The organism is Altibacter sp. (assembly GCF_019913785.1).
GTDB lineage: Bacteria > Bacteroidota > Bacteroidia > Flavobacteriales > Flavobacteriaceae > Altibacter.
In genome coordinates this window covers 1-44602 of the sequence record NZ_JAIOHK010000005.1, presented here as the reverse complement: position 1 = coordinate 44602, position 44602 = coordinate 1, and the positions used below count along the sequence as shown (strand labels likewise).

Sequence of the window (44602 nt, the reverse complement as noted above, 5' to 3'; positions counted from 1 at the left end):
TTAGATTCCGCATCAAGTGCGGAATGACAAACCAATGAGAAGCTTATCCTGAAGCCTGCACTGAGCGGAGCCGAAGTGGATGGGCTTTTTTTGTTTGTGTTCCTTTCATTCAACTTTATCGTATATTTACCTTATCTCCCCGCTTTATTTAAAAACCATATGAAATCACTTTTTATTTGTTTTTTCATTTTTGTTTCTATTGGGGTTCAAGCTCAAATAGTAACTATTCCCGATGCTGTTTTTAAGGATGCCCTTGTTAATCTTGATGTTGTTGACACTAATGGAGATGGCTCTGGAGATTCTGATGCAGACACTAATGATGATGGGGAAATACAGGTAAGTGAAGCTGAAGCAGTAATAGGGTTATATATACCTATTAGTGGAATTAATTCATTGGTGGGTTTGGAAAGTTTCATTAATATTGAAATATTTCAGTGCCAAACTAATTTGTTTTCCAGCATTGATGTTACCAGCATGACTAACTTAAGGAAGTTGCTTATACGGGATAATCAACTTGAGAATCTAAATATTACTCAAAATTTTCTGCTAGATCATATCGATTGCTCTGGAAATGAATTAAGTAATTTGGATGTGAGCAACAACACTAATTTAAAATTTTTAGATTGTTCACAGAATAATATCTCAGCTTTAGATGTAAGTCAGAATAGCGTTCTAGAAAATTTGGTAGCTAGTGGTCAAGCAATTTTTTCGATGAACCTTAGTCAAAATCCAAACCTTGAAATTTTAAATATTCAAAATAATAATTTTACTGAAATCGACCTATCAAATAACCCAAACCTTATTGAATTATCATGTGCACAAAATCAACTATCTGAATTGGATTTGAGTCAAAACCTTTATTTGGAGTTGTTATTATGTTTTGACAATCAACTTTTAGGACTAGATGTTTCTCAAAATAGTAATTTGGAATTTCTGTGGTGTAATGAAAATTCATTGACTTATTTAAATCTGAGAAGTGGAAACAATTTGGGACTAAATTTTATGAATGCGCAAGACAACCCAAGTTTAAACTGTATTCAGGTGGATGATGTGGATTATGCTAATAATAATACAAATTGGCAAAAGGATATCACTGCCGTATATAGTGAAAATTGTGCTTTAGGAGTATATGAAATTGACCTTACTTCAAGTATCGTACTGTATCCAAACCCCATAAATGACATCGTACAAATAGAGAGTAATTTCTCTATTGAAATAGAATCGCTACAAATTTACTCCCTACTAGGGGAATTAGTTATGAGTAGACAGGGTAAAACCCATCAAATTGATGTTTCAAAACTTAGAAGCGGAGTTTATTTCCTAAAAGTAAGTACTTCAAGAGGTGAATTCACTAAAAAATTGCTTAAGAAGTAGCTTGGAGCAAATCTATAATCTCCCTGATCGTAGATTCAAAAAGTCCTGATGGAAATCAGGTTCAGAATGACAAACCGATGAGAAACCTATCCTGAAGCCTGCACTGAGCGGAGCCGAAGTGGAGAGGCTTTTTTTGTTTCAGGTCTTGGTGATATCTTAATGCTAATTAATTCCTGGTTACAGATAGGAGGTATTTCGCTTTGAATTACTATGGAATTTCTTCTTCTTATTTTTGAGATCAAGAATGATTTTAATGGTTGTTGGGAATAATAGAACTCGTGATTCTTGAATTAAGACACCAAACCATAAAATACTTTCATTTTTTATATTATAAGTAATCGTTCTATGATTAAATTAGTATTACAATCCTCCCCAGTGACGTAAGCGCGTCAATTTCATTTTATTAACTTAAATTATTAAGCGATGAAAAAATTACTTTCATGGGGACAATGTTTAGTTACCCTTATTATTTTCTTTTCAGCCCAATCATTTTTGGCAAAAAGCGAGTTTGATTTATGTAAAACCGGTGGTTTCTCTTCACACTTACCACATCTTGAAGCGATGAGAGGTTTGGATCATACAAATGATATTTTTTATTTGAAAATATACATTCATGTTTTAAGAAAAGAAACAGAACCAAAACTCGGACAATCTAAAGAGGATATCAATAGGCAATTAAAATATCTATACGATGATTTTGACCCTTTAGGCATCCATTTTGTTTGGGACGGAAATATAGACTACATTGATAATGACGAATTCTTTGAGGATCCTGATTATTATTCTAATCCAGGAGAGTTTCCTAATGGAACTGAGCCAATATTCAATACAAATAACCATAGTGATGGTATAGATATTTATTTTTTTGATATTGAAGAAGGTAATGGTGGTGTTATAGGAGGTATGTTTGGGAGAACCGATGATATAGGGGGTTCTGCGATGATTCTTGGGGGTAAATTTAAGGGACATCACAATGGGGACGAAATGATACCATCAACTTGGACAAAACTAATATCTCACGAAATGGGACATATTCTTTTCTTGTTTCATACCTTTCATGGTACTACCTTAGATGAAAATGAAAATAGCGGTGACCCAAATGCCTGCCCCGAAATCGTAAACCCAATCACAGATCCAAACCACCCATTATATGAACAACAAGTAAGTAATGGCTGGGAATGTGGCGATTATATTCCAGATACTGTTGCTAATCCGGGCATTAGCTGGTTTGCTCTTCAATATATGGAAGTAGATGAAAATTGTGAATACGAAGCAATTCCAAATCCGGGCGATTGGATTTCAGATTATGATATTAATGGTGATCCTTTTGATCCCGACCCTACAAATTTAATGTGTTATACCTATCCTACGTGTTATAATGGGTTTACCTTGGGCCAAAAAAAGAGAATGAAAAATGCAATTTGGTATTTGCCCGTCTTGAACAATACACTTTTAAATAGTTATACCTATATACGACCAAATATTGATTGTTTCGTTTGTTTTGAAAATAATACACATTTATATGAGGTTTATAGTTCAATTGATATTGGACTTTTGTCTGTTACTTCATCACCGAATGTACAAACGCAAATAATTGCAACTTCGGGCAACTCTTTTACTGCACGTGTTACGAGTATGTTGGATGAAAATGTAGGAGAACCAGGATATTTTAATATTGTAAATAGTCTAGGCACTTTGGCAACTCAGAGTATGTGGGTTGGAAAACCACAAGCAGTACCAGATGCCTCTGTAAATGGTCCTATGGAAATTTCAGGAGGTCAGTGGGGTCTTCATTACAAAATTATCGATGGTAATCTTAGATTAGATGGTATTGATACTTATGTTTGGGATTATCCGCAGCCTAATGAATCTCATGTTTTTTTTGGAGGACTACCGCCAAACAATCCAATTATATGGCAATACGATTATTTTTCAAAATATACCCCAAAATCCCTTAGCAATGGTGCAGGAAATGATACAGGGGTAGTTTCTGTAAGAGGAAAAAATCCTTGCGGTGTTGGAAGTAATGGTCAATTTAATGAATTATGTGTTGAAAATTTGGACGATAATGACGGAGAACCGGATTGTTCTACACCACCAGGGCCTATCTATTATTACCCCAACCCAGCTAGTTCATTGTTAGAGGTTGATCTTTCATTACAAGAATATCAAGTGTATACCGTTACTATTTATGATGAAAATCAAACAGTTCATTACAGCGATCAGAGCACTAATATTGTTAAAACAGTGGATGTTGCTGGATTATTAAATGGGACGTATTATTTACATATATATGATGATGACGCAACGTTAATATTAAGCGCCATACTTATAATTAATCACTAATTATAAGTATATTAATCTTTAGAAGTGTTAGTTAAACACAGCTGAGTCCTCACTTGAATGTGTTTACTGGCATAAAAGAAATTAATTATGAATACTAGATTATTATTCACCATATTAGTAAACCTCTTGTTTTTACAACAAGTCATTTCTCAATATACTCTAGTTCCTGACGCTAATTTTGAACAGGTATTGATTGATTTAGGCATTGATAGTGAGGGGACTTTGGATGGCCAGTTTTTAACAACAGATGGAATTGGCGTTTCAGACCTAATCATAAATAATAGGAATATTAATGACCTTACAGGTATTGAGGCTTTTGTTGATTTATCTCAGCTTTTTGCTCATGACAATGAGATTGACAGTATTGACCTTTCTTTGTTTCCAACAGCAATGGTAACGTTAAGTCTTGGGAATAACAATTTGACTTCCATAGATTTAACCCCAATGAATATTGTTTTAAACCTAGGATTATATGCCAATAACTTTACAGAGCTCGATGTTTCAAATTTATCAAATCTTGCCGTTTTAGAAATAGGTAGTCAAAATATTGCAAATGTGAATCTAACTAATGCTAACGATTTACAAGTTTTAGGGTTTTCAAATACTGCCATTCAGAATATAAACCTATCAGATTGTAGTAGTCTAAGAAATGTCTATTGTGAAGGCAGTCAAATACAAGCATTAGACTTTTCAAGTAACCAAAGTTTGGAATGGGTAGAAGCTTATAGTACTCCATTAACGACAATCAATCTGCCCAATAATCCCAATTTAGAAATATTAGATGTGAGTAACACGGTATTAACGGAATTAGATATTACAAACTGTCCGGGACTTCTTGAATTATATTGTTCCGATATTGGATTAACAACGTTAGATTTAGCACAAAATGTAAATTTGGAATACTTACAATGTGCAAACAATCAAATTATAAATATTGATTTTACGCAAAATTCTAATTTAGTTTACATTGGAATAAACAATAATTTAATTGGTCCAAATCTGGAGTTATCAAGTAACATCAATTTAACAGACCTGCATTGTTCAAATAACCCCATAGTAAGTTTGTCGGGATTGCAGAATTGTGTAAATATAGAAATAATAGGTTGTGATGAAACCTTACTAACTGAAGTTGATCTTTCTCAGAATCCTAATTTGGATATTGTAAGTTTTTTTCAAAGTCCCAATTTACAATTTGCCAATATTAAAAATGGGAACAATGAAAACATCTTTTTTATAGGCACACAATGCCCAGAATTAACCTGTGTGGTTGTAGATGATCCTAGCGCTCCCAATACTAATATTTTGATAGATTCACATACAACACTCGTAGAGAATACAGAAGATTGTGATGATCTCTCCATATCAGAAAATGAACTCCAAAAACTTTTCAGTTTCTACCCAAATCCCGTTAAAGATGTGTTATTTATAGAGAGTAATTTCTCAATTGAAATAGAATCACTACAAATTTACTCCTTACTAGGGGAATTAGTTATGAGTAGACAGGGTAAAACCCATCAAATAGATGTTTCAAAACTTAGAAGCGGAGTTTATTTCCTAAAAGTTAGTACTTCAAGAGGTGAATTCACTAAAAAATTGCTTAAGAAGTAGCTTGGAGCAAATCTATAATCTCCCTGATCGTAGATTCCGAAAGTCCTGATGGAAATCAGGTTCAGAATGACAAACCGATGAGAAACCTATCCTGAAGCCTGCACTGAGCGGAGCCGAAGTGGAGAGGCTTTTTTTGTTTAAAGCCAGAATGCAGGCATATTTAAAAAGAATTAGCGAACTCTAGTGGTATTAAAAGTACATAATTCATCATATCGCTAGTAAGACCTCTGCAACGACTATATTCCTATATGATGATGTTCCTATTGATCGAAGGACTGATATTTTCTTACTCCTTTATCATCTTTTTGATTATCCTTTTTCCATCTTGATTTGTCATCGCTATGAAATATATGCCACTTGATAATTTGCTTATATCTATATGATATGTATGTGAATTTTGAGAAGGAACCTCTTTAGATAGGAGGCTACCGGTAATGTTAAAAATCTCTAGTTTTCTAGGAAATGTATCAACTCCAACTTCTATGTGAATCTCTGTGCTAGCTGGATTAGGATAGATGTTGAAGTTTGTGATATTAGAATCATTTATCCCAAGGATAGGCAGAATAGTGATGGATACTACTGCTATATTTGAAGTCTGCCCGTCATTATCATTGATTGTATAATTGAAACTATCACTTGTCGTTTGACTACCATCATGAATATAGGTAATGATTCCATCTCCGTTATCAATCAAAGATCCATTTACAGGACTATCAATAATTGAAATAGATCCCAAATCTAATGAGCCATCGACATCTATGTCATTTAATACTACATCTACATCTCCACTTTCTCCCTCAACGACAACTAAACTATCATCATTTGCAATAGGCGCGTCATTTACAGGGGTGATTTCAATACTTACAACGGCTACATTTGATGTAGTTCCTTCGTTATCATTGATGGTATATCTAAAATAATCTTCCGGGATTTCACTGCCATCATGAATATAAGTGAGTGTCCCATTTCCATTATTATTCAAAGTCCCATAAAGAGGAGGCTGTGTAATTATGATACTCGATAAATCTAAAGTTCCATCAATATCCACATCATTAAATACTACATCTACAGTGCCACTATCTCCCTCGATGACCACTAAATTGTCATCACTGGCAATTGGAGCTTCATTATCCACGATTTCGGTAATAACGGTATTGGTTATAATGGGAGGGTTAAAATCAAAAGTTATACTGGCCAATCCGCTAATGATATCTCCAACAATTACAGTTGGTTTAGGTTTCACCTTAAATAGTATATGACCATGGCTTCCGGGTTCATTTGATGTACTGTCTGGAAGGTTAATATTGTTAAAAATAAACTCAAAAGTATTATCATTACGTCTTTCAAGTACTGCACTATGACTATACGAAATGGGTGTAAAAGTGCTCCAATCTAATTTGTCATCAAGTACATCCTCTACCGATACATTAATGGCAGAAGCTGTCCCGGTATTCTGAAACCGTATCATATAGTGTAAATAATCATCGATATCTTCTATTTGAAGCCTATCACCTTCAAGAACAAGTTTGTCATTTGGATCGTACGATCCAATAACTGTTTGATTAAATTCATGTGTATTGTCAATATCATTAACATCCGTTAATAATGGAGTAATAGATGTGGTAAACATCAATATATCATTTATCTCAACCTGCGGCGGCGGAAACACATTAAAATTTACATTTATTACGCGAGTCTCAAAAGGCAGCAGATCATTATAATTCCATGTCAGTGAATTGCTATTGATCACATCCGGGAGTATGTCGGCATCTAAAAAAACTAGCTTTGCGTCATCAAAAACTAATGTAATATCCCCGTTGGTGGTATTTGAGCCGCTATTATTGAATAGTATTTGATAATGCGCATCAAATCCTGGTCTCGCATCTGATGTGGGGGCTAGTACAACATTTACATCATCAGCAAGAACATCAACCGAAATACAGTAGTCTATAATATCGGTATTGCCATAGTCAATAAAATTTGATGATTGTGAAGGAGGAGAAACACTAAATAAATCGTTGTTAATATCTACTGTTGTCGTATAGTTTCCAAGATCCACGTATAAGGTGTAATCACCATCGCTATTTGTATAGGTGCTAATGGTGTCGATGCCATCTGTTGTTGTTACCATAATATTATCGGGCGAGATATCTCCCAGCGCACAACCATTATCATCAATATCAAATAAAATATTACCTGTGATTGAGTTCATTTCTCCACTAGCTGTTGGTACAAAACCCGATTGGTATACAAAGGTGTCTAACCACATCATGTTGTCTGCAGTAATCGAGAAAAAGTCGATGCCTCCTAAACTTGTAGGATACGTACCGGCGTTATCCGTAAAGGGAGTCCCAGCCGGAATGACCTCTACACCATCCACCCAATACTCCCATGTAGAAGCATTAATACCGGCACTGATATCAACGTTCATAGCAATATAGAACCACTCATCGTGTGGGAATGCAAAGGGTACAACACCTAGTGCAGTATCGTCAATTTTACCAACACCTGGATTTGCGTTATCTTGGTTAAAAAAGAAATTTCCAACAATCCATTCTCCAGCTCCAACAGGTACAGTTCCTTGTAAGTTGTAATAACTTACTTTTCCAGATGGAATATAGGCATAGAATCCAAGGCCCCATTGGCCGAAGATTTTGTTACCCAAATCAAGAACTGCATCTGTAGTTCCGTCATCAGGAATTAAACCTGAAAGGCTACCACTATGTGCTTGAACTGAAGATGCCATAATAGCGCATCCCATACCACCGCCACAACCCCAATCAGTCCAATGACCAACAGAGATTGGCATACCATCAGTATAAGACTCCATGTCATCTATAAATTGGGCATTTACGTTTATTATTGTCATAGAAATTAAGGCAAGTAAGAGGTATTTTAGTTTCATATTAGTTCAATTTATATTTTTTATTAAAATGAATACAAGTATTAATGTAATTCTCAAGTAATATACGACGACGTATTGCGAGCTTTAATAACACCGTAATATAATCGTTTTATTCAAATTTAGTACATCAAAATTTTAGTATTGAGTAATTCAAAGAAATGAGTTGTAAATTTCAGTTTACCAAATTACTTACAAAAATTGAAATATCTTTACGTTTACCCGTAAAGTGCAATAAATTTTAGCTGGTGTTCGTTGGAGAGGGCGCAATGCCGGACGTCAGCTTAAATTAGTTTTACCTAGAATTGAAGTAATAATTCAAAAAATTGACAGTGAAATAAAAAAATAACGAAGGCACAACACCGTGTATATTACATTGCTTCTTTATTCCGAATAATTGATTAAAAACAAGGTAATCCTAACAATAAACAAAACCTAATCACATAGTAAATAACTGTTTACAAGCGAGTTCTTGAGTCTCGTCCAGACCGGACCGAGTGTTAAAAAACATCCGGTGAATGTTTTTAGCGAAGGGGCCAGCAGGCGCGCAGGCATGTTGTGCCTGACCACCGAAGTTAATGTAGGTGGTTTGGGACACTTATATGTGAGATGTGGTTAGATTCCGCATCAAGTGCGGAATGACAAACCGATGAGAAACCTATCCTGAAGCCTGCACTGAGCGGAGCCGAAGTGGAGAGGCTATTTTTGTTTTCTAAAGAAACCACTATATTGCCTTAAATAAGCAACGTATGAAAAAGTTATTTTTTATCGCAATTACAACCATACTAATCCTTACTGCTTGCAAAAGCAAGGAAGGAACCGTATCTGATACTAGCTGTACTACTTGTGAAGATGCGATCATCAGATATTATGGCGACCCGGCTTTAGACGGATGCGGATGGGTGGTGGATGCTGCCTCAACCATTTATATGCCTGAAAATTTACAAGCTGAATTTTATGAGGACAGTTTAAAGGTTAGCATTAAATACAAGGTAAAAGGACGCGTTAATTGCGGATTAGTAAAAGATGCGCATATTGGAATAATTATAGAGGAAATTTATAAGAAAGAATAGAGCAATCAAGGTCATAAAAACAAAACCCCTTTTCAAAGCTGAAAAGGGGTTTTTTACTGTAACCTAACAATAGGTTTAATTTATAATTAATTGTTTGACTAGCTTACTTTGCGAATCTTGAATAATGGCAAAATAAATGGAGGCAGACAATTCCGAAATATTAATCGATTGTTCCGTCCCCATATCTTTTAGATCAACCCATTTAATAAGCCTTCCCGTCATATCATAAATTGAAAGCGATTCCAATTCTAAATTTTCAGGATTGCTTAAATATACCGTGCCAACTGTTGGGTTGGGGTATAAGACTAGGCTAGATAAAATCGAATTATCTTCCAATCCTAAAATCTCTTCAACGGTAATTTCGAAAGTACAAGACACTACATTTCCATTCTCTAATAAGGCTGAAAGTGTAATTTCATGTACACCCACAGGTAATTGGGTTCCGGCAGATGGGCTTTGAGTAGTAGCTGCTATATTGGGAGTACAAATATCTGTAGCAACAGTTATGTCACCCTGATAGTCCAAAAGTTCGTAGGTGGTTCCCGTAGGAATACTTACATTAAAATCGGCAGGACAAGTAACCACAGCGGTTGTGTCGTCTATAACCTCTACATACGAAACACAGCTACCTGTTAATCCATCGTTATCTGTAACAGTTAATGTCACATTATTCATACCTACATCATCACAATTGAAAGTATCGATATCAAGGGACATAGATACTATGGAACCATCATCATAGCTACCGCCGTCAATATCGGCCACAACGATAGTAGCCTCGCCATTACCATCCAATATAACAATATGTGTTTTACACACCGCGGTTGGTGGGTTTAAACTCCCGTCATCGGTGAGGCAATTTCCGGTAGCCTCAATATTGTTTAGAATCACGGCAGTTGGCTGCGGGCCAAATCCAAGATTAAAATTGATGCCTACACTTTGGAGGTGACAGTAACTCATTATCGTTCCACCACCGGCAGGGATTGCAGGTTGAGGACAACCACCTTCAGTGGTTGAACAACCGTCTATGGCCGTATTATTTCCATTCCAAACACAGGCGTGCGTATGTCTTGAGCCCATAAGATGGCCCATCTCATGCGTAACAACCATTACACTCCATGAGTATGTTGGAACATTCTGAACATTTAAATTTACTCCCGAATAACATAGGCTATTGTCTGAATCTGCAGGACAAATCCCTGAAAAGCCACTGGCTAATCCACCATGACCCGGAAGCATCTCAATTAATTGGCCAAGATCTCCCGTTAAGAAATCTGTCTGCGCATGAAATTTAGCTAATTGAGCAGTAGAATTAGTGCCATCATAAGGATCTGGATTCACCCATATCAACATACTTGATGTTCGTGTTAAAATACCATCGTTTGCGTACAATATATAACTCTGTGCAAATAGGCCCGTAATATAGGCAACGGTATTAGCAAGGTTTCCACCATGTACATTATAAACAGTTTGTCCGGCTTCAATATAAATGTCTACGTAATCACCCGGATCCATTGCACTAGGGGTTGCTAATTGTTCTGCGGTATAAGGGACACCATCGTCTACTGTGGCGCACGTAAATTCGAACGAAGCTTTTAAATCACTATCCCTATAAATAATATGATCACGCTCGGAATCTCCAAGTCTGCCAATTGTAAAATTACCTTCATCACTAGCAATAAAACCACTTATTTGGGTTTCGAAAATACTTATTGAAACCAGTGATTTATCATTTCCCGCTATAACCCCGCGATAGTGTTTTCCAAAATCTACTTGATTTGTGATTTCTTGCCCGGTGTCAATAAACGCCTTGAAATCGGGAGAAAAAACATCTGCCTGAATCAAGTCAAGCGAAATAATTTCACCATTAGATTTAAAAGGAATGCTAAGACGCATCTGTTTCGGGTTTTGAGCCAAAAGTTCATTCATCTTTGTTTGGTCAATTGTAAAAACAACGCCATCATTTACAGCTTCTGAATAATTTACTGTAGCATTTTTAGTTTGTCGATTGGTAATTTCAAAAGATTGAAATTCACCAGAAACAAGTTTTGCATCAGTAATAGCTTGAGAGATTTTGTTTGGTCTATTTTCCTGTGCCCATGTTAAAAGCGGCAAAATAAGAAGTAAAAAAATAATTTTTTTCATAGTGATTGGTTTTATCTAAGAGAACCCAATATAATGATTTTATTTTTTAAATTATTGAAGCGCTTCAATAGAAAAAATCTTTATAAAAATAAAACCCCTCTTCGCTACGATAAAAAGGGGGTTGTTGTTGTGTTGAGGCGCTTCCTTTGGTGAGGTGGCTTTTTTGTTTCACAGGTTAAAGAAATGAATTTTACTGCAATAGGCATCTATATTATGTGGCAATAAAAACAATTTTATTGGTCATTTCTTTTTATCAATTAACTTATCGCTAACTATTAAATTAAACGCAGCTTCTTTCATTCTTCTACTTATTGGAATTTTATGCAGACCAATTTTGATTTGGTTTCCCTCGATTTCATTTATTTTTACTTTGGAAACTATATATGATTTATGGGTTTGTACAAATTCATTGTCGGGCAAATAACTCAAAATCATTTTTAAAGGCATTAACACCATATATTTATCCTTATCTGTATAAATAGTAATATAATTTTGAACTGCTTCTATAAATAGGATATCAGAAGAATAAAGTTTAACCAACCTGCCATCAACTTTAACAAAAAAGTAAAAAGGAAAATCCTCAGCTCCTTTTTTTAAATTTATTAGTCTATGACTTTTGTTGGCAGCCTGAAGGAAACGTTCAAAAGATATTGGCTTCACTAGGTAATCGATTACGTCAAATTCAAAACTCTCAATTGCATATTGTGAATAGGCCGTAGTAAATACTACATAGGGTGATTGCTTAAAGGTCTTTAAAAAATCAATACCCGTGATTTTTGGCATTTCAATATCTAAAAACAGTAAATCTATATCAAACTTATTGATAAGGGGCTGCGCTTGAAGTGCGTTTTTACACACCCCTTTAAGATCTAAAAAATCAATTTGTTTTACATATTGCTCTAATCCTTCTCTTGCTAACGACTCATCATCTATAATTAAGCAACTTATTAAACTCATGCCAATTCTATTTTTAACATTACTGAAAATACATCATTAAAGCTACTAATATTTAATTTGTGCTTGTCAGGATAAATTAATTGTAGTCTCTTCTTCACATTTTGTAACCCAATTCCTCCGTTTTTAAGATCTTCTTTTTCGGTGTTTTCAACCGAATTATCTATATAAAAATGAAGCTCATTTTCTGTAATTATTATTTTGCATTTAATAAAATTTAAATCTTTTTCATCGTGGTTGCTGACAAATTTAAACGCGTTTTCAATAAAAGGTATGAGTAAAAGAGGAGCGATTTTTAAACTACTAGTATCATTGATGTTATAATCAAATTCAATATTGACGTCAGCTCCTTTTCTTATTTTCTCTAAATCAAAGTAATTGTCTAAAAATTGTATTTCATTGGATAATAAAATGGTATCATCTGAACAGTCATAAATTTGATACCTTAATAGATCAGAAAATCGAACTAAAACCTCCTTCGCTTTGTTCTTGTCCTTGTCAATTAGATGGTAGATGCTGTTTATTCCATTAAATAATGTGTGTGGATTTATTTGAGCCTTTAAAAATTTTACTTCAGCTTCAAGTTTTTCTCGCTCTAAAGTTTGCTTTAAAGCTCTATTTTTTACAGTCTCCAGTGGTAAAATATAAGTAAACGATAAAAACCAAAATATAATATGGATGAGTATGTCATCCATTAAATAACCAATATAAGCAAGATAAGGCAACGACTTTTCTACATTGAACGCCAATGTTTCTCCCTCCAGATCACTTTTTATGATGTCAAAATGCAATTCTAAAACACCTGAAAGATTCGCATAATAATAATCTACTAATGCCTCTAGCAGACTTATAATTAAAATTGACAAAATTGCCAACAACCAATAATTCAATCTAAATTTATTCTTATGCCTGTATAAATAGAGCGCATTAAAATAGACTAAAAAAGCATTGAAAGCATTTCCATAAAGAGACGGAATAAGCAAAGTGCCATCCGCAGAATTATATCCTTGCCAAGACAAATTTCCTGAATTACATATAAAAATAATTGATGCCCAAACAAGAATATGAACGAATATGTTTTTTAGTTTTTTCAATTTGTTACTGGTTAGAGTCAAATATAACTTGTTTTAAAAAAAGGAATCTTACTTTTTTATAAACGGCTTTTAATTGTTGACAAACGGAAAATTCACAAACCGTACATCAAGGTAAATATTCCGTTTATCAATCAATATTTTATTACACCTGCATTTGAATTCTTTTTGTAGTGAATTTAAAAATGAAAAAAAATGAAAAATTTAAAATTAACTCTTTTAACACTATGTGTTCTGCTTACAGCCCTTATAAGTTGTAGCAATGATGACGATCAAACCAAAGTAGTTCAGACGGATAACCCACTTGTATCAAATACTGATAAATTGGTTGATGACCATTTTAGACCGTTTATTGAATACACAAAATATATAGGTTTAAGTGTTGCAGTAATAGATGGTGATACTACCAGTTTCTATAATTATGGAGATACCTATAAAGGGAATAATACTTTACCTACTGAAAATAGCACTTATGAAATAGGATCAAATACTAAAACTTTTAGCGCTGCGGTACTCACTAAATTAATGTTGGAAAATGGAATTTCTGAGGATACCCCAATAAGCGAATTATTGCCGGAAGAAATAGATCCATTAAATTACCAAGGAAACGAAATAAAAGTTAAGCACCTATTAAATCACACCTCGGGTTTGCCGCGAATTGCCTTAGATATGGACTCGTACGACGATTTTAATATTAATGATCCATATGCTCATTATGGTTTTGATAAATTAATTAATTTCTTAAACCATTATGAGTTAACTAGAATGCCTGGAACTGAATATGAATATTCCAATTTAGGGTATGCCTTGTTAAACGTAATTGTTTTAAATCAAACAGAGCAGCCATTAGCCTATCACATTGAAGAATTTACAAATTTACTTAATATGGATAATACATTTATGACAAACAATTATCCCATAGGTGACAATAGTACGGGCGGCTACGATAATAATGGTAATGAAGGAAATATCTATACTTGGGGAATTTGGGACGCTGTTGGAGGATTATCTTCCAATCTTATAGATTTAGAAAAATATGTAAAAATCCATTTTAGAAGTTATGATGATAATTCAGAAGTAAAGCAGATCGTTGAAATCATCACAACTGAAACATTTAATAACGGTGTGTTTGGAGTGGGTAGAGCCTGGCATATAGTCACCCCTAACAATCACTTAATTCTTAATCATACCGGGGGAACTGGCGGATATACTTCAGTAATATTAATTGAACCAACTAGTGAGAAAGCGATTGTGGTGCTTTCTAATAACGCATTTATTGGTGATATTCTTCAAGAAAAAAGTATTGACTTTTTCGACACCTTCCTTAATAACTAACATTTTTTGATTAGTTGGTTAATTGCCCTGAAGGAGGCTATACAAAAGTTGGTCTCTTCAGGTTTTTAACCGCTACCAGTTCAAATAAATTACAGTTTTTTAAAAGCTAATATCATGAAACAAGCCTGTTTGTTTATTCTAATTATTAACCTGATATTCTCATGTTCTTCTTCAATTCGGCCAGAGTTTCCATCATTGGGATCTCCGTTAGCCTCGTTGTATACCTCAGCCGTTTGCTTTGACCCAGCCAACAGCTCGTGGGATAACAACTCAGGCATTGCTAGATAAAATGTGAGAAGGAGTAGTAAATACTAGAAACAACCAATCTGTACAACCCCAATATTGATAATTGTGATTTACATTCGAATTAATTTCCTAATTTTAAAGGAATTAAATCGTATCGATTGAAAAAGTACCTATGTCTTCTCTTCCTATCCACTGCTACTTTCTTTGGGCAAGATTCGGCTACAATAGATTCTCTGAAACAAATAGTACAAGAAGAAAAACGTCACGATAGCATTATCAGTAATAGCTATGTGTCCTTGATAAAGCATTATAAAAGGAACAATAAAGATAGCTGCATAGGGTATTTGCAAAAACTTAAAGTTTATGCCAATAAAAAGGAGTCTAACTTGGCTAATTATTATTACTATAAACTTAACGCGGGCTATTTCGGTCTATTTGTAAAAGAAGGAGAAGATGCATTCGAATATATTAGTTCAAATCTTAAAACATCTCTTGAATATGCAAGAAAATGTGAGGACCCCAGTATGGTGTCAAAAGCATATGCTAGACTCTCCCAGGAGTATTCCAGGTATGGTTTACATATAGAAGCCTTAGAATTTGCTAAGAAGAACGTTGAATATTCAACCAAAGCAGCTCTTTGGCAGGAAGTTGCGTTTGCCTATGGTGAAATGGGTGAAATTTACCTCAAAGGATTTCATATGACGGAGACATCGCTTCAGTGTGTTTTGAAATCAGACAGTATCTACCTGGCAAATAATTATCACGGTGATGACCGCGGGTTTACACTGAAAACAATAGCGGATATTTACAAACAATTAGGTAAAATTGATGAGGCAGAAGCCTATCAAAAGAAAGCACTGGCACTTTTTGTCGAAACGGACAATGAATTGCAACAGAAATCCATTCTTGGATCTTTGGGATCCATTGAACGGGAGCGCAAGAATTACCCTCAGGCAATCGCTTATTTTGAAGAAAGCATCACCTATTTCCGAGAGAATAAATGGTATATGGAAGAGGCCATGTATCACATTGGTTTAAGCGATGTTTATTTTGAAAGTAATCAGTTGCAAAAGGCAATAGCAACCGCCCAAACAGCCATCACTCTGAATAGGAAAATCAATAACGACTTTGGCGTTTTGTTGGGGTTGATCAATAAGTCGAGATTTTTACTAGCCGCAGGTAATTATCAAGAAAGCTATAAAATTGCGACGGAAGCAAAAAAGATAGCCGACGAAATGGACAGCTATTTTGATAAAAGGGACGCCTTGGAATTACTGTATAAGTCATCTGAAAAACTGGGGAGATTCGAAGAGGCATATAATTTTTCAAAGGAACACAAGAGGGTAAATGACACACTCGTTAAAAGACAGAACCTACAACAGACCAAAGCGCTGGAGGCTCAATATAAAAATGCACAGCAAGAACAAGAGATAACGATACTGCAATCACAGAACGAGCTGATTGCGGAACAGAAAAGAAATCAACGCAACTTGCTTTTAGCTATTATCGGCTTGGTTTTATTAGGTTTTTTGGCGCTGTTCATTTTGTACAGGAATAGACAAAAGACCAATACAAAACTACGGGAGCTTGATACTGCTAAATCTACATTCTTCGAAAATATTTCACATGAGTTTAGAACTCCCTTGAGTTTGATTAAAGGTCCCTTGGAGAAACGACTGTCAAGTGATGCTATTTCCGAAGACGACCGCAACGAGTTGGAGATGATCCAACGAAATTCCGATCGCTTGATGGAACTCATTAATCAATTGTTGGATATTTCCAAACTCGAATCCAAGCATTTTAATTTGACTGTTTCTGAAGGAAATATTTCTACTCTGCTGAAGTCAATAGCCGCTTCTTTCAACTTTATGGCAAAGGAGAAGAACATCAAGTACGAGGTTTCCATACCCAACATCGATCCGGTGTGGTTTGATAGGGATACCGTTGAAAAAATTGTAGTGAATTTGCTCTCGAATGCCTTTAAATATAGTCCTGAAGGTGAGATGGTTTCGTTGAGTGTTATACAGAAGGAGAAAACAATGGAACTGGTCGTGGAGAACAGTGGTGCGCATTTTACTTCACAAGAATTGAATACCATTTTTGAACGATTCTCCCGTTTGCAAAAAGATGAGGAAAAATTTAAGCAAGGAAGTGGTATTGGATTGTCATTGGTAAAGGATTTGGTGTCCCTCTCACATGGTTCAATTAAAGCGGAGAACACTTCGGCCTCAACCGTCAAATTTACAGTCCTGCTTCCAATCCATAAAGACGCGTTCGATTCGAGAGAAATCGTTGACCGAGATGAGAAGGCGGAAAAAACAGGTAAAAGCATCGAAGATAATTCCACCATTGCCTCTCATGAAGGCGAAGATATACCTGTGTTATTGGTTGTAGATGACAATGCCGATATCCGAGCGTTTATAAAGGCGTCTTTTAAAGATAGGTATGAGGTAATTGAAGCTATGGACGGTGAAATGGGCGTTGATCTGGCAATAGAGCGTGTTCCCGATATTATAATATCGGATATTATGATGCCGAAAATTTCAGGGATCGAATTGTGTGAAAATTTAAAGCAAGACGAAAGAACAAGCCATATTCCAATTATCCTGCTAACGGCTAAGATAGAAGAGGAAAGTCAGTATCAGGGGCTCGAGCTCGGTGCTGACGATTATATTTTAAAGCCTTTCAGTATAAAATTACTCGAATCCCGAGTGAACAATCTGGTTGCTTCCAGAGTACAGCTTCAGGAGCGCTATAGTAAAGAAGTGATACTTAGACCGAAAGATATTTCGATCAATAGTTTTGATGAGCGCTTTATAGAAAAAATGAAAGCCGTATTAGACGATAAAATTACTGATGATTCCTTTAGTGTAGAAGAATTCAGCCAATGCCTCAACATGAGCAGAATGCAATTACACAGAAAGCTTAAAGCCCTAATCGGTTTGTCTGCTTCAGACTTTTTAAGAATAGAACGTTTGAAACTAGCTGCTATCCTCTTAAAAAATAAGGAAATCAATGTGAATGAGGTTTGCTATCAAGTGGGATTCAATAACCCATCCTATTTTGCAAAATGCTTCAAAGATGCTTATGGAAGCTCTCCATCAGACTATAGAACAAGGTTCTAGAAACCCCTTTAATCCCTTTTTTACATCTAACAAACCGTCTTGGTACATCTGTGTTAGGAATTGTTACCAGATTGCTACTCTTCTAATAGTTCATTATTTAATTTTACATGGATAGTTTTCTTCTGAAGTGACCCTTTGAAACTATTACAAAGCAAGATGAAGAAAAAGACTTATACAGGCACTTTGGAGCAAATGAATACGCAGGAGATTTATCTCAATGTGAATTATTTGAAACCGGGCATGTATACGTTAAAAATAGTCCATAATAACAAAATCATAAAGCATGCTCAATTTCGAAAAAAGTAGGGAGGCTGTTCCAATGGAACGCCCTTTAGTAACTACTTTGACTTTAAAATCCGCTGGGAAGCTGCGCGGTGCCTTCGGGTAAATTGAGCATATTAACCGTAATATCATTCTGTTCCTTGGCAATAAAACCCTTTCTATAGATCATAATATTTAACCACATATCTATTTCGGTATCTACATAGGTAGTTCCGTTGTATTTCTGCCATTGCGAATTATTGACGAAAGCGCGTAGAAACCAAGTTCCTGTTGACAGATTTTGGTATGCGTAAATTTGATACCCTTCGATATTGTCTGTTGAAACCGAACTACTAGGCATGATGCTACCGGTTCGTCCCGCCCCTGCAATTCCACATGAATACCCTTGAATACTCACCAGATAATCTGTTGTAGATATTTTGGTATCGTAATCTAAAAGTCCATCTGCAGATAAGTTTCTGAAGGCAAATTCAACATAATTTATTGGGCCGTACTTGCTCTGGGCAATATCATAGCGCGAAAGTTCATTGGACGTGGTTCGGACTAAAAATTTGGAGCCTCTTATTGCGGTATTATCTCCCGGGGACTCCAAATAGAACCTACCGTCTACCAATACGTTGCCATCTACATCCAGCGTTGAAGATGGGTTCGTGGTATTTATTCCTATTTGTGCAGAAATAGGGCCTATTGTTGCAATTAATGCAAATACTATAGCTAGTTTTCTCATGATAGTCGATTTATTCAAAAATTGGTACTGAAGATGCCGTGCCTGTATTGGACCCTCCTAAATTGGTGGTAATAGTGACTAGCTCTCTGAAGTATGTTTTGTCATAGACCATTAAGGTAATATAATACTCCAAGGAATCTAAAATATCTAGGTCGAGCTCCTTATTGCTAATTTCCAAATGCCAAGTGCCACCACTTTTAAAAGTCCTAACCACAAAGTGACCTATAGAATAATTATCACCTCCCGGCACCTTCTTGATAGCATCACCCACATGTCTGAAATTAGCAACCCCAACCACATATTTAGTTTCGTCGTATAATAAATCCACATCGTTCAAATTGTCAAGATGCACATTGGTAAAATGGTAATTGACCGTATTAATAGGTGCTACATTCAGATTGTCAGGATCCAGAATGGTAATTCTTCCAACCGGCGTAGAACTTGTAATTCGCGTTACCAATTTAAAGTTTTCTTCAGCAATGGATACCGTATTGAGGTTTCCGGTAACCAATCCTTGCTGTACGAGTACATCACCTGCCACATGTAAGTCGGTCTGAGGATTGGTGGTGCCAATCCCAACTTGGGCGATCATAATTCCACCAGATAAAAAGAAAAATAAGGCGTAGATTTTTTTCATATTGCTAGTGTTAGTTAATAATTGGTGAAGAGGCTGCACCGGATGAGGTACCCCCCATTGGGATGTCAACCGTTCCGTATTGTTTGGAAACATCGTTTGAAAAGATCAACGTGCTGATGGTCCAAACACCAATGCTGCTTTCATCAATACTTGCAGCCTGTGGATAATCTGCCACCAAATGCCAAGTTCCTCCCGAAATAAAGGCAGAAGCAAAAGGCAAACTCGCATTATCAGGGGCACCGGGATTGTTGGTTAGATCCAGTTCCTGATTGAAACTCGCCGAAGTTACGATCACTACATAAGCTGTTGCATCAATTTGTGTGTCGAAGTCTTTTACCCAATCGAGATTAGGTTCTTCAATGATATATTCCTGAATATAGGCCAGTGCCACCCCGGTAGGATTACTAACATCTAATGATTTAATAGAATTATCGGTTTCTTGAATAAGAAAAGTGGATGAATCTACATTGGATAGCGTATTATAGTTTGTGATTTCAAGGTCGCTCGAGATATTCATATCACCGGCAACTTCAAGAGTGGTTCTTGGATTTGGCGTATTGATTCCCACCTGTGAGAAAACAGATGTGCTTCCCAAAAGGAAGCAGAATAACGGAATCGCAGCGGGGGCTTTGTACGATTTCATAAGTATTAATTTGGGTACTACAAAGATAGCCTAATTTGTGTAACTAACTGTTAAATAGTGTGTTGTGAATTGCATTATATCGAATATATTACGTAGTATATCGAATAATTGTTAAAATGAATATAAAAATGTAAGAATTGAAATATAAAAAAGTAGGAATTTTATACTGAAGAAGAAGGGTAAATTTGAACTTATTATACCGTAAAAATTATTTAATTCTCGCCTTTTGAAGAATTTCTGATTTGAATTTTTCTGAATCCTGCAGCACTTCAAAAAAGCTTAACATATAATCTCGGGCAGTTGTGAATTCTTTTGAATTATCAAAATGTACTTCTAGCCTATCCATAACATCCAACATTTCGGTTTTTTTACCCAAAAAACTTTCCCTGAGTTTATAGAATATGGAGAGCTCTCGTTGAAACCCTCTAAACAATCTTTGCGTGACGCTCGTTATATGTAAGGATGTATCCTCAATGGTAGGAACAGTTGCATAACTGGCATCCACAAGTCCGGACATGTCAAAATCATAAGGCACAGGAATAATCTTTTTATCTATAAATAAAAGCTTCTGGTTGTGTTGATACGCGGTGGAATAATCTGTATTCCCAATCATATATTGAAAAAAATCATTTTGTGCAGCACATAGATCGTCCATCGTCAAGGGATGTAACGACCTTTCTATGATGGCGCCATTGTGCCTCGCTGCTATATTGTCTAAATCTTCAATAAGAATACCCAAAAGGGTATGCTCCTTTTCCCTGTTTCCATTTTGATCGGTATAATCGATTGTGACCAATCTGGTTTTATAGTGATAGGGAGAGATAACTTCGTACAATTTATACGCCAAATATTCTTTGAGGATATTGTCATTGTTGTCTTCTTGTCTCAAACAGGGGAGGACTAATTTCAACTTTTTATGTCCTTCAAAAAGAGTTCCCGCAACTTCCTTCTTTTTTAGCTTAATCTTGAGAGGTGCAAAATAACAGTTCTTGAGTCGGTTATTACCTCGCGCCCTTATCTTCATCTTTAATGTTTTCCAAGAGCCATCATCTAATTTATAGCTAAGTTCTGAGCTCACATAGGTGCTATCATTGGTGTTTCGCTTTATGTGCTTATTGGAATAATTTAATTGAATGGGAAGTATCTGTGAGTTTTTAAAAAGTTCAGTTGTTTTTTCATCTAGGGCCGTTTTAGTAACCTCTTGGGCATACGAATTGTGACCCAGTAGTAAAAGTAACGTTAGCGATAGATGTATGACTTCCTTTTTCATTATATTTAAACGGCGCATATCAAATATAACACATAAATGGTAGTTGTATTGGTAGTTTGTTTTTGAATAAAGATCTTTGTTTCTTTCTCGAAATATATACTGAAACTTTATTCGTAAGAATTGCCAATTAAAACCGACTGCTTGAAAACAAATCAGTGAATTCATCTTCCATGCATACCTATTTTTATTCATTCCTACTTTCCTTATTTGTAATATTCAATGTTTGTAGTCAGGATATTGAAACCACTGTCGATAGTATTGCCAATCCCTTTTTGGAAATAAACGACGGCCCCTATGTGTTTATAGAAAACGCTGAATTAATTGAAAAAACAATAGTAAAAGGTGAAATTTTAACCAGACACTTGGCTGCAAATACTTACGACACCCTATTCAAACCGGAGGAGACTGTTTTTACCGATGTTAAGCATATTGTTGCCTTGAGCGATATTCATGGACAATACGATCTAGCGATCGAATTACTTCAAAAGAACCAAATAATTGATGAAAATTTAGCGTGGAATTTTGGTCAAAATCATTTGGTGATTGTAGGTGATGTTTTCGACCGCGGAGAAAAGGTAAACGAATTATTGTGGTTTATCTATAAACTCGAACAACAGGCAAAGACACAAGGTGGAAGGGTGCATTTCTTACTAGGAAATCACGAGTATATGGTACTGCATAATGATCTTCGGTATATTCATAAAAAATACAGAATGACCAGTGCCCTGTTGGAAATGGGCTATGTTTCATTTTACGACAACAATACGGTTATTGGCCGCTGGCTGCGTTCTAAACCAACACTTGTTAAAATAAACAATACCGTCTTTGTACACGGTGGTATTTCCGAAGCATTTTTAAGTCATAACGAATTTGAAATAGAAAAGATCAATGAGATCATGAGAGCTTCGATTGATGTTAGTAAGGCCGGGTTAAAATCTACCGATTTCTATTCAATCTATTACGGATCGGACAGTTTGATTTGGTATCGCGGCTATTTTGATGATAATTTAAGTAATGCAGCCATTTCAGATATTTTAAAACAAATCAATTCGGAACATATCGTTGTTGGCCATTGTTCGAACGAAGAAGTAGTTCAATTATATGATGAAAAGATATACGGTGTAGATTCTAGTATAAAATACGGCAAATACGGGGAGCTTTTGTTCATAAAGAAAAACAAAGCGTTTCGATTGACCCTGGAGGGAAAGAAAAAGAGATTTCGAAAAGCAACTACCTCCAAATAACGTATACAGGTTTATATTAGGTTTTGATCGCCCTTATATGTACCCAATAATCATCTTTTACAGTTGGGATGATATTTTCAAAACCAACATCACGTAACCACTGCAATTGTTTTTTTAAATCGTCCGGTTTATCAAACTCGGTATAATGTTCCACGAGCCACTCCCACTTTTCGCCGTCGGGAAAATTAGTAAGCACAAACGCTTCCCAGCGTTTTAAAAAAGCGCTGTGCTCTGCGGTGTTCTTGTCGATCATTAAGTCGGTATAAGCAAAAACACCTCCCGGTTTTAGTGCGGTGTATATCTTCTTAAAAAGTTGTTTTTTTTCTGCTAAATCGCAATGGTGTAAACTAAACCCGGCCGTAATTAGGTCATAGGTTTCAACAGAAAATTGAAAATCGTTAAAATAGGCAGTTGCATAGACCATTTGATATTCCTTGAACCGCTGTTTACACAATGCGATCATTTCCGGGGAAGCATCCAATAAGGTGTATTTGGAATCTGGAAAAGTCTCTGTTAGTAGTGAGGTTACATTACCATTGCCACATCCCAGATCCAAAATGGTTTTTGGATTGAAATTGGGAGATAGCCCCTGTGTCATGGAGGATAATAAAACTAAATAATGGGGGACACACGCAATCATATCATGCGTATAATTATTAGAGAATTCATTAAACTCGTTTGCTATGGTATCTTTTATTTTCATAAACCGTGAATCGTATTACTAAGATACTATAAAAAGTGTTTTCTTATTAAGCAATAATGCTAGCTGCTACTATTTACAGTCTTAAGAGATGTGCTCACTTTCAATATAAAAACAAGCACATTTTATCGGATTAATTTTACATTTTTACCGACAAACTGTGTTATTCACTATGAAAAACGATATCTTTGTCAGCACAACTAACTCCCCGTTTAGGCTATTTTAGAATAGCAAAACATTAATTTTTATATGTACGATATGCCTTTTACTTGTTAAGAGGTTGGAAATTTTTTATTGCCTATTTGAAATTATATGGGAACGAGGAAAGGAAAGTTGATACAGGAAATTACAAAAGTTGGTGTCGAAAACACACACCATGATTTAATAACATTTCTTGAAGCGGACAAAGGGTTTGAAGTTGTATTCTACAGAAGCTCAATACCCAAAGCACTATCTCATTTTACCACAAAAAAATTCATAGCCGTTAATGAAGCTTGGGAGCAGCTTACCGGTTTTAGCCAGAATGAAATTGTTGGACGTACTGCTGACGATTTAAAAATTATTAAGGTCAAAGAACGCAAGCATATTAGAAAGCAACTTGACAATAGTGGAAAATTAAAATCCTATGAGGCCGAAATTTTTGATAAAGCCGGTAGTGTGAAAGAAGTCATACTTTCCTTTGATAAGATTACGCTGGATGAGAATGATTATGTATTGAGCGAAATCTTGGATATAACCGAACTTAAAAAATCTCAAGCATTATTAAAAACAGAAAAGGAATTTTCTCAAAACGTATTGGCTTCTTTACATGAAGGATTGGCTGTAATAAACAAGAAAGGAGAACTTATTGAAGTAAACCCTGCATTTTGTGAAATGACAGGATTTAAAAGGGAAGAAATTGTTGGTTCAAACAGACCTCGTCCGTATTGGCCACCCGAATCGTATGCCGAGATTGAAGCAGCTTTTAAAGAGACTACAAGTGGAAAACAAACCAGACATACGCTAACCTTTATGCGAAAAAACGGGGAGCGCTTTCCTACATCGCTATCCACAGCTTCACTTAAAGACAATGCTGGAGAGGTAATTGCCTATTTTTCTACCTTTATTGATATCTCTATCCGTATAAAGGCAGAAGAAGATATCATAGCGGCAAAGGAATTTTCAGAAAATGTATTGGCATCGATGCAGGAAGGACTTTTAGTTGTTTCAATAGATGAAGGCAAGCTTACCAGTGTAAACCCATCCTTTTGTAGAATGACCGGCTATACCGAAGAAGAGTTACTCACAACTACAGCTCCTTTTCTATTTTGGGCACCCGAGTGTTACGATACCTGTATTGAACATTATGGGAAATTGTTAAAGGAAGAATTTCACGACACTTACGAAACTATATATAAACGGAAAAATGGAGAGTGTTTTCCTGTGCAAATCATATCGTCTCAAATAATTGATAAAAAAGGAAGTGCGATTGCTATTATGGCAACAATTCGGGATATAACAGAGCGAAAAATAGCCGAAAAGAAGTTAATGTCACTTAACAAAGCCCTAACTAGTACTGTAGCTGAATTAGATGAATTAAAAAACCAATTGCAAAACGAGAACATTTATCTTAGAGACGAGCTGGATTTGGTGTTTAATTTTGAAGAAATGGTGTATGGGAGTGCTGTCTTTGGGCAGGTACTGACCGACGTGGAAAAAGTAGCTCCTACAAATGCGAGTGTGTTGCTTTTAGGCGATTCGGGTACTGGAAAAGAATTATTGGCTCGCGCGGTTCATAAAATAAGCACAAGAAAAGATAAACCCTTGATAAAGGTAAATTGTGCTGCGATCCCAAAAGAGTTGATTGAAAGCGAATTATTTGGTCATAAAAGAGGATCCTTTACCGGAGCAGTACAGGATAAGATTGGGAAAGTTGAACTGGCTCATGGAGGAACCTTGTTTTTAGATGAGATAGGAGAATTGCCACTTTCCATGCAACCCAAATTATTGCGATTTTTGCAAGAAGGAGAAATTGAGAAAATTGGAGAGAACATAACTCGAAAATTGGACGTAAGGATAATTGCAGCGACCAATAGAAATCTTAAAAAGGAAATTGAAAAAAAACGCTTCAGAGAAGATCTATATTTCCGTCTTAATGTATTTCCTATTACAGTGCCTCCTTTGCGAAAAAGGCGAGAGGATATCCCGCTACTCATCGAGCACTTCGTAAATAAATTCGGAAAAATATATCGTAAGGATATTAAATTCATTTCAGACGCCGCCATGAGTCAAATGCAGCAGTACAACTGGCCGGGAAATATAAGAGAATTGGAAAATCTTATAGAAAGAGCTGTGATCCTCTCCAATAATGAATATTTACAATTGCCCGACTTCGAAATATCACAACAAAACACCAATAGATCAATTACCAATTCGAATTTATCGCTTGATGAGGTACAGCGAATTCATATTATCAAAGTGTTGGATACTTGTAATTGGAAAATTGACGGCAAACAAGGTGCTGCGCAATTATTAAAAATTAAACCAAGTACGCTACGCGACAGGATGAAGAAATTAGACATCCAAAGACCCGATTAAATTCACGTTATTCCGTTAAAATACACTAGTTCTAATTTTTGTCCACGCTATTCCGTGGACTTGCAAGCATACAGAAAATTCCACCCTTTTTTTAAAGCGCACTAATACAGTCTATTAGCGGTTTTGGCACGCCTTTTAGCTTCTATGGCATGGGAATTGGCTAATCTATTTTATGAAAATGTCAATCATGTCGGACAATAGTATACTTTTTGAAAAGGCAAAATTCAAAATGGATAAAGGTATCTTGTTTTGCGAATTCTTTAATACAGATATGTGTCAACGACTTCACGAAGAGATTGTCCATCTTTACATCCAGGCCATGACCGCATTGTGCAATGGCAATCCCACTCCTTTTTTGATTGATGTGAGAAAGACTACAGGAACCTATACCATTCATGCCGCTAAACTATTTGCCAATAGCCCGGAGCTAAAACGAGTAAGAATATCTGAAGCATATGTTTTGGATACAAACGCAATGAAGCTTTTAATTAGTTCCTATAAACGAATATACGAACCATTAACTCCCTTTGTCATAGTAAATAACCTCGAACAAGCAATCACGTTTTGCTTGGAATCAAAAAAAGAACATGATACAGTTAACTAAACTAAAGCAATTATCAGAGAATCAAGATGGAGATTTGTTAGAATTGCTTAAGCAAAATGTAATTTTTACGATCACCGACACCCTGGGAAGAATAACCTACGCCAATGAAAATTTCTGCGATTTAGTGGGGTATCATGAACATGAGTTATTGGGAGAAACAAATGGATTGCTAAAATCGGAGTGTGATAAAAACCCAATGTACAGAGCGCTGTGGAAAACCATTAAAAAGGGAAAAACCTGGAACGGCACGCTGTATCACAGTGACAGTAGCAATAAAAATTGTTGGCTGGACACTACCATCACGCCAATTTTAAATAGTAAGGGACAGGTGGAAAAATATGTTGCTATTCACAAAGACATTACTTCCGAACAAGAAGAAAAAAACAGCATAGCTGAGATCGAATTTAGACACAATGCTTTTATAGAGAGTATCCCAAATTTAGTAGTTTCTATTAGTAGATTGGGGAAGATTCTATCTGCAAATCGAGGAATTGGTAATCTTCAAGCGGATGAGCTCATTGGGACTTATGTATACGGTTATATAAATCCAATATTTCACGATTTGGTGCGGAAACACATTATGTCGGTTTTCAATGGTGGTAAACCTCAGCAGTTTGAGACTATGGACTATGGAGTTTCCGCGAATAAAAGATTTTTACTCTCCCAAATAGGACCCAGCTTTGGAAAAGAAGGAGAGATTATATCGGCTACTATTTCAACTAGGGATATCACAAACATTCGAACTATTAAACACGAACTAAGAGATAACGATGCGAAATATCGCACCATCTTTAAGTCTATAGATGTTGGAATAATTGTGGTGGCCGATGATAAAGGAAATATCACCGAATGGAACAAAGGTGCCGAGCTGGCCTTCGGATATTCGGAAGATGAAATAATAGGGTGTCATTTAACACAGTTGATCTCACATCAATTTAGAAAAGCGAGTATGAAGGAGCTTATTGCTGCGGCAAATAAACTCAAAAAAAGCAGGATGCAGGAAACCATCGAAATGCTAGGGCTGAAGAAGGATGGAAAAGAATTTCCGGTTGAATTTGCCCTGAGTAAATGGAAGAAAGGGAAGAATGCATATTTCTGCGCCATGATGTTGGATATCTCTAAAAGCAAATCTTTGGAACAGAAATTAAAAAACAAAACCAGAGATCTGGAATTATTCCTATATCGTTCGGCTCATGATTTGAAAGCGCCTTTTTCTTCTGCCGAAGGAATCATCAATCTTATGAAACAAGAGGATATAAGTCCGAATATCACCCAATTAACATCCATGCTGGATATTACCTTACAAAAAGGGAAATCCATGATCGACAATCTAGCACTTGCGGCAATCATTTCTGATAAAAATAAGGAGCTTCAGCCGGTGGATTTTTCAAACATGATTAACAATATAATTGATGGGCTAAGCGGAACAATTAATTTTCAGTTTATAAAGTTTCAAATGAAGGTGATGGTTCATGGCGAGCTTTATTATAATCATGATTTACTGAAGTCGTTATTTCAAAACCTAATTCAAAACGCAATCAAATTTAGTAGACCCAAAACAGACGATTTTCAACCTGTTGTGGAGATAGAAGTAACCTCCGTTCGAGGGGATGTTCAAATTCTTATAAAAGACAATGGCAGGGGGATTTCAGAGCTGCATTTGGATAAAATATTTGATCTCTACTATAGAGCAGATAATGAAGAAATTCCGGGAGTTGGGATAGGCCTTTATCTAGTAAAAAATATAGTGGACGATCTAAATGGGAAGATTGAGATAACAAGCGAATACCAACAAAGAACCTGTTTTAAAATACAATTGCCCCATTCGACCGGAGCATAATAAATGAAGTATAGTACAAACATAATGCTTATAGACGATAATAAAATCGACCTTTTTATTCACCAAAGAGTGATTGAAAAATTTGATTCAATGGCGCATACGATGGTATTTTCCAACGCAATACATGCAATCACCTATTTGGAGGTGCTTGACGCAACGAAAACAAATTGCGAAAAAGATTTTCCGCAGATCATTTTCTTAGATATTAACATGCCCGAAATGAACGGATTTCAGTTCTTGAACGAAGTAAAGAATATAAGTGCTATACAGAGAAATAGACCTCAAATCTATCTGCTCTCATCTTCTACCTTGCCGGAAGATATTAAGATGGCTAACGAAAATGTACTATGTACCAATTACATAAATAAACCCTTAACGCTAGAAAAAATAACAAATCTTCTAGCGCTCCCCAGACCTAACCGTAAATTTTTAAAAACCTTAAAACAACTACCATGAAAAAAATGAACTTAACCTATTTTGCTATTTTACTGTCAATTTTTTTATTGATTGTTACAAATTCCAATGCCCAAGTTGGGATTGGAACTACGTCCCCCGATCCATCGGCTGTGTTGGACATTGCTTCAACCAACAAAGGAATGTTGATTCCCAGAATGACTACGGTGCAACGAGTTGCTATCACTACCCCTGCTAGCGGACTTGTTGTATTCGACACGACCATTAATGCATTGTTCTATTACAACTCTAGTGTGTGGGTAAATGCGACGCCTTCAGTTCAAACCAGAACCAATCATAAAATTATCAAATCGGCTGCCGACTTAGCCACCGAGCTCACTGCCGGAGGAGGAACAAAGTACTTGCTAACAACCAATACCTTGTATGAGATTAATGGTGCGGTATCGCTGGCATTCCCCATCGAGCTCAACAATGCTTATATTTTAGGGAGAGACACCAACGAAGATATATTAGTGCGAGCCGGAGGGACTATTTTTACAGGTACTACTGGCGGAAGCGTAAAAGGAATTACGTTAACGGCACCCGGGGGTACCGTATTTGCATTGTCAGGTGCCAATACAGAAAATCTGATCTTTAGAGATGCCATTATAGCCAATTCAGGTTCTGTTGGTTCAATTTCAGGTTTTGGATTGATCTTTAAAAGTGTGGTACAGTATGTTGGTAATACCACGGGAATTACTTATAGCAATATAACTTCTTTATTATTAGCCGACCTTGGATGGTCAGATTCTAATGGTGGCACCTATGAAACCTATACCGGAACCTTTACGCTAATTCAAAAAGTAAGTGGTTTTATGAATGCCAATGGAACAGTAGTAGCGATAGACGTAAGCAGTAATCCAACGGTTACTAACGGCGTATTGCTAAGTACTGCTTTTTCGGGAACAAGTACTCAGTTTATTAATAAGTACACGGTAGGGACCTTTGCCGGATATAACTTTACGAATGCATGGACGGTAAACTGCCCCGGAATTCCACAAGAATCAGACAACACTGCTTCCGCAAACATTTATTATAACGGGGGAATTACAACCGGTTTTGTGCAGACGGTATCTAATGGATCTGAGCTAAACCTGACAGGAAATTCTGGATCAAACACAACAACCGCGGTCAATATGTTTAGATCGACTTCTCCTCAAAATAACCGTATCACCTATACCGGAAAGAAAACAAGAACATTTCAAATAAATGCCGCACTGTCGGTTAGAGGTAATAGCGGGACAGGAGATTACTATGCCTTTTTTATCAAAAAGAATGGAACTACCTCACTTGTTGAAACCAATTCCTTAATGCGAGTTAATAATACAGCCGATATTTCGAGTCAATCCATTTCGGGTACCGTAGAACTAGCCCCTAATGACTATGTGGAAATATGGGGACAACGATTGGTAGGTTCGGGTACGACCTCAATCACAGTATTTTCTCTTAACCTTAGTATAAAATAACGCTTTTTTGCCCCTGTAATTTTTATGGTTAGTTAGTTGACGGCGCACCTTGTTTCAATTGTGAAATGAGGTGTGCCTATTTTAATTTAAAAATTTGTACTTTTAAAAGGTAGGGTGAATTCATAACTAACTGTTATACTTTTAAACTGACTTATGTCATTTTTTATTTTGACGTAGGCAACTAGCTTTCAATAACCAAAAAACTCTTTTGTATGAAACGGAGAAATTTTATAAAAAAATCGGGGCAAGCCTTACTTGCCGTTTCAACCATTTCAATTACCGGTGCTGTAATATCTTCGTGTAGCACCAATGACGATGGTTTCTTTGATGATGGATATTACGGAGATGGCTATTACGACGATGGTTATTATGATGATGGCTACTATGATGACGGTTATTACGACGATGGTTATTATGACGACGGTTACTACGATGACGGCTACTATGATGATGGTTATTACGATGATGGTTATTATGATGACGGCTACTATGACGATGGCTATTACGATGATGGTTACTATGATGATGGCTATTACGATGATGGTTATTATGGAGATGCCCAAACAATTCGAGATATTCTATTGGACGGGAACTGGATCGTTGCCAGTTATATTGACAGCGGCGTGGATGAAACATCCGACTATAATGGCTACACAGTCGATTTTGCAACCGGAGATCAAGTATCTGCCACCAACGGTAGTAATACCAATAATGGAACCTGGGTTGTTTCTAGTAACGGACAGAATCTAGCCCTTAACTTTACAGGAGCACCCTTTAATGAATTCAACGACGATTGGGATATCATAAGTGTATTGCCAAACCGCATTGAAGTGAGAGATGTGAGTGGAGGCGGTAGTGGAACCGATATTCTTGTCCTTGAGAAGCTTTAATTTCTAATTAATTTTAATAATGGACATTTCAGAAGCTATTTTTTGAAATGTCCATTTTAATTTTTTACCTCTTCTATTTTGAAAACCATTCTATTTCTTCACGATACAACGCTTGCTACGCCTAGAGGTGCCGAACTCACCATTGGAGAACTTTTTACACTTGGTGAACAAAAAAACTTCAACGTACTTCTAGATTATATCAACGATTTTGAAAAGACAAAACGACTTATTTCCGAAAGCGATCTTGTTGTTTTAAACAGTACTTCGCGCTGCAATTTCGAAAAAGAACTTGTAAAACACCTCATTTCAAGTGAGATCCCTTATATAAAAGTAGAGTACGACTATAATTTTTGTATCCGAAGAAATATACTGTGTACGGTCGATCCGAAAGTGAGAAGTTGTTGTGACCCCGATAAGTTTCACCTTTTCCGAAAATTGTTTGCAGGAGCCGCACTCAATGTGTTTCAATCTCCCAAACACTATGAATCCCACTACGATTTCTATGGAGAAGCCGTGGCGAACAAACTCATTATGCCTCCTACTGTCGATGTTTCCAAATTAAAGCCTTCGGAAGAAAAAATAGCTGACACCATTCCATTTTTTGGGGATCTGAATTTCTTAAAGGGAGGACACGAATTTGTAACCTATGCCGAAACACATCCCGAAATGAAGTTTACCGTGTATGGACGAAACCGATTGCGACGTGAGATGCCTGCAAATATGAGTTTTCACGATCCGATTCCCAACACCGAAGTACTCGAAATTTTAGGAAAAACAAAACAATTTATCTGCAAACCCGTCTGGCCCGAACCTTCTGGCAGGTTGGCAGCCGAAGCCTTTCTTTCGGGTTGCGAAATGCTTGCTAACGATCGCGTAGGGACTTTTTCATTCGATTTTTACCCCAATAACAAAGAACAGGCCATTGCCGAAATGCAACAGGCCCCCGAAAATTTTTGGGAGGCGGTCGAAACCATTCTCGATGGCGCCAAAAAAGTGAAAGCTCCAAAACTGGGCAAGGTCTTGGTCTATAAAAGCTATGGCGGATTGGGAGATATTTTCTTTGCCGTTCCGGCCATCTATAAACTCGCTGAGGTTTCGGAGGAACTTCATTTTGCAGTGGCACCTAGATTGGTCGATTTCTTTAGCAAACACCTTAACGTAAAAGTGGTCAATGAAAAGGAAGTTCGCGAACAGGAAGACCGCTACGATCATATTTACGAATTTGGCAATTATCCGGCCTTTAGGGGCTATGATCTGCCGCACGCTTTAAAGTATCCTACCCACCGGAAGGTAAAACAACATGCCATTCAGCATTATATAGATACAGCGGCAAAACTTCATCTGGATATCGATAACCATTTGGAAGGCTATCCGTATTTCAAGTCGGAAAAAGATTTAAAAAATCCTTATTTCGTAGTGCATCATGGGGCAGGCTTTCTGCTGAAAATATGGCCCACCGACAAATACGCTCGGCTCATTGAAAAACTATCTGATATCTATCCGCATTTGGGTTGTAAGATCATTATGGGGCCGGACGACCCCGATATTGCCTCTCATTTTACCAAAGAGATGCCGCATGTGAAGTATATCACCGGGGGCATGGTAGACGTAGGTGAAGCTATGGAAGGCGCACTATTCCATATTGGTAATGATGCCGGGATTACCCATGTGGCCGGCAGTTTTAATGTGCCTTCGGTGGGGATTTACGGTCCTACCGGCCCGGGAAGCTGGGGCAGTTTCGCGGAACACAATGAACTCATCTGGGGCAAGAAAGGCGTATGCGCCATTCGCTGTAACTACGATGTGATTCTTAGCTGTGAACATAAGATCTGTTTGAATTCGGTGACGGTGGACAGAGTCTTGGAGGCAGTCTATAAGGTGATCGAAAGGGCCTATCCTAACCAAAAGACCACCTTAAAATTAAATCCGCAGGCACAATTTGAATTTTCCGAAAACGATTGTTTAATTCGATTGGGAGAGCAGGAACTCTTGCTGGAATATCACGACAATGCCATGCGGAAAAATATAGAAACCCTGCTTCTGAAAAAGGAGGAGACTGGGATAGAAGACGGTGATTTTAAATTGGTGACCGACGTGCTTAAACAGCAACACATCCTGTTTGAAGTGGCTACCTTTCGCCGATAATTGAAGAACTTTTGACTATCTTTCGGCTTCAAAAAAGTTGCCATGATTTCAGAAATTATAAAGACCCGAAGGGCTGTTTTTCCTGCTCAGTACAATAACGAACCCATTTCAAAAGAGGAAATTCAACACCTACTCGAAGCGGCCAATTGGGCACCTACACATAGGCGCACCGAGCCCTGGCGATTTAAAGTGATACAGGGTGAATCACAAAAGCGCTTTGCCGAATTTCTTTCAGAAACCTATAAAAATAAAACTGAAAACTTTTCAGAATTCAAGTACAAAAAGTATCGGGAAAATCCGGTAAAAGCGGCCTGTATTATCGCCATTTGTATGCAGCGAGATCCTGCCGAAGCCATCCCCGAATGGGAAGAAATTGCGGCAACGGCCATGGCGGTACAAAATATGTGGCTCACGGCACATGATATGAACATTGGCGCCTACTGGGGCTCTCCGGGTATTGTAAAATATATGAACGCCTTTCTTCCTATGGAACCGGGCGAACGCTGTCTTGGTTTATTTTATTTGGGGAAGTACGATGGTACCCTCGAAGAAGGAACCAGAAAGACATCTATCGAGGAGAAAACGGTATGGCTTTAAAACAACAACTCCCAGTTCATAAAAACCTTATACACAAACAGTCCTAAATACACCACCGTAGCCATAAACTTGATAAAGGTGGAGGCTAAGAATCCTATAAACGATCCCAGCGCTGCCTTAAAGGCTTTGGGGCCTTCGGTTTTGTTAAACAGAAGCTCACCTACCAATGCTCCTGCAAAAGGGCCAATCAATATACCAAAGGGGATAGGGGCAATAATTCCAATGATCAATCCAATAGTGGTGCCCCAAGCACCCGCCTTGCTGCCCCCAAATTTTTTGGTTCCTATGGCGGGAATGATATAATCCATGACGTAAATGCCAATCGCCACAATCCCTGTGAGCACAATAAATACCCAATCAAAGGGAATAGAAGGAGCCAAATGCAAGACGAGCAACCCGAGCCAACTTATAGGAGTGCCCGGTATAACAGGAAGGATACTTCCCAAAATACCTACCAGCATTAAAATTAAACCAAGAAGGAGAAGTGCGATGTCCATGAATATCCTATAAGACCCCTAAAATACAAATACGTTACAATTTTATAACTAAAAAATTAGTTCAAACTAAATAATTAGTTATATTTGTCACACTGAGCCTGTCGAAGTGTGAACGAAGTACAGCCGAAGGGTCTCATTTTAGTAATAGCAAATAATAGATTTATGAAACAACTCACCAAAGCCGAAGAAGACATCATGCAGATCCTTTGGGATCTGGGCGAGGCCAATGTGGCCGCTATCATAGACGAATTTCCCAATCCCAAACCTGCTTATAACACGGTTTCTACCATTGTACGTATCCTTGAAAGCAAGGAGTTTGTGGATTACCGAAAGGAAGGGCGAGGGCATATCTATTTTCCGAAGGTGACCAAGAACGACTATAGCAATCAGACGCTCAACAAATTGGTGGACGGCTATTTTCAAGGCTCCTTTAAGAGTATGGTCTCCTTTTTTATGAAGAAAAACGACATCAGCATCAAAGAGATGGAAGCCATCATGAAAGAAATTAATAACGGAAAGAAATGATACATTATATCTTACAAACCTTGGCGTTTCAGCTGCTATTTTTAGTAGTGTACGATCTTTTTCTGAAACGGGAAACCTTTTTTAATTGGAATAGGGTCTACCTTTTGATCACTCCAATACTGAGCTTTTTACTCCCGTTGATACAAATTGAGGCTATTCAGCAAAATATTCCTGAACAATTTATCATTCAGTTGCCGGCGGTCATTGTAGGCGGCACTGCTTCGGAAGGGATTACTGCTGCCGAAACCACTGCGTCGTTTTGGAATTTCGGATGGGAATCCCTTTGGTTATTTGGAGTCGCCATCAGTTTGCTTTTCTTCAGTTTTAAATTGTATAAAATATTCAAGCTGAAAAATTCAGGAACCCGCACGCAGTTCGAAAAATTAAAATTGATCATCCTCCCAAAATCCGATGCCGCCTTCTCCTTTTTCGATACAGTTTTTTTGGGCGAAACCCTTTCAGAAACACAAAAACAAAACATTCTCTTACACGAACGCGTACATATTCAGCAGTATCATTCGGTAGATTTGCTATTCTTTGAAGCACTTCGTATAGTTTGTTGGTTTAACCCCTTGGTCTATGTGTTTCAAAATAGAATGGAACTGCTTCAGGAGTTTATTGCAGACGATAAGGTAGCCTCGCAAAAGGACAGGAGTTCCTACTATCAAGACCTGTTGTCTCAGGTTTTTAAAACCGAAAAAATTTCATTCATCAATACCTTTTTCAATCATTCATTAATTAAAAAACGAATCCTTATGTTACAAAAATCAAAATCAAAGAAAATCTTTCAATTAAAGTATTTAGTACTCATTCCTGTAGTTTGCGGGATGTTGGTCTATACTTCCTGTGCCCAAGAAGCAGAGGGAAGTGCCACGGCCACCACGGCCGACTATACAACAACTTCGGCTTCAAAAAGTGAAGTAATTCAAAACATCGAAGCCCTAAAGGAGTCTATTGCTGCCAAGGGAAATTTATCTTCAGAAGAAGAAAAAGCGCTAAAGACGCTTATGGTATTAACTTCAGATGAAGGCATGAACAACCTGCATTTCGATGCCGTAAAAGACCAGATCGAGATTCCGTTTGGGGTGATCGACAAGGTGCCTGTCTATCCTGGTTGTGAAGGTCTTGACGCTGAAGAAACCAAAAAATGTTTTATTCAGAAGATCTCGACCTTTGTAGGGGATAATTTCGAACTGAAGAATCTAAACAATACCGCCATATTCGGGAAGCAGAAGATCATGGCTACTTTTGTGATAAATCGCGAAGGAGCAGTGGTGGTAAAAGACATTAAGGCCGATCACGCCGAATTACAGGCGGAAGCACTGCGAACCTTGAATCTATTACCAAAAATGATCCCGGGAGAACACCAAGGGAAAAAGGTAGCCGTGCAATATGGTTTGCCCATTGTATTTATAGTAGAATAGTATTTTTAGTGATTTTTTAGAAGAGATGCCCGGGTGAAATTCATCTGGGCTTCTTCGTTTTATAGAAGGATGCTACTTACAGTTAAAAATTGTAATTTTCAGTTTTCTAATCGGGCGATGAAAAACTGCTTTTTAATCATACTTCTTTTTGGGTGGGTGACCTCTTGCCAATTTTTTGAAACTGAAAAGATTTCGACCGAAACCTTTTATGAAGAAGAACTAAAAACCATCAACTGGCAAGATGTAGATCAATACCCGGCCTTTTCACAATGTGAGAACACTTCCGAAAAGTTAGCGCAGAAGGCCTGTTTTGAACGTGTATTATCCACTAGGATTTATGAATATATCGACTCAAAAAAAATAGTGGCGCAACGAGAACTGAACGATACCGTTTTTCTAGACTTTAGTATTGATAGAGCTGCTACGCTATCGGTAAACCAAATAAAAATGGACAGTTTGTTGCAAAATGAATTCCCTAAAATGGAACAATGGCTTCAGGAGAGTGTGGATTCAGTTACCATCGTAGCTCCCGCTTTTAAACGGGGCATTCCGGTAAAAACCGAGTTTAGACTTCCAATTATTATTAAAACACAGGAACTATAGATTCAATTTATATCCTAAGGTGATATCCACCGGAGTTTCACCATTGTTATCGATGGTCAAAGCCACAATATCGTGGTATGCCAAGGTAATATAACCGTTACCTAATTTGTAATCAAATCCAATTCCGAAGGCACCGGGAACCTGAAAGCTAGTACCGGAACCATAAATATCGGATATTTCGCCATTGTTATCCAAGATGATTTCATTTCGGCTCACGCTGGTAAACGTAGCTGCTTTGACATTGACAAAAGCATCGAATTTCTCCGACTTGACAAACTTGAATCGGTAGCTAAACGAAAGCTGAGAAGAAGAGAATTTATAATTTGAACTTTCTATCAATTGTTTAAACTGAAAGACTACCGAATGCCGTCTTAGCTGTACTTCATCCATCAGTTCAAAATCTATGCCCAGCGAAGGAAGATACTCGTTATTGGGATTATAGAAATACGCATTGTTAGACATGCCAGCAAAAACACCAAGCCTTGTTTGTATCCTGAACTTGATCGCTTCATACGTAAAATTAGGATCCACCTTTTTATTATAGGCAACAAAATATTCCCGAAGCCCGGTCAGCGTAAGTTTCAATTTATCGGTCGAGAGTGGGGCGTCTTTGGTCAATAATTTTAGTACATCCTTGAATTCTTCCTGATAACCATCTGCTCCTCTCGTATTTTTCAGTTCGGCGATGGTGCTTCCCTGTTTGGCAAAATAGCGATATTCTTCATTGATCGAATTCCAAAGTAAGGATAGCGTACCGTCCACTTCCGTTTTTAAGGTATAGGTTTGTCCGTCAACAGTATATTGCTGTTGCGCCTGAACCGTAGCGATGCATCCTAACATCAAAAAGGCAAAGAGGGTGTGTAGGTATTTCATAAGGGCTTGATTTAGTACGGTTAAAGGTAAAAAATTAATTCAATTTATATGTTTTTTATGTGTACGACCTTTCCATTGGTAGCTTCCGGTGAAACTTCCTAGGACAACACAGACAGTTATTACCGGATAGCAAAGCACACTCAACAGGAAGGATACGAACGGAACTTTTCGTGTGAAAAAGGCAGCTGTTCTGGACAGGAATATGAAATCTACCAGCAGCTTGGCTCCTAAAAATGCAGCATAATAGGGAATTAGCTCATGCTTGATAAAACAAAGCAGCAGACCCAGTACTACCAAAAGATTTGCTGCAAAAACAATCAATCCCAGGGCTGTGGTTGCCAGGTTCTTTTGTTTCGAAGTTTTTGAAGCCCACCGAATGCGTTGTTGTACAAGCTCCGTCCATTGTCTACAAGGTTGCGTGAAGACGATGGCTTCTTTCGATTTTAGAAATTGAATGTCCTTCGGAAAAGCTTGCTTCATTTTTTCCAATATAAAAATATCATCACCGCTCGCAATATGATCGTTTCCGCCAAAGCCATTTAGCTGTTCAAAGGCATCTTTTCGATAGGCCAGATTAGCGCCATTGCAAAGTAGAGGGTTATTTAAGCCGAAACTACCCATTGCAACTCCCTGCAGGCTCCAGCCATCCATTTGCTGATATTGCTGAATAAAGGCTCTGTTCGAAGCATAGCCCACCGGGCCGGCGATACACTTCGGTTGGTGTTTTTGAATGAATGCGTCGTATTCCCGAAGCCAATACTTCGGCACCTGGCAGTCGGCATCGGTGGTGAGTATCCATTCGTATTTGGCTTTCCGAATACCCGTAGTTATAGCGTCCTTTTTCGGGGAACCACTAGTCCGGATATTGGAAAGCACCTGAAATGCTAACTCGGTTTCGGTTTTTAGTAGCTCCTCTATAAGTGCCACCGAAATATCTTCCGAGGCATCGTCGACAAAAAGCAGTTCAAATTGTGCTGCGGGATACTTCAGTTTTTTAACCGATTCTAATAAAGCAGGCAGATTTGCAGCTTCATTTCGGAAAGGAATAACGATTGAAAACCGATTCTTAGTTGTTTTTTCTTCAGAAATAAATTCGGTTAATTGAAGCGTGCCCACCAATAGCAAACCCATGGCGATAAGATATACTAACCCGATGATCATTAGTGCCAAAGTCATGATCTGTTAGGTTTGTACGTGATTACATAAAAACTACCAATGAGGGACGGGATTACAAAATTGAGAATCCACATGGCCAGAACGGTACATAATACAGTGAGTTCGGGGACTCCCGCTAACGAAAACAACCAGACCGCTACACCTCCGCGAACCACCACGTCCAACAAAAAAAGTGTCGGTATCACCGAAGCCAATAAATACATCGCAAAAATAAGGGGATAGGCCTGTGAAAACGCGATATCGGCTTCAAAAAAATGGAGAATTTTTAAAAACAGATAGCTAAAACACAAATAACGGCCGAGTGAATAGATCAGGGTTTTTTGTTTAATCGGCCTTGGTAATTTTTTGAAGTATGTCAGTATATTCTTTATCGAAAGTCCTTTGATTAGCATTTCTTTTTCTTTTAAAAGAAAACCAACAATTCCGAGTAGGAGCAGGGCTGTAAGAAATACCGCAATGTGGAGCGTTGAAAAGGAAAGACTATAGCGTGAAATCACCAAAAGAAGTCCGATACTTCCAAAGAGCAGGGTAGTGGTCATTTGTGCCGCATTCGAAATAAAATTCAGTAGCAACACCTGTTTTCGTTTGTCTGGAGGATAAAAAAAGACTTTCGCCCCGTAGTCGCCAATCCTATTTGGGGTGGCCAAAGAAACGGTTAATGAGGCAAGACTTTGTTTGAATGCTTCAAAAAAACTAATATTTTTTACGGGAGCTATAATGGTTTTCCATTTTAGTATTTCCAAGGTCCAATTCACGGCCGCTAAGACTATAAACAGAAGAATAGTCCAGCTTCTTTCGGGATGCAGGGATCGAAAAAAAGTGTCCAGTGTCTGTGATTGGGTATCGATAACCTTTGTATAGATATACCAAAAAGTAAGCCCCAAGATGAAAACCTTTAGGGTAACCAACAGATATTGTTTAGATTTGTGAGATAGGGCAAACATCGAAAACGAAAGTACTACTTTTTGACTGTTTTTGTAAAATGTGCGCGCTACTGAAAAATGAATTCTGAAAAAATTATTTTAGGAATTGATCCCGGAACAACCATTATGGGCTTCGGACTCATAAAAGTGGTGAAGAAAGAAATGCAATTTATGCAGTTGAACGAATTACTCCTTACCAAATACGATGATCATTACCTAAAACTGAAGCTTATCTTTGAGCGTACCATCGAACTTATCGATACCCATAAACCCGATGAAATTGCCATTGAAGCGCCGTTCTTCGGAAAAAACGTTCAGTCCATGCTCAAATTAGGCAGGGCACAGGGTGTGGCCATGGCGGCCGGACTCTCACGACAAATTCCCATCACCGAATATTCTCCCAAAAAAATTAAAATGGCCATCACCGGAAACGGAAATGCCAGTAAGGAGCAGGTTGCCAAAATGCTTCAGAGTCTATTAAACTTGAAAGAATTGCCTAAGAATTTGGATAGCACTGATGGCTTAGCAGCCGCAGTCTGTCATTTTTACAATGGAGGCAAATTACAAATAGGCAAGAATTATACGGGCTGGGCTGCCTTTGTAAAACAAAATGAAGGAAGGGTGGATAAGTAGTGAGTAGTGAATTGTGAGCAGTGGGCAGTGAATTGTGAGTTGTTCGAAAAAAGTATTTTACTTAACCATTAACCATTAACCATTAACCATTAACTATTAACCCAACCGTGTCAGGTATTTATATCCATATCCCCTTTTGCAAGCAGGCCTGCCACTATTGTGACTTTCATTTTTCGACTTCTCTGAAAAAGAAAAGTGAGTTGGTGGATGCGTTGTGTAAAGAATTAGAGCTTCGGAAAGGAGAACTGAAGGAAGAAGTTCAAACGGTTTATTTCGGAGGAGGAACACCCTCTTTATTGACTTCCGAAGAGCTTCAACAACTTATGGATGCCGTTTATACATATTTTAAGGTTTCACAAACACCCGAGATTACCCTCGAAGCCAATCCCGACGATCTCACACTTCAGAAAATAAAACAACTTGCAATTAGTCCGATAAACAGACTCAGTATTGGAATACAATCTTTTTTCGAAGCAGATCTCAAATGGATGAACCGGGCACATACTTCCACCGAAGCCCTTGCATGTATTGCGATGGCAAAACCTTATTTCGAAAATATCACAATCGATCTTATTTATGGAATTCCCGGACTAAGTGTGCAACGCTGGTTGAAAAATATTGAAATGGCCATTTCCCAAAATATACCTCACCTATCTTGTTACGCCCTCACAGTGGAGCCAAGGACCGCCCTCGATTCGTTTATTAAAAAAGGAATCGTAGCTGCAGTTGATGATGAGCTATCACAGCAGCACTACGAGCTATTACTTTCAGAAATGCAAAAGGCGGGTTATGAAAATTATGAGTTTTCCAATTTTGGAAAGGATGGATTTCATTCGCAAAACAACACGGCCTATTGGCAGGGAAAACCGTATTTGGGTATTGGCCCTTCTGCACATAGTTATGACGGGACAACGCGGAGTTGGAATGTGCGGAACAATACAAAATACATAAAGGGAATCCAGGAGGGCCTGCTCCCTTTAGAGCGTGAAACTCTTTCTAAGACCGACAAATACAACGAGTATATCATGACGGGTTTGCGTACCAAATGGGGCGTCTCCTTGGAAAAAATAGTAACCGACTTCGGAAATGAATTTGAAATCTATATACTGAAACAGGCCCAACAACTGCTTGAAAAAAAGCTGCTCGTCTTGGAACACAATACCCTGTTTGTCACAAAAAAGGGAAAGTTTTTAAGCGATGGGATTGCAGCCGATTTATTCTTAGTAAATTTAGATACCTAAAAAATAAGTATTGAAAGCGACTTTCAAAATTAAGGAACAACTATTCACTGTGGATCTTTCTAAACCTCTGGATATTTCAATTCCGTTGGAAGCTTCGAAAGACAATCCGGAGGCATGGTACTTGGATGCTCCAAAAATAGAACCGGTCAAATTGGACGATTGGGTTGGAAAGGTGAGTGAAGGGGCTGCGGTCAATTTCAACAGTATTTATTTCAATCCGCATGCGCACGGTACACATACCGAGTGCGTGGGACATATTTCGGAGGGGTTTCATTCGGTCAATGAGGCTTTGACAGAGTTTTTCTTTTTAGCCGAAGTCATTTCAGTAGCACCCCAGACCGTTGGGGATGATCAAATAATTCCGAAGATTGAATTACTCGACCTTTTAAAAGGAAAACAACCCGAAGCACTTGTAATTAGAACGCTGCCCAACACCCATGCCAAACGAAGCAGAAAATATTCGAATACCAATTGGCCCTACCTGCACGAAGAGGCTGCCCAGTATCTAAAAGAGCTGGGGGTAAAACATCTGCTGATCGATTTACCATCGGTCGATAAAGAAAAGGACGATGGATTATTGCTCGCGCACAGAGCATTTTGGAACTACCCACAAGCACCTCGATATGAAGCCACCATTACCGAATTTATCTACGTGCCAAATGATGTAAAGGACGGTTCTTATTTATTAAATCTCCAAATCGCACCCTTTCATAACGATGCCTCTCCCAGCAAACCGGTGCTCTATAAATTTCTTTAAATGAAAAATAGTCTAAAAATTGAAGAACTTGCCCAGCTTGGATTGGGCATCTTCCTGTTTTCACAATTGAGCTATGCCTGGTGGTTATTTCCGGTTTTTTTGCTGGTTCCCGATATTGGAATGATAGGTTATCTTGTAAGTCCGAAACTGGGGGCTTGGACCTATAATCTCTTGCATCACAAGGCTATAGGCATCACTTTCATGGTGTTGGGAATGCTGTATTTGGGCGATTTATATACATTTGTAGGAATTATCGTATTTTCCCACGCCAGTATGGATCGTATTTTCGGATATGGTTTAAAATATCCCGACAGTTTTAAAAATACACATCTGGGTAAGATTTGAACGAAAACGTATGGAATTACTTTTTATAGGATTGGCTGTTGGCGCGATTGTCGCCTTTTTCTTATTCGCTCGATTTTCGGGGGGTCGGAAGAAGGAGCGGACTTCTACGCAATCGGTAATTCTAATGGAGAAGATTCGCTCGGTGTGCAAGTTCATTACAGTGGAAGGCGATTTTTCTGAAATTTACCATTATGAGAACCTAAAGGACAAATGGTTCAACCTGATCTTAGGAAAGAAAAAGGCCCTTATCCTCATTGAAGCAAAGGCGCATATTGGTTTCGATCTCACGAAAATACAAATGGAGGCCGATACCAAAAAACAGCTCATAAAACTTACTAATTTTCCGCAACCGGAATTGCTTTCCATAGAAACCGATTTCAAATATTACGACAAAAAAGAAGGCTGGGCCAATCCCTTTACGGCCTCCGACCTCACCGAAATCAACAAGGAAGCCAAACAGCATATTGTCGATAAGATTCCGGGAAGTGGACTTTTGGAAGAGGCTTCGGAACAGGCTTTGGACACCATAAAATTGATGGAAAAACTGGTAGAGACCATTAACTGGAAATTGGACTATTCAGCCTTAGAAATTCCGGAACGCAACAACGAATTGCTTTCAACTAAAAGAAGAAAATGAATCGTTTGCTCACATATTTGAGTTTTTTATTTTTAAGTGTTCCCGCATTTTCACAGGACTACGAACGTATTGATGCTACTATTTTATTATATCCGAAAACCTTCGATACGCCCGAAGCCCTGTCAAAATTCATCACCCGCGATTTTGTAACCGATGAGGAAAAGGTAAGAGCCATTTACAGTTGGATTATTCAGAATATTGCCTACGAACCCGACGAATACAAACAGTTCGATTTTAAATTTAAAAACTACAGAGAACGCAATCAAAAGGAGCAGAAAACCCGTGAAAAGGTAATCGAACGAACACTTAAAAAGGGAATTGCAGTTTGTGAAGGCTATGCAATGCTTTTCGAAAAGCTCTGCGAACTACAAGGAATTTCGAACTATTTGGTGCGAGGGGATACCAAATCTAATTTTAACGACATTGGTAGGTCCTTTGCTAAAAACCATATGTGGAATGTGGTCTATATCGATGACAAACCGTATTTGTTCGATCCCACCTGGGGTGCCGGCCGGTTCAATGGGAAGTTTATAAAGGAACCCAGCTATTTCTATTATAAAACACCCCCGCAGTTATTTTTTAAAACACATTACCCGGAAATGCTGGAAGATGCCTATATCGACAATATTGTGAGTCGGGAGGTCTTTTCTGCCATGCCCTTGATCATTTCCGAAAAATTGAGAATAGAGGATGT

At 37.6% G+C, this 44602-nt stretch carries 38 protein-coding genes; 24 read left to right on the top strand and 14 right to left on the bottom strand.

Going from position 1 to position 44602, the window contains the following annotated elements; all coding sequences use genetic code 11:
- Positions 1 to 159: 159 nt before the first annotated feature.
- The 3 genes from K8F54_RS00880 (at position 160) to K8F54_RS00870 (ending at position 5328) form a co-directional block, all read left to right on the top strand.
- Positions 160 to 1374: a T9SS type A sorting domain-containing protein gene (locus tag K8F54_RS00880; protein WP_290785728.1), complete on the top strand. Its 1215-nt coding sequence runs from the start codon at positions 160 to 162 to the stop codon at positions 1372 to 1374.
- Positions 1375 to 1797: 423 nt separating this feature from the next.
- Positions 1798 to 3720 (top strand): T9SS type A sorting domain-containing protein, encoded by a 1923-nt coding sequence (locus K8F54_RS00875; protein WP_290785725.1) that lies wholly within the window; start codon positions 1798 to 1800, stop codon positions 3718 to 3720.
- Between the two features lie 87 nt (positions 3721 to 3807).
- Complete coding sequence (locus K8F54_RS00870) at positions 3808 to 5328, top strand: T9SS type A sorting domain-containing protein (protein WP_290785722.1); 1521 nt, start codon at positions 3808 to 3810, stop codon at positions 5326 to 5328.
- A 286-nt stretch (positions 5329 to 5614) separates the two neighbouring features.
- Here the strand turns inward: K8F54_RS00870 and K8F54_RS00865 are convergent, their stop codons facing one another.
- Positions 5615 to 7993, bottom strand: a complete 2379-nt coding sequence (locus K8F54_RS00865; RefSeq protein WP_290785719.1) for an Ig-like domain-containing protein — start codon at positions 7991 to 7993, stop codon at positions 5615 to 5617.
- 35 nt (positions 7994 to 8028) lie between these two features.
- On the bottom strand, positions 8029 to 8163 hold the full coding sequence (locus tag K8F54_RS00860; protein ID WP_290785717.1) for a hypothetical protein: 135 nt from the start codon (positions 8161 to 8163) through the stop codon (positions 8029 to 8031).
- A gap of 816 nt (positions 8164 to 8979) precedes the next feature.
- Here K8F54_RS00860 and K8F54_RS00855 point away from each other — a divergent pair.
- A complete protein-coding gene (locus K8F54_RS00855; protein WP_290785715.1) occupies positions 8980 to 9303 on the top strand; it encodes a hypothetical protein in 324 nt (107 codons plus the stop codon).
- A 75-nt stretch (positions 9304 to 9378) separates the two neighbouring features.
- Here the strand turns inward: K8F54_RS00855 and K8F54_RS00850 are convergent, their stop codons facing one another.
- From K8F54_RS00850 to K8F54_RS00840, 3 genes are all read right to left on the bottom strand, one after another.
- The gene (locus K8F54_RS00850; protein ID WP_290785712.1) at positions 9379 to 11448 is read right to left on the bottom strand and encodes a M12 family metallo-peptidase; all 2070 of its coding nucleotides are present in this window, start codon (positions 11446 to 11448) and stop codon (positions 9379 to 9381) included.
- 240 nt (positions 11449 to 11688) lie between these two features.
- Complete coding sequence (locus K8F54_RS00845) at positions 11689 to 12405, bottom strand: LytTR family DNA-binding domain-containing protein (protein WP_290785709.1); 717 nt, start codon at positions 12403 to 12405, stop codon at positions 11689 to 11691.
- Complete coding sequence (locus tag K8F54_RS00840) at positions 12402 to 13496, bottom strand: histidine kinase (protein WP_290785706.1); 1095 nt, start codon at positions 13494 to 13496, stop codon at positions 12402 to 12404. Before K8F54_RS00840 ends, K8F54_RS00845 begins: the two co-directional genes overlap by 4 nt.
- 192 nt (positions 13497 to 13688) lie before the next feature.
- Between K8F54_RS00840 and K8F54_RS00835 the strand changes: the two genes are divergently transcribed.
- Both K8F54_RS00835 and K8F54_RS00830 read left to right on the top strand, forming a co-directional pair.
- Positions 13689 to 14828: a serine hydrolase domain-containing protein gene (locus K8F54_RS00835; protein WP_290785704.1), complete on the top strand. Its 1140-nt coding sequence runs from the start codon at positions 13689 to 13691 to the stop codon at positions 14826 to 14828.
- A gap of 404 nt (positions 14829 to 15232) precedes the next feature.
- Positions 15233 to 18199 (top strand): response regulator, encoded by a 2967-nt coding sequence (locus tag K8F54_RS00830; RefSeq protein WP_290785701.1) that lies wholly within the window; start codon positions 15233 to 15235, stop codon positions 18197 to 18199.
- 349 nt (positions 18200 to 18548) lie between these two features.
- Here the strand turns inward: K8F54_RS00830 and K8F54_RS00825 are convergent, their stop codons facing one another.
- The 4 genes from K8F54_RS00825 to K8F54_RS00810 form a co-directional block, all read right to left on the bottom strand.
- A complete protein-coding gene (locus tag K8F54_RS00825; RefSeq protein WP_290785698.1) occupies positions 18549 to 19208 on the bottom strand; it encodes a hypothetical protein in 660 nt (219 codons plus the stop codon).
- Between the two features lie 10 nt (positions 19209 to 19218).
- The gene (locus K8F54_RS00820) at positions 19219 to 19845 is read right to left on the bottom strand and encodes a hypothetical protein (RefSeq protein WP_290785695.1); all 627 of its coding nucleotides are present in this window, start codon (positions 19843 to 19845) and stop codon (positions 19219 to 19221) included.
- A 10-nt stretch (positions 19846 to 19855) separates the two neighbouring features.
- On the bottom strand, positions 19856 to 20488 hold the full coding sequence (locus K8F54_RS00815) for a hypothetical protein (RefSeq protein ID WP_290785693.1): 633 nt from the start codon (positions 20486 to 20488) through the stop codon (positions 19856 to 19858).
- A gap of 208 nt (positions 20489 to 20696) precedes the next feature.
- The gene (locus K8F54_RS00810; RefSeq protein WP_290785690.1) at positions 20697 to 21758 is read right to left on the bottom strand and encodes a hypothetical protein; all 1062 of its coding nucleotides are present in this window, start codon (positions 21756 to 21758) and stop codon (positions 20697 to 20699) included.
- A gap of 170 nt (positions 21759 to 21928) precedes the next feature.
- On the opposite strand from K8F54_RS00810, the gene K8F54_RS00805 reads away from it, so the two are divergent.
- On the top strand, positions 21929 to 23002 hold the full coding sequence (locus tag K8F54_RS00805; protein WP_290785687.1) for a metallophosphoesterase: 1074 nt from the start codon (positions 21929 to 21931) through the stop codon (positions 23000 to 23002).
- A gap of 16 nt (positions 23003 to 23018) precedes the next feature.
- Here the strand turns inward: K8F54_RS00805 and K8F54_RS00800 are convergent, their stop codons facing one another.
- Positions 23019 to 23705, bottom strand: coding sequence for a class I SAM-dependent methyltransferase (locus K8F54_RS00800; protein ID WP_290785685.1), 687 nt, complete (start codon positions 23703 to 23705; stop codon positions 23019 to 23021).
- A 309-nt stretch (positions 23706 to 24014) separates the two neighbouring features.
- On the opposite strand from K8F54_RS00800, the gene K8F54_RS00795 reads away from it, so the two are divergent.
- From K8F54_RS00795 to K8F54_RS00760, 8 genes are all read left to right on the top strand, one after another.
- Positions 24015 to 26279, top strand: a complete 2265-nt coding sequence (locus tag K8F54_RS00795; protein WP_290785682.1) for a sigma 54-interacting transcriptional regulator — start codon at positions 24015 to 24017, stop codon at positions 26277 to 26279.
- A 172-nt stretch (positions 26280 to 26451) separates the two neighbouring features.
- Complete coding sequence (locus K8F54_RS00790) at positions 26452 to 26883, top strand: hypothetical protein (protein WP_290785679.1); 432 nt, start codon at positions 26452 to 26454, stop codon at positions 26881 to 26883.
- Entirely contained in the window at positions 26867 to 28723 is a 1857-nt protein-coding gene (locus tag K8F54_RS00785; protein ID WP_290785676.1) for a PAS domain-containing sensor histidine kinase, read from the top strand. The genes K8F54_RS00790 and K8F54_RS00785 overlap by 17 nt, the downstream gene beginning before the upstream one ends.
- A 3-nt stretch (positions 28724 to 28726) precedes the next feature.
- Complete coding sequence (locus tag K8F54_RS00780; RefSeq protein ID WP_290785674.1) at positions 28727 to 29179, top strand: response regulator; 453 nt, start codon at positions 28727 to 28729, stop codon at positions 29177 to 29179.
- Entirely contained in the window at positions 29176 to 30642 is a 1467-nt protein-coding gene (locus tag K8F54_RS00775; protein ID WP_290785671.1) for a hypothetical protein, read from the top strand. Before K8F54_RS00780 ends, K8F54_RS00775 begins: the two co-directional genes overlap by 4 nt.
- 212 nt (positions 30643 to 30854) lie before the next feature.
- Positions 30855 to 31532 carry a hypothetical protein gene (locus tag K8F54_RS00770; protein WP_290785668.1) on the top strand — a complete coding sequence of 226 codons (678 nt, stop codon included), beginning with the start codon at positions 30855 to 30857 and terminating at the stop codon, positions 31530 to 31532.
- 78 nt (positions 31533 to 31610) lie between these two features.
- Positions 31611 to 33677, top strand: coding sequence for a glycosyltransferase family 9 protein (locus tag K8F54_RS00765; RefSeq protein WP_290785665.1), 2067 nt, complete (start codon positions 31611 to 31613; stop codon positions 33675 to 33677).
- A 42-nt stretch (positions 33678 to 33719) separates the two neighbouring features.
- On the top strand, positions 33720 to 34274 hold the full coding sequence (locus K8F54_RS00760) for a nitroreductase (protein ID WP_290785662.1): 555 nt from the start codon (positions 33720 to 33722) through the stop codon (positions 34272 to 34274).
- On the opposite strand, the gene K8F54_RS00755 is transcribed toward K8F54_RS00760, so the two are convergent.
- Positions 34271 to 34771, bottom strand: a complete 501-nt coding sequence (locus tag K8F54_RS00755; protein WP_290785659.1) for a DUF456 domain-containing protein — start codon at positions 34769 to 34771, stop codon at positions 34271 to 34273. The genes K8F54_RS00760 and K8F54_RS00755 overlap by 4 nt on opposite strands.
- A gap of 162 nt (positions 34772 to 34933) precedes the next feature.
- Here K8F54_RS00755 and K8F54_RS00750 point away from each other — a divergent pair, with 162 nt between their 5' ends.
- The 3 genes from K8F54_RS00750 (at position 34934) to K8F54_RS00740 (ending at position 37323) form a co-directional block, all read left to right on the top strand.
- Positions 34934 to 35296: a BlaI/MecI/CopY family transcriptional regulator gene (locus tag K8F54_RS00750; protein ID WP_290785656.1), complete on the top strand. Its 363-nt coding sequence runs from the start codon at positions 34934 to 34936 to the stop codon at positions 35294 to 35296.
- Positions 35293 to 36720 (top strand): M56 family metallopeptidase, encoded by a 1428-nt coding sequence (locus tag K8F54_RS00745; RefSeq protein ID WP_290785653.1) that lies wholly within the window; start codon positions 35293 to 35295, stop codon positions 36718 to 36720. The genes K8F54_RS00750 and K8F54_RS00745 overlap by 4 nt, the downstream gene beginning before the upstream one ends.
- Before the next feature lie 117 nt (positions 36721 to 36837).
- On the top strand, positions 36838 to 37323 hold the full coding sequence (locus tag K8F54_RS00740) for a hypothetical protein (RefSeq protein ID WP_290785650.1): 486 nt from the start codon (positions 36838 to 36840) through the stop codon (positions 37321 to 37323).
- On the opposite strand, the gene K8F54_RS00735 is transcribed toward K8F54_RS00740, so the two are convergent.
- The 3 genes from K8F54_RS00735 to K8F54_RS00725 are packed head-to-tail and all read right to left on the bottom strand — an operon-like array spanning position 37318 to position 40280.
- On the bottom strand, positions 37318 to 38196 hold the full coding sequence (locus tag K8F54_RS00735; RefSeq protein WP_290785646.1) for a hypothetical protein: 879 nt from the start codon (positions 38194 to 38196) through the stop codon (positions 37318 to 37320). The two genes, K8F54_RS00740 and K8F54_RS00735, sit on opposite strands and share 6 nt — an antisense overlap.
- 39 nt (positions 38197 to 38235) lie before the next feature.
- On the bottom strand, positions 38236 to 39372 hold the full coding sequence (locus K8F54_RS00730) for a glycosyltransferase (RefSeq protein ID WP_290785643.1): 1137 nt from the start codon (positions 39370 to 39372) through the stop codon (positions 38236 to 38238).
- Positions 39369 to 40280, bottom strand: a complete 912-nt coding sequence (locus K8F54_RS00725; RefSeq protein WP_290785640.1) for a lysylphosphatidylglycerol synthase domain-containing protein — start codon at positions 40278 to 40280, stop codon at positions 39369 to 39371. The genes K8F54_RS00730 and K8F54_RS00725 overlap by 4 nt, the downstream gene beginning before the upstream one ends.
- Before the next feature lie 93 nt (positions 40281 to 40373).
- Between K8F54_RS00725 and ruvC the strand changes: the two genes are divergently transcribed.
- The 6 genes from ruvC to K8F54_RS00695 form a co-directional block, all read left to right on the top strand.
- Positions 40374 to 40928, top strand: a complete 555-nt coding sequence (ruvC, locus tag K8F54_RS00720) for a crossover junction endodeoxyribonuclease RuvC (RefSeq protein ID WP_290785637.1) — start codon at positions 40374 to 40376, stop codon at positions 40926 to 40928.
- A gap of 107 nt (positions 40929 to 41035) precedes the next feature.
- Positions 41036 to 42169, top strand: coding sequence for a radical SAM family heme chaperone HemW (hemW, locus tag K8F54_RS00715; protein ID WP_290785634.1), 1134 nt, complete (start codon positions 41036 to 41038; stop codon positions 42167 to 42169).
- 10 nt (positions 42170 to 42179) lie between these two features.
- Positions 42180 to 42926, top strand: coding sequence for a cyclase family protein (locus tag K8F54_RS00710; RefSeq protein WP_290785631.1), 747 nt, complete (start codon positions 42180 to 42182; stop codon positions 42924 to 42926).
- Complete coding sequence (locus tag K8F54_RS00705) at positions 42927 to 43271, top strand: DUF4260 domain-containing protein (RefSeq protein ID WP_290785628.1); 345 nt, start codon at positions 42927 to 42929, stop codon at positions 43269 to 43271.
- A gap of 10 nt (positions 43272 to 43281) precedes the next feature.
- The gene (locus K8F54_RS00700) at positions 43282 to 43908 is read left to right on the top strand and encodes a DUF4230 domain-containing protein (RefSeq protein ID WP_290785625.1); all 627 of its coding nucleotides are present in this window, start codon (positions 43282 to 43284) and stop codon (positions 43906 to 43908) included.
- Positions 43905 to 44602, top strand: a 698-nt coding sequence (locus K8F54_RS00695; RefSeq protein ID WP_290785622.1) for a transglutaminase domain-containing protein, incomplete at its 3' end; no start/stop codon positions are given. The genes K8F54_RS00700 and K8F54_RS00695, both read left to right, overlap by 4 nt.

Excerpts from the sequence above, each read along its gene's own strand:
- K8F54_RS00880 (WP_290785728.1), top strand. The coding sequence starts at position 160 with ATGAAATCACTTTTTATTTGTTTTTTCATTTTTGTTTCTATTGGGGTT.
- K8F54_RS00875 (WP_290785725.1), top strand. The coding sequence starts at position 1,798 with ATGAAAAAATTACTTTCATGGGGACAATGTTTAGTTACCCTTATTATT.
- K8F54_RS00870 (WP_290785722.1), top strand. The coding sequence starts at position 3,808 with ATGAATACTAGATTATTATTCACCATATTAGTAAACCTCTTGTTTTTA.
- K8F54_RS00860 (WP_290785717.1), bottom strand. The coding sequence starts at position 8,163 with ATGACATGGAGTCTTATACTGATGGTATGCCAATCTCTGTTGGTCATT.
- K8F54_RS00855 (WP_290785715.1), top strand. The coding sequence starts at position 8,980 with ATGAAAAAGTTATTTTTTATCGCAATTACAACCATACTAATCCTTACT.
- K8F54_RS00850 (WP_290785712.1), bottom strand. The coding sequence starts at position 11,448 with ATGAAAAAAATTATTTTTTTACTTCTTATTTTGCCGCTTTTAACATGG.
- K8F54_RS00845 (WP_290785709.1), bottom strand. The coding sequence starts at position 12,405 with ATGAGTTTAATAAGTTGCTTAATTATAGATGATGAGTCGTTAGCAAGA.
- K8F54_RS00835 (WP_290785704.1), top strand. The coding sequence starts at position 13,689 with ATGAAAAATTTAAAATTAACTCTTTTAACACTATGTGTTCTGCTTACA.
- K8F54_RS00825 (WP_290785698.1), bottom strand. The coding sequence starts at position 19,208 with ATGAGAAAACTAGCTATAGTATTTGCATTAATTGCAACAATAGGCCCT.
- K8F54_RS00820 (WP_290785695.1), bottom strand. The coding sequence starts at position 19,845 with ATGAAAAAAATCTACGCCTTATTTTTCTTTTTATCTGGTGGAATTATG.
- K8F54_RS00815 (WP_290785693.1), bottom strand. The coding sequence starts at position 20,488 with ATGAAATCGTACAAAGCCCCCGCTGCGATTCCGTTATTCTGCTTCCTT.
- K8F54_RS00810 (WP_290785690.1), bottom strand. The coding sequence starts at position 21,758 with ATGAAAAAGGAAGTCATACATCTATCGCTAACGTTACTTTTACTACTG.
- K8F54_RS00805 (WP_290785687.1), top strand. The coding sequence starts at position 21,929 with ATGCATACCTATTTTTATTCATTCCTACTTTCCTTATTTGTAATATTC.
- K8F54_RS00800 (WP_290785685.1), bottom strand. The coding sequence starts at position 23,705 with ATGAAAATAAAAGATACCATAGCAAACGAGTTTAATGAATTCTCTAAT.
- K8F54_RS00795 (WP_290785682.1), top strand. The coding sequence starts at position 24,015 with ATGGGAACGAGGAAAGGAAAGTTGATACAGGAAATTACAAAAGTTGGT.
- K8F54_RS00790 (WP_290785679.1), top strand. The coding sequence starts at position 26,452 with ATGAAAATGTCAATCATGTCGGACAATAGTATACTTTTTGAAAAGGCA.
- K8F54_RS00785 (WP_290785676.1), top strand. The coding sequence starts at position 26,867 with ATGATACAGTTAACTAAACTAAAGCAATTATCAGAGAATCAAGATGGA.
- K8F54_RS00780 (WP_290785674.1), top strand. The coding sequence starts at position 28,727 with ATGAAGTATAGTACAAACATAATGCTTATAGACGATAATAAAATCGAC.
- K8F54_RS00775 (WP_290785671.1), top strand. The coding sequence starts at position 29,176 with ATGAAAAAAATGAACTTAACCTATTTTGCTATTTTACTGTCAATTTTT.
- K8F54_RS00770 (WP_290785668.1), top strand. The coding sequence starts at position 30,855 with ATGAAACGGAGAAATTTTATAAAAAAATCGGGGCAAGCCTTACTTGCC.
- K8F54_RS00760 (WP_290785662.1), top strand. The coding sequence starts at position 33,720 with ATGATTTCAGAAATTATAAAGACCCGAAGGGCTGTTTTTCCTGCTCAG.
- K8F54_RS00755 (WP_290785659.1), bottom strand. The coding sequence starts at position 34,771 with ATGGACATCGCACTTCTCCTTCTTGGTTTAATTTTAATGCTGGTAGGT.
- K8F54_RS00750 (WP_290785656.1), top strand. The coding sequence starts at position 34,934 with ATGAAACAACTCACCAAAGCCGAAGAAGACATCATGCAGATCCTTTGG.
- K8F54_RS00745 (WP_290785653.1), top strand. The coding sequence starts at position 35,293 with ATGATACATTATATCTTACAAACCTTGGCGTTTCAGCTGCTATTTTTA.
- K8F54_RS00740 (WP_290785650.1), top strand. The coding sequence starts at position 36,838 with ATGAAAAACTGCTTTTTAATCATACTTCTTTTTGGGTGGGTGACCTCT.
- K8F54_RS00735 (WP_290785646.1), bottom strand. The coding sequence starts at position 38,196 with ATGAAATACCTACACACCCTCTTTGCCTTTTTGATGTTAGGATGCATC.
- K8F54_RS00730 (WP_290785643.1), bottom strand. The coding sequence starts at position 39,372 with ATGACTTTGGCACTAATGATCATCGGGTTAGTATATCTTATCGCCATG.
- ruvC (WP_290785637.1), top strand. The coding sequence starts at position 40,374 with ATGAATTCTGAAAAAATTATTTTAGGAATTGATCCCGGAACAACCATT.
- K8F54_RS00705 (WP_290785628.1), top strand. The coding sequence starts at position 42,927 with ATGAAAAATAGTCTAAAAATTGAAGAACTTGCCCAGCTTGGATTGGGC.
- K8F54_RS00700 (WP_290785625.1), top strand. The coding sequence starts at position 43,282 with ATGGAATTACTTTTTATAGGATTGGCTGTTGGCGCGATTGTCGCCTTT.